Raw genomic sequence first — 57,671 nt, 5'->3', positions numbered from 1 at the left:
GCCGAGGGTAACGGCGAATGGGTGGTGACAATCCGTTGCGGCACCGTGCAACGGCAAACCGTGCGACTGTTCGCAGGCGCCGGCATCGTTGAAGCCTCGGAACCCGAATCCGAGTGGGCCGAGGTGCAGACCAAGCTCAAGACCATGCTGAACGCCTGCGGTCTTTCTGCCTAATTTTCCCAGGGACACACCATGACAATCGAATTTGAACGCTGGCCCGAAGATCTGGCGCGCCGATACCGCGACCGCGGCTACTGGATCGACAGACCGCTCAGCGACATCCTCACCCAGCAGGTGGAACTTCGGCCGGACGCGACCGCGCTGATCTGCGGCGACCGCCGCTTCACCTATGCCGATCTCGACCGGCAATCTTCCAATCTTGCCGGGCATCTGGCTGCCGCCGGGATCGGCAGGGGCGACACGGCACTGGTGCAATTACCAAATATCGCGGAGTTCTATCTCGTCTTTTTCGCTCTGATGAAAATCGGCGCTGCACCCGTCAATGCGCTTTTCAGCCATCGCCGGCTGGAAATGACCTCCTATGCGGAACAGATTGCGCCAAAGCTGGTGATCGGCTCGCGTTCGCACGAGCTTTTTGCCAATGACACGTTTCTGGAGGCGCTGAAGCTTACCTCTCCGCAGCTTGCCGTGACGCTGCTGCTTGGTGAGACGGAACCGCAGCGCAGCCTCGAACAATGGCTCTCATTACCCGCCGAAAATGCGCCGCATTACGGCCCTTCGGCAGCTGATGAGGTAGCGTTGTTCCAGCTTTCCGGCGGCAGCACCGGAACACCGAAACTGATCCCCCGCACGCATAACGACTATGACTACAGCGCCCGGGCCAGTGCGGAAATCTGCGAGCTGACGCCGCAGACCCGTTTCCTCTGCGCCATTCCGGTGGCGCATAATTACCCCATGAGTTCGCCGGGTGCGCTTGGCGTGTTCCACGCTGGCGGCACCGTGGTAATGGCGGCCAATCCCGAGCCGCTTGCCTGCTTCGACCTCATCGAAAAACATGGCATCGACATTGTGCCTCTGGTGCCGCCGGCCGTGGCGCTGTGGTTACAGGTGGCGCCCGCCCATCGCGAACGGCTGAAATCCCTCAAGCTGCTGCAGGTCGGCGGCGCAAGCTTCGCTGAAGCTTTAGCCCGTCAGGTGCCGCATGTGCTGGGTTGCGCCCTCCAGCAGGTCTTCGGCATGGCGGAAGGTCTGGTGAACTATACCCGCGCCGGTGATCCCGACCATATTGTCTTCACCACGCAAGGGCGGCCGATCAGCCCGGATGACGAGATCCGCATCGTTGACGAGGACGGCAACGACGTTCCAGAAGGCGAAGCCGGCATGCTGGCGACGCGCGGCCCCTATACGTTTCGCGGATATTACCGCGCCGCCGAGCACAGCGCCCGCGTCTTCGACAACCAGGGTTTTTATTATTCCGGCGATGTCGTTCAGCGCACGCCCGAAGGTTACCTGCGGGTGGTTGGCCGGGTGAAGGACCAGATCAATCGCGGCGGCGAGAAGGTCGCATCGGAAGAGGTGGAAAACCTGATCCTGCAGCATCCGGATGTGACGCATGCCGCACTGGTCGCGATGCAGGACGAACTCCTCGGCGAAAAAAGCTGCGTCTTCGTCGTTTCCCGCAATCCCGCTCTCAAGGCACCGGCCATCCGCCAGCATCTCTCTGGTCTGGGTGTTGCGGATTACAAGCTGCCGGACCGGGTGCGTTTCATCGACACCATGCCGCTTACTGCCGTCGGCAAGATCGACAAGAAACGTCTACGCGACATGCTCGCAGCGCCCATCCCGGCGTAACGGAGCGTGCACGCCCCAACCATTTGAAAATTGCGTGTCGCCCATGCCGATGCGCCAAACCATCGAGGTCAATATGACGATCCCCACCATTTCCGATTATCCGATGCCGGTCGCAGCGAGCTTTCCAGCCAACAAGGCCAAATGGCAGCCGGACGCCAAGCGCGCCGTGCTGCTCATCCACGACATGCAGCGTTATTTCCTGCGGTTCTACGAGGCCGACGGCAGGTTGATGACAACCCTCATCGACAATCTTGCAAAGGTAAAGGCATGGGCGGTTCAGAACGGCGTGCCGGTCATCTACACCGCCCAGCCGCACGACCAGCCTGCCGCCGACCGCGCGCTTCTGAACGACATGTGGGGACCGGGCCTGACCGTGGTCGACCCGGAGTTGCAGAAGGTCGTGGACAAGCTTGCGCCGACGCCCGACGATGTGGTGCTGACCAAATGGCGCTACAGCGCCTTCCAGCGTTCAGACCTTGCCGAGCGCATGAAGGGGTGGGGCCGCGACCAGATCATCATCGGCGGCGTCTACGCCCATATCGGCTGCATGATGACGGCTGTTGAAGCCTTCATGAAGGATATTCAGCCCTTCATGCTGGGTGATGCCGTCGCCGATTTTTCCGAAGCCGAACACCGCATGGCGCTGCAATATGTGGCAACACGCTGCGGCGTGGTGATCGACACTGAAAGCCTTGCCGGCGCGGGAGAGACCACCGATATCAGCGAATGGCTGAAGGCCCGCGTCCTGCAAATGGTGGAGGACGAGAGCGACATCGACCCGGATGAGAACCTGATCTTCTATGGGCTGGATTCGCTGCAGGTGATGAAGCTTGCCGGCGAACTGAAGGAACGCGGCGTCATCGTGGGCTTCGAAGAGCTTGCCCGCGTACCGACGCTTTCTGCCTGGTGGGCGCTGATCGAAGAAAAGCGGCTCGCGGCCTGAGCGGACGGACAAGATGATGCAGAACAGATTTAACGGGCGGCGCGTGCTGGTGACGGGTGCCGCGCAGGGCATCGGCCGCCGCATCGCCGAGCGTTTCACCGAGGAAGGGGCCGAGGTCATCGGCCTTGACCTCATTGCCGATGCAACCGATGCAACCTTCCGCCAGATCACGCTCGACATCACGGACGCGGCGGCAGTGGAGGCGGCGAGCAAGGCGATCGAGAAGGAATGGGGCGGGCTGGACATTCTCGTCAACGCCGCCGGCATCCTCCGGCTCGGCGACAGCGAAAGCCTGACGCCGCAGGATTGGAACGCCTGCATGGATGTCAATGCTGCGGGGCCGTTCTACCTGCTGCGGCAATGGAGCGGCGTCTTCAAGCGGCAGCGGCGCGGGGCAATCGTCAACATCGCCTCCAACGCCGCCGTTGTGCCGCGCATCGGCATGCTCGCCTATTGTGCTTCCAAGGCCGCACTCGTCAGCCTCAGCCATTGTGCAGCACTTGAACTCGCGCCCTATGGCGTGCGCTGCAATGTGGTGTCACCCGGCTCCACCGATACGCCGATGCTGGCCGGCATGCTGAACGATCCCAGCGGCAAACAGCGACTGGTCGCCGGTCTTCCCGAGCAGTTCAAGCTCGGCATTCCGCTGGGCAAGATCGCGCGGCCGGACGACATCGCCGACACGGTGCTGTTCCTTGCCTCCGATCAGGCAGGCCATGTGACGATGCAGCAGATCGTGGTCGATGGCGGCGCCACGCTCGCCGCCTGAGCATCGGTCCGCGTGATGAGGATGACAGATATGGCCAACGCGCCGGCGTTTCACGGCGAAGCTGTTTCCGGCGATCCACCCCAGGCCATCTGGCCTTGGCCGGACGACAGATGCGATTGTCATTGCGTCACCCTTCATTACAGCGCCGAAGAAGGGCGCGGCGGCAAGGTCCCTCCCTTGCCGCCGCAGCTTTTGCGCGCTGCGCCCAGACGCAAGGCGGAATTTATAGCCGGGCGCAGATGTGCTGCCGAAGCCATACGCCGTCTGACCGGCCGCGCCGCCTTTCCCGGCATGGGAGAGGATCGCGCCCCTATCTGGCCCGAAGGCGTGGTCGGCGCGATTTCCCACAGCCACGAGCGGGCAATTGCGCTTGCCGGCTCTTCCGAGCGGTTCTGCGGCATTGGCATCGATATCGAAAGGCTTCTGAGCGAGGAGGAAGCTTGCGATATTGCCCCGCAGGTACTGACCGCAAACGAACGCCTCAGTCTTGGAAACGACATCGATCCCTTCATGACCGGGCTGATCTTTTCGGCCAAGGAAAGCCTGTTCAAAGCGCTTTATCCGACCGTCAGACGTTTGTTCTTTTTAGAGGCGGCGGAGTTATCCGGCTATGAAGAGTGCGGTTCAGCATCCCTTCGGCTGACGACCGACATCAGCGGCGAGTGGCGCAAGGGAACGGACATTGCTTTCCACTTCTGCCGCTTCGAAGGCTTTTTGCTCACCCGTATCCTTCTCCCGCATTAAGGGAAAAATACAGAATCCTTTTCTGTGAAGATCATATTTAAAGTCGTTGTTCCCGTCATTTGTGTGAAACACTGAAACGGTACGCACCGTGTTGGAATGATTCCAAACATGCAACGGTGGAGACACGATATGACCGACATCGATACGAGCAAGCTTTCCTGGGATGCGTGGGACGAGCTGCAAAACCCGCCGCCGGCCGAAACCGATTTCGACCGCGTGGTCGAGACCGCGATTTCCCGCCGCGGCTTTCTCGGTGGCGTGCTTGCCTTCGGTTCGGCCGCAGCAGCCATGGGCACGCTCGGCAACCTGATGACCAGCACCTCGGCGGAAGCGCAGGAAGCGGCAGCCGGCCGTTTCCCCTTCAAGCCGGTGGCTGCCGCGACCGACCACACCATTCACGTGCCGGAAGGCTACAGCTGGAAGCCAGTCGCCAAGTGGGGCCAGCCGCTGTTCTCCAACGTGCCCGACCTCGACCCTACCAAGGGTGTCAGCGTTGAAAACTCCGACAAGGTCTTCGGCGAAAATACTGACGGCATGGAACTGTTCATGGTTGGCAATCACCAGCTGATCGCCGTCAACCATGAATATGTAAACCCCGAAACCAACCTGCCGCATGCCGAAAAGGGCAACCCGAAAACGGCCGACGACGTCAAGATCCTGCAGAACATGCAGGGCGTCACCGTCATGGAAGTTGCGGAAGGCACCGGAGGCTGGGAAATCGTTCTCGACAGCCCGTTCAACCGCCGTATTCACCACAACACCCCGATGAAGCTTTCCGGCCCGGCCGCAGGCTCGGACCTCGTCAAGACCGCCGCAGATCCGAAGGGTGTCGACTGTCTGGGGACCTTCAACAATTGCGGCGCCGGCCGCACGCCCTGGGGCACCTACCTCACCTGCGAGGAAAACTTCAACGGCTATTTCGGTACCACTGATGCCGCCTTCAAGCTGCCGGATGACTACAAGCGCTACGGCATCGTCGCCGAGACCCGTTACGCCTATGAGAAGTTCGATGCGCGTTTCGATGTCGCCAAGAACCCCAACGAGCCGCGCCGCGCCGGTTACGTGGTCGAGATCGATCCTTCGGACGCCTCCTCCACCCCGATCAAGCGCACCGCCCTCGGCCGCATCAAGCACGAAAACGCCGCCGTGGTGATTGCCCGTGACGGCCGCGTGGTGGTTTACATGGGCGATGACGAGCGTGGCGAATTCCTCTACAAATTCGTCTCCAAGGGCATTTACGTGCCCGGTGGCGACACCTCGAAACTGCTAGACGAAGGCACGCTCTACGTCGCCAGGTTCTCGGACGACGGCGCTGGTGAATGGTTGGCTCTCACGCCTGAGACGACAGGCATGAAGATCGATGAAATCTGCGTCTTCACCCGTCAGGCCGCTTCCAAAGTGGGCGCGACAACGATGGACCGCCCGGAATGGGTCGCCATCAACCCGGTCGCCATCGAAGCCTATTGCGCCCTTACCAACAACAGCCGTCGCGGCGAAATGAAAGACGGCAAGTTGCGCGCCAATGCTGGCGGCGACGCCATGGCGATCAATGCTGCCAACCCGCGCGAAAAGAACGAATACGGCCAGATCGTGCGCTGGTACCCGGAAAACGACGATCACGCGGACGGCAGATTCAAGTGGGACCTGTTCTGCATGGCCGGCAACCCCACCGTTCACAAGGATGCCTATGCAGGCTCTTCGAACATCAACGAAGGCAACATGTTCAACTCGCCCGATGGCATGATGTTCGATTCGACCGGTCTTCTCTGGATCCAGACCGACGGAGAGGACAGCAACGAGGGCAACTTCGCCGGCCAGGGCAATAACCAGATGCTGGCAGGCGATCCGGCCACCGGCCGTATCGAACGTTTCCTGACCGCGCCGAAGGGTTCTGAAGTTACCGGCCAGACATGGTCCGGCGACAAGCGTACCCACTTCGTCGGCATCCAGCACCCCGACGCCCCCTTCCCGGATGGCGAAGGCAAGCTGCCGCGCTCCACCGTTATCGCCATCAAGCGTGACGACAACGCGCAGATCGGCTGACGCTTTGGCTTAGGCGGAACCGGGTCTCGGCATAGCGGAGATCCGGTTCCTGTCACCCGTGACCAAGGGTCGATGCGGCCTGACTGAATTTTCACTCGCCAGTGGACAAGAGAGGCATTACCGCTTCAAATCTCCCCACACGATACCAGTCAGGAGAATGACCATGGAAATATTGCGCGCGGGAACACGGGCCTCAACCAAAGGCCCCGAGGCATGGTTTACCGGCACGGTCCGTATCGATCCTCTGTTCAACCCGTTCGATGCAGAGCGGGTTCAGGGCGCTCAGGTCACCTTCGAACCAGGCGCGCGAACCGCATGGCACACGCACCCGCTCGGACAGACCCTGATCGTGGTTTCAGGGTTTGGAAGGGTGCAGCGCGAGGGTGGCCCCGTGGAAGAAATCCGCCCCGGCGATACCGTGTGGTTCGCACCGGGCGAAAGGCACTGGCACGGGGCGGCACCCGATGTCGCCATGACGCATATCGCGCTTCAGGAAGTGAAAGACGGCAAGGTCGTGGACTGGATGGAGCACGTCACGGACGATCAGTATGGTGGCTGAAGTGGCCTGGCCGAAATGGCGCTCGTCCTGCCTGCCGGACGATCTCCAGCGTTAAGCAACATCCGGAAGAGCCGAAATATTTCGGGGGCGCGATTTTAACTTTGACTCGTATGCGCATTGGGTGAACCTTCATCGCGTCGCGGGAACATGGTGGAGAATCGTGATCTTAACCGGTGGAATTGTCCTTGCCCTTATCACCGCCAATGCGGTTGCAATTCCATGCCCATGACACTCAACCGGCGCGATGTGGTGGCGGGGTTGTCGATTGCCGGCCTGATGTTACCGGAAGCGATCGCCTATTCGGGGATTGCCGGCGTTCCAGCCCAGCACGCCATCCTTGCCGCCATCATGGGCTGCATCGTCTATGCCATTTTTGGCCAGAGCCGTTTTGCGGTCGTCTCGCCCACATCCTCCTCCGCCGCAATCCTGGCGGCAATGCTTGCGACGCTCTCGGTCACACCAGCGCAAAAGATGCTGCTTGTTGCCATTACGGTCGCTCTGGTGGGCCTGCTGTTTCTGCTTGCGGCTGCCACGCGGCTCGGCGCCCTGTCGAGTGTCATCTCGCGCCCCGTGCTGCGCGGTTTTGCCTTCGGCCTCGCCATTCTGATCACCATAAAGCAATTGCCGAGCCTCTTCGGGATAAAGGCGCAGTCGGGCGAGCCGCTTTCCATTCTCTTGCAAATCCTCTCCCGCCCGCAGGACTGGAGCCTTGAAAGCATCGCCGTCGGCGTTGCGGCACTCGCCGTGCTGCTTCTCCTGCGCAGGCGCCCCGCCATTCCCGGCAGCCTCGTCGTCATCGTGGCAGGCATTGCCATCTCGATCCTGCTCAACCTTCAAAGTCGGGGCGTCGCCGTCGTCGGCCAGATCGATCTTGCCGGCATATGGGCCGGCCCGTTTTCGGTGTCGCTCGACGATGTCGCGCATGTTGCCCGCTTCGCGCCGCCACTCGTCCTCATCCTCTTTGCGGAATCATGGGGCACCATCCGAAGCTTTTCGCTTCGCCATGGCGAGATTGTCGATTCCAATCGCGAACTCAGAGCATTCGGGCTTGCCAATATCGCCAGCGCCACCTTGCAGGGTATGCCGGTTGGTGCGGGTTTTTCCGCAGGCGCAGCAAGCGAGGCGGTTGGGCCGCAAAGCCGGCTTGCCTCTGCCATCGCCGCAATCGGCCTTGCGGTCTTCAGCCTGCTCGCCGCCAGCTGGTTCGCTTTCATCCCGGAAGCAGTCCTTGCCGCCGTGATCGCCGTGGCGCTGCTGCATGCGCTCGACCCCGCGCCGATCATCCGTTTATGGCGGCTCGGCAACGACGCCTATCTGGCACTTGCCGCCGCAGCCGGCGTACTTGCCTTCGGTGTGCTGAACGGCATGCTTGTCGCCGTCGCCCTTTCCTTCGCCGTCTTCGTTCGCCGGCTTTCCCTACCGCATGTCATGCATCTTGGCCGGCTGGGCGATAGCCACGACTTTGTCGACATGGAACGCCACCCGGATGCGAAGGATGTGTCAGGCATGATTATTCTCCGGCCCGCACAGCCGCTTTTCTTCGGCAATGCGGAACCGATCCTTGCCGCCGTTACCAAATACATCGTTGCGCGGCCGGAACTGCACATCGCGATTGTCAGCCTTGAGGAAACATTCGAACTGGATTCCACCGCGCTTGATGCGTTGCTGGAGTTCGATGCAGCGATGCAGCGCAGCAGCATCGTGGTCTATTATGCGCGCATGCACGACCATGTGAAGGATCTGCTGCTTGTCGGCGGCGGATCCGACATGGTGGCACGCAGCAATTTCAGTGTCGATGATGCCGTGACGGCGGCCATGCATCGGGAGGACAGCCGTGCCACACAATCTTGAACCGCATCTGACCCCGGTTGAAATCACCTCACTCAAACCAACGCAGATGACAGTCGGTCTGCGCGAGGTGGAGGACAAGCGGCGGCAATGGGCCGCCATCCGTGAGGAAAAGGGAGCCGACTTCCTCGGACACCATATGGTACCCGTCGTCCTTGGTCACAAACAACGTCTTTATCTGGTGGACCACCACCACCTCGCTTTAGCCTTGCATGAGGAAGGCGTGAAACATGTACTGACCAGTATCGTTGCCGATCTTTCCCATCTCGACCGGCAGGAATTCTGGTCGGTGATGGACCATCGCAACTTCGTCTATCCTTTCGACGTGGATGGCGTGCGCCATCCCATCGAAAACCTTCCCAAACGGATCGTCGATCTCAAGGACGATCCCTTCCGCGCGCTGGCCGGCGCGGTTCGCGACGCTGGCGGTTTTGCCAAAATAGACGCTCCCTTCAGTGAATTCCTCTGGGCGGATTTCCTGCGCCGCCGGGTGGGTGGCAAGAAGCTGCGACATTCCTTCGAGGACGCGGTTGAGGAAGCGATGCAACTGGCACGATCGCGCGATGCGCGGCATCTGCCTGGATGGTGTGGAGCTGACCGATGACCACCCTTCCCTCCCTTTTCCGAGTGATGGCGGCTGCCATCGCAGTTTTCGTACTGGGCGCGGCGAGCCTAGCTGCGCAGGAACTGCCGCCGCCAGCGAGACCGGCCCCTACGGAACAGACGACAGAGCAGAAAGTCGACCAGTTGATACAGCTTCTGGGACAGGACGATGTTCGTGCCCTTCTCACACAGAAGCTTGCGGCGGCCGGCACAGAGCAGCCGCCAGAACTGACGCCGCAGAGCCAGTTGAGCGATCTCGACCAATGGGCAAGCAAGCGGCGCGAACACCTAGGCCGCCTCGCAAGGGACCTGCCCGGCATGTCCACGCAGATCATCGCGGCGCTGGGAAGGCTTTGCGACGAGATCAGAAACTACGGCGCAGCCGTCTTTTTGCTGCACGTATCCATCCTGTTCGGTGCGGGCCTTGCCGGCGGCATTGCCACGAACCGGATCATAGCGATGCAGGCCTCCCGCAGGAACGGCGCGAATATCGGCAAGGAGGCCTCGTCTGTCGTATCGCGGAGGCTTTTGCCCGTCTTCGGCTACGGCATTGCTGCCACCGCCATGTTCCTTGCCATCCAGTGGTCACCTTTGCTGAGCGCCGTTCTGCTGCCCTGGCTTGCAACCAGCATCGTGTTGCCGCTGCTTTTTGCCTTCACGGGCCTGCTGCGGCGGGTCGTTGGCCGCGAGGCCAATGCCCGGCGCGATTTCTGGATCGTCCGCTGGACATGGCTCCTGACCCTTGCCGGCGTCTTCTGGGCATTGCTCAGGACGCTCGAGAATCTCGATGTCCCGCGTGACACGCTTGGGCTTCTGTCCTCCGCCATGGTCGGCCTGCTGTTCCTGCTCGCATGCATCTGGATCTGGCGTCGTCCGGTCGGCGATCCCGGCTCGGAGCGGGCTAGGTCAATCGATGTCGCGCTGATCTTCGGCCTCATCATCCTCTTCGGGTTGCGGCTCGCCGGCGCCGGGGTCCTGTTCTGGATCGGGCTTTATGCGCTGGTTCTGCCCGGCCTTGCCTCGACGCTTGGCATCGCGGCGCGAAAGCTGGCAACCGACATCGGCACCTATGGGGAAAGCGATCTTCGCCCGGTACTGGTCGAGCGAGGCGTGCGGCTTGCAATCGTCGGGACTGCCATCCTGTGGCTGATCTTCCTCGTGCGCGCGCATCCGAATGCCCTGCCCGATGGCGCATTGCTGACGTCGATCGTCGTCGGCGTCCTGCACGGGGCGCTGATCCTGCTTCTTGCCGATCTCGTCTGGATCGCGATCAAGTCGATGATCGCACGGCGGCTGGAGTTGAGTACACCCGCCGGCAACCCGATGAGCGGCCAACCGGGTGTGGGCCAGCCGCAAGATGACCGGCTTTTGACCATTCTGCCGATCCTTCGCAACATGCTCGGCATCATCATCGCCGCGGTTGCGGTTATGACGGCGCTTTCGGAACTCGGCGTCAATATCGGGCCGCTGCTGGCGAGCGCCGGCATCTTCGGCATCGCCATCGGTTTCGGTTCGCAGACGCTGGTCAAGGACATCATCAGCGGCGTGTTCTACATGATCGACGACGCCTTCCGCGTCGGCGAATACATCCAGAGCGGTTCCTACCGCGGCACGGTTGAATCCTTCAGCATCCGCTCTGTCAAACTGCGGCACCATCGCGGCCCGATTTTCACCGTGCCGTTCGGATCGCTCGGCGCCGTCGAAAATATGAGCCGCGACTGGTCGATCGACAAATTCCTCGTCACGGTCGCCTTCGATACTGACATTGCCAAGGTCCGGGCCATTACCAAGGAGATCGGCAAGGCGCTGAAGGAAGACCCGGAATTCGGACCGTTCCTGATCGAAACCGTCAAGCTAAAGGGCGTCGAGCAATTCGGCGAATATGGCATGACGCTTGGTTTCGGCATGATGCTGCGCGCCGGCGGGCAATCCTCCATGGTGCGCCGCAAGACCTATTCGATGCTGAAGGATGCCTTTGCGCAAAACGACATCCAGTTCGCCAGCATGGCGGGCGCCTATCCCGCATCTACACGAAGCGCGCGGCCACAGGAGCCCGAAGCAAGCGACGGGACGGGGCCGGTGGAAGAATAGGCCTCCGGCAACCGCGCCCCAACCTTAGCCCATTCGTTCGGACATATATTCGCCCGGCGAAGCGGGAAACACCACGGTCTTATTGCCGTTGAGGAAGACACGGTGATGGATATGGGCATGAATGGCGCGTGCCAGAACCTGGCTTTCCACGTCCCTCCCGAGGCTCACATAATCCATGCCGCTCTGGGCATGGGTGACGCGGATCGTGTCCTGTTCGATGATCGGGCCTTCATCGAGATCAGCGGTGACGTAATGGGCCGTCGCGCCGATCAGTCGCACGCCGCGCTCATAGGCCTGCTTGTAAGGGTTTGCGCCCTTGAAGGAAGGCAGGAAGGAGTGGTGGATGTTGATGATGCGGCCAGACATTTCCTGGCACAGCCGTTCCGACAGAACCTGCATGTAGCGCGCCAGCACGACGAGTTCGGCGCCTGCATCGCGCACCACCTGCAGTATGGCCGCCTCGGCTTCCGGTTTCGTCTCCGGCGTGACGCGAATGTGATGAAAGGGAATATTCTCGTTCACCACCTGCTTCTGGTATTCGAGGTGATTGGAGATGACAGCGACAATCTCCACAGGCAATGCACCAATGTGGGAACGATAGAGCAGATCGTTCAGGCAATGGCCGAAGCGTGAAACCATGATCACGACTTTCGTTTTCCGGGAGAGATCATGGATATCGTATTCCATGTCGAAATCGGCGGCGACGGAAGCGAACCCTGCGACGAGAGCAGCGGGTTCCATCCCTTCCTCCGAAACGAAGCTCAGCCGCATGAAAAAGCGGCCCGTTTCCAGGTCGGTGAATTGCGAACTGTCGTTAATGTTGCAGCCGGACCGCGCGAGATATCCGGACACGGCGGCAACGATGCCGCTGCGTGCCGGGCACGAGACTTTCATGACATAGCTGGTCAAATCCTGCTCCCCTTGATGGATCAGCGATCGGGCACATTGGCGGTGATGCCGCCCTGCCCGATCATGGCTAACGAGACCGATAATAGTGTGTTACGCGCCGTAGATCGGGAAGTCCTCACACAGCGCTGCAACCTCGGCCCGCACGTTCGCCTCAATCTCAGCATTGCCTTCGGCACTGACAGCCAGCGCGTCGATGACGCGCAGGATCAGCACGCCGATCCGCTCAAATTCGGCCACGCCGAAACCGCGCGTGGTGCCGGCCGAACTGCCGAGCCGGATGCCCGAGGTGACGAAGGGCTTTTCCGGGTCGTTGGGAATGGAGTTCTTGTTGCAGGTGAGGCCTGCCCGCTCAAGAGCGATTTCGGCAACCTTGCCGGTAACGCCCTTTGGACGCAGATCGACCAGAACCATGTGGCTGTCGGTTCCACCAGACACGATCCCCAGACCGCCATCCGTCAGCACTCGCGCCAGAGCCTGAGCATTGGCTATGACCTGACCGGCGTAGTCGGCAAAGTCCGGCCGCAGCGCCTCGCCGAAGGCAACGGCCTTGGCAGCGATGACATGCATCAGCGGGCCGCCCTGATTGCCGGGGAAGACGGCCGAATTCAGCTTCTTTGCCAGATCGGCATCGTTGGTCAGAATCACGCCGCCGCGAGGGCCGCGCAGGGTCTTGTGGGTGGTGGAGGTGACGACATGGGCGTGCGGCACCGGGTTTGGATATTTGCCGCCGGCGATCAGGCCGGCATAATGGGCCATGTCGACCATCAGCCATGCGCCAACCTCGTCGGCGATCTTGCGGAAGCCTTCGAAATCGATCTGGCGCGGATAGGCCGAGGCGCCTGCGACGATCAGCTTCGGCCTGGTTTCCAGCGCCTTTGCCCGAACCTTTTCCATATCGATCAGATGCGTCTCTGCATCCACCTCATAGGAGACGACATCGAACCACTTGCCCGACATGGTGACCGGCGAACCGTGGGTCAGGTGGCCGCCATGGGCCAGCGAAAGCCCCATGATCCGGTCGCCCGGCTGAAGAAGTGCCAGAAACACCGCCTGATTGGCCTGCGCGCCGGAATGCGGCTGAACGTTCGCGAACTCCGCGCCGAAAAGTTGCTTCAGCCGGTCGATGGCGACCTGCTCGACCTTGTCGACGAATTCGCAGCCGCCATAATAGCGTTTGCCGGGATAACCTTCGGCATATTTGTTGGTCAGCACCGAGCCTTGCGCCGCCAGAACGTCGGCGGACACGATATTCTCCGAAGCGATCAGTTCAATCTGGGTTTTCTGGCGATCGAGTTCCTCGGCGATGGCGTCAGCGATCACCGTATCCGAAACGGCATTATGGGACAGACGGTTGAGCATTGTTTCCTCCTCAAGGATCAGGCGATTTCGGCGGCAAGTTCCTTGCAGCCGGTTTCAAGCAAATGGCCGAGATGCGGCGCGAAACTGTTCCAGATATCCATACGGAAACCATCCGGCGCATCGCGCCACAGCACCACGGTCACGCCATCGAAAATCGTTCTGCGGGCCTCGCCAACCGGAATGGTGTCGATGTCGCGGGCGCAGCCGAGTGTCAAAAGCTCGGCGGCGAGCGGCCCCTTGATCGCGAGCGTCACTTCCCTTCCGGAAATATCGACGAGACTATGCGGATGGCCGGCATAAATGCCTGCGCAGGCCGCAATCACCCCGTCGACCGCGCCAACGGGAGCAAGGATCGTCCATTCGTCGGGGCCAAGGCGCACGGCCTCGATTTCGCCTGCAGCAGTGCGAGCGCCGATCCGGTCGGGCAAGGTCAGGCCAAGGGCTCTATTGAGCGGTACCAGATCGCCGCGCGCACGCAGCGACAGCCGCCCTTGCGCGGCCAATATGCTGACCCGGACTGCTTTGCTCTCGGCCAGCGTGCCGGGAACGGGGGAGGAAACGCGCATGTTCATTGTCATCTCCGGGTCAGATCTTCAGGCGGGTGTTTTCGGGATCGACAAAGACCATCCCGGTGATTTTTGCGGCAATCGTGCGTTCGGGCATCGGAATATAGACGGTCTCTCCCATCCGCTCATGGCCGCCCTCGACCAGCGCCAGCGCAATCGGCTGGCCAACCGCATCCGAATGATAGGATGAGGTGACATGACCGACCATTTTCATCGGGATAGGCTGCTTCGGATCGAAGACAATCTGCGCGCCCTCTTCCAGCTTCGAGCGGTCTTCGGTCAGAAGACCGACGAGGTGACGACGGCCCTTGGCGACGAGATCGGGGCGCGCGAGGCCACGCTTGCCGACGAAATCCGGTTTGGTCTTGCCCACGGCCCAGCCCATCGCGGCATCATAGGGCGTGACCGTGCCGTCGGTATCCTGGCCGACGATGATGTACCCCTTTTCGGCACGCAGCACATGCATGGTTTCCGTGCCATAGGCGGTGATGCCGTATTGCTGGCCGGCCTCCCACAGGATTTCCCAGAGTTTGCGGCCAAGCGGCGCGGGCACGTTGACTTCGAAGCCGATCTCGCCGGTGAACGAAACCCGGAACAGCCGCGCCGGCATGCCGGCCACCGTGCATTCCGCGCAGGACATATGCGGGAAAGCCTCTTCCGTCAGCTCGACGCCCTCGACCAGCGGAGCGAGCAGCTTTGCCGCATTCGGGCCGTTCAGCGCAATGGTAGACCATTGCTCGGTGGTGGAAGTCAGCCAGACGTTGAGATCCGGCCATTCGGTCTGGAGGTAATCCTCCATCATGTTCATCACCCTTGCCGCACCGCCGGTGGTGGTGGTGACGTGGAAGCGATCCTCGGTCATGCGGCCGATGACGCCGTCGTCGCGAATGAAGCCGTCATCACCCAGAAGCAGGCCGTAACGGCAGCGGCCCGGCGCGAGCTTCGACCACGGGTTGGTGTACATGCGGTTCATGAACTCGACCGCATCCGGCCCGACGACCTCGATCTTGCCGAGCGTCGAGGCGTCGAACATGCCGAGGCTTTGCCGCACCGCCCGGCATTCGCGGCCGACCGCCGCATCCATGTCTTCACCTGGTTTGGGGAAGTACCAGGCGCGCCGCCATTGGCCGACCGGTTCGTAAACCGCGCCATTTCCCTCAGCCCAGCTGTCGATCTGCGTCTTGCGCGTCACCTCGAAATGCTGGCCGCGATGATAACTGGCGAAAGCGCCGAAGGTCGTCGGCGTATAGGGTGGGCGGAAGGTCGTCAGGCCTACTTCCGGCTGGCGTTTGCCGAGCGCTTCTGCCGCGATGTTGAGGCCGTTGATATTGGACATCTTGCCCTGATCGGTCGCCATGCCGTTGGTGGTGTAGCGCTTGACGTGCTCGATGGAGCGCATGCCTTCGCGCACGGCCAGCCGCAGATCCTTGGCGGTCACGTCGTTCTGGTAATCGACGAAGGCCTTGGCCTTGCCGGCATCGCGATCGCTCGGCAATTCCGTCAGCGATACGCCGCTGCCGGTGCGGTCGTGCTCCACCGCATAGTCGCGGGTATCGCCCGTCTTGCCCAGGGCTGCAGCGATCTTCCGGCCCTGCTCGGCGCCATCCTTCAGCACCGCTTCAATGCCCCAAAGCCCGCGCCCGGCGCCGGCAATTGCACAATCCTCATTGGTCGTGGCCGGCAGGAAGGTGGTCCGCTGGTCGTCCCAGGCAATCTTGCCCTGCGTATGGGAAAACAGATGCAGCGACGGCGTCCAGCCGCCAGACATCAGCAACGCATCACAGGCAATTTCCTGCCCCGCGCCGACCGTGGAGCCATTCACCGGATTGACGCGGACTGATTTCACACGCAACCGGCCCGAAGTCGCCGTCACGGTATGCGACAGCCGCACCGGAATGCCGAGCGCGCGCGCCTCGTTCACCAGTTCCTCGCGCACCTTCGCACGGGTATCGACGATGGCCTGCACCCGCGCGCCTGCGCCATGAAGATCGAAGGCGGCATACCAGGCGCTGTCATGGCTCGTCACCACCACCGGCCTGTTGCCGACCTTGACGCCATAGCGGTTCAAATAGGTCTGGGCGGAGCCCGCAAGCATCACGCCCGGCCGATCATTGCCATGGAAGACCAGCGGTTTCTCGAGAGCCCCCTGCGCCAGCACCACATGGCGCGCCCGCACCCGCCACAGGCGTTCACGCGGCATGTCCTTGGTCACGGTTTCGAGATGGTCGGTCAGCTTTTCGCAAAGGCCGATCATGTTCTGGTGGTAGTAGGCAATCGCCGTCGTGCGGGTCATGACCCTGACGCCGCGCTCCTTCAGCGCCTTCAACTCGTCCGCCAACCAGTTCCATGCTGGCTGGCCGTCGATCTGCGCCTGCGGCTCGGACAGCAGCGTCCCGCCGGCTTCGGCATTTTCGTCCACCAGCACGACCTTAAGACCATCGACCGCCGCTGCGCGCGCCGCAGCCAGACCCGCAGGACCGGCGCCGACGATCAGCACGTCGCAATGCAGGTTGCGCGAGGCATAGGTATCGGGGTCTTCTTCCGTGGGCGAGACGCCGAGACCGGCCGCCGCGCGGATGAAGGGCTCATAGACCTTGTTCCAGAAGCTCTTCGGCCACATGAAGGTCTTGTAGTAAAAGCCCGCCGAAAACAGCATATAGGCCATGTCGTTGACTGCACCGATATCGAATTTCAGGCTGGGATATTTGTTCTGAGACGTGGTTTCCAGTCCGCTCCAGATTTCCTGCACCGTGGCGCGGGTATTTGGCTCGAACCGGCCGGAGCCGCGGCGGGTGCCGATCAGCGCATTCGGCTCCTCGGAACCCGCCGCTACAGGGCCGCGCGGGCGGTGGTATTTGAACGAGCGGCCCATGAGATGTACGCCATTGGCGAGAAGCGCGGAGGCGACCGTATCCCCCTTTACGCCGCGATAGGTCTTCCCATCGAAGGTGAAGCTTACCGAGCGGGCGGCATCCACCCGGCCACGGCCGGGAACGCGATAGGAACTCATTTCGACACCTCGGAGCTGGCTGGTGCGCTGGATAGGGAGGAGAGATCAGGACGCGGCTCGCCTGCGCGATAGGTCGTCAGGAAACGGTCGCTCACCGTGTCGCGCACCGCATTGAAGAAGCGACCGCAGCCATGCAGGTGCCGCCAGCGCTCGAAATGCGGACCCCTGGCGTTTTCGCGGATGAACAGGAATTCTTCCCACTGTTCATCACTCTGAGATGAGGGGTCGGCCGCGCGCACGACATGGGCCTGCCCGGCATAGGTGAATTCGGCTTCGGGCAGCGTTTCATGGCAATAGGGGCAACGGATCAGCAGCATGGGTTAACTCCTCAGTGCGCCACGGCAGCGGCGGCGGCCTCGTCGATCAGGCGGCCGGAGCGGAAACGCTCCAGCGTGAAAGGCGCGTTGATCAGGTGCGGTTCGTTTTTCGCGATGGTCCAGGCGAAGGTGTGGGCAGCGCCCGGCGTGGCCTTGAAACCACCCGTGCCCCAGCCGCAATTGACATAAAGCCCGTCGACCGGCGTCTTGCCGAGAATGGCCGAGCGATCCGGCGTGACATCAACAATGCCGCCCCATTTGCGCAGCATCCGCATGCGGTTGAAGATCGGGAAGATTTCGACGATGGCGGCGATCGTATGTTCGATCAGCGGCAGGCCGCCGCGCTGCGAATAAGAGGTATATTGATCCGTACCCGAACCGATCACCAGCTCACCCTTGTCGGACTGGCTGATATAAGCGTGAACCGCATTCGACATGACCACGCAGGGGAAGATCGGCTTGATCGGCTCGGATACCAGAGCCTGCAGCGGATAGCTTTCGAGCGGCAGGCGCACGCCTGCGGTATCCATGACCACCGAAGTGTGGCCGGCAGCGGAAACCGCAACTTTTTTCGCCTTGATGAAACCTCGCGCCGTCTCGACACCCGCGACGGACCCGTCGGCATTGCGGCGAATGGCGGTGACCGGGCAATTCTGGATGATATCGACGCCACGGGCGGCAGCACCGCGCGCATAACCCCAGGCAACTGCATCGTGGCGCGCCGTGCCGGCACGTTCCTGAAGCGCACCGCCCATCACCGGGTAGCGGGCGTTTGGCGATATGCTCAGCGGCGGACAATATTCCTTGCATTCTTCCGGGGTAAGCCAGCGATTGTCGACACCGTTCAGACGGTTGGAATGGATGTGGCGCTTGAAGCTCTGCACGTCGTGGACATTATGGGCGAGCATCAGAACGCCGCGCCGCGAATACATGACGTTGTAGTTCAGTTCCTGGCTCAAGTTCTCCCACAGATCGACGGCGTGATCGTAAAGACGCGCGCTTTCGTCGTAGAGATAGTTGGAGCGGATGATGGTCGTGTTGCGGCCGGTATTGCCGCCGCCGAGCCAGCCCTTGTCGATGACAGCGACATTGGTGATACCGTGCTGGCTGGCCAGATAATAGGCCGCACCCAGACCATGGCCGCCGGCGCCGACGATGACCACGTCATATTCGGCTTTTGGCTGGCTGTCAGGCCATTGCTCGTCCCAGTTCTTGTGGCCGGTCAGGGCATTCCGCAGGAGATTGAAGGCATTAAAACGCGTCATGAGCGGGCCTGCTGGTTGGAACTCTCGGTATTCAAAAGCCTACGGAGATTTACAGCGGCCGGGCTGGACAATCGCGTCTGATTGCGTGAATATTTGCGCCATGAGCTCTCATCGCGCCAAGAAACGCCTCAGCGTCGCCTTCCTGCTCGCCGACCGGTTCACGCTGTCGGCCTTCGCCAATTTCGTCGATGTGCTGCGTCTTGCTGCCGATGAGGCTGACCGTTCCCGGCCGATCCTGTGCGAATGGTCCGTGCTGTCGGCGACCCTCGGCAATGTGCAATCGAGCTGTGGTGTGAAGGTGCAACCGGATACGCGGCTCATCGACGCCGTGCATTACGACTATATCGTTGTTGTCGGCGGATTGATCAGCGACCACAGCGCCCTGCCGCCGGAGGCATTGCGGTTCCTGAAAGACCGTGCGGCAGCGGGCACTCCCCTTATCGGGCTCTGCACCGGCGTTTTCATTCTACATGAAGCCGGCCTGCTGGATGGTTATCGCTGCTGCGTCAGCTGGTTCCACCATCAGGATTTTCTCGACCGTTTCGACGCCGAGCAGATGGTTTCCGACCAGCTCTTCGTCATAGATCGCAACCGCCTGACCTGTTCGGGCGGCCATGGTGCTGCGCATCTGGCGGCGTTCCTTGTGGAGCGCCATGTCGGCCAGTCGGCCGCCATCAAAAGCCTCAATATCATGATGATCGACAGTGCGCTCAGCGGCGAAAAACCCCAGCCCGGCCAGCAGAGCACCAGAACGGCAACCGATCCCCTGGTCAGAAAGGCGATCCTGCGCATGCAGCAGAACATCGAGGTTCCGAGAACCGTGCTGGAACTCGCGCGCGATCTCGGCCTTGGCCGACGCAGCCTCGAACGGCGTTTCCTTGGAGACCTGAAAGCAACGCCCTCCAAGGTCTATCTTGAGCTGCGGCTCGACCGCGCCCTTTCCCTCCTGCGCACCACGCGTGACCCGATCACCCAGATTGCGCTCGCCACCGGGTTTTGCGATGCCCCACACCTTTCCCGTACACTTCGTGCCGAGCGCGGCTTCAGCCCCAGCGAATATCGCAAAACGCAGATTGGCCACACGACAACGGACGAAGAATTCGCCGTCGGCGTGTTGTTGCCGCAACCTTGAGGCTTTGCTGTTCACCTGCCAAAAGTCGGGCCCTGCAAAAAATAGATCAACGTAATTGATATGGTCAGACTTGCCCGTACCGGTATAAAAGTCCCCGATCCTGTTTAGGGGAGCCGTGGGGGGTATGGGATGAATTCAGAGCGTCGTGGCGTTCTCGCGCTTTTAGGCGGCCTTGTGCTGGGAAGACCGTCTGTCGGCAAGGCCGCGAGCAACGTTCCGGCAGTTGCCCAATCCCGCTCCGAATACAAACCCCGCCATGTCCTTTGTTTTCTCGGCCCGGAAAATGGTCTGGCAGCGCTGCAGCAGAGCGCTCGCGCCGCTATCGATAAATTTGCCGGCGATTTCAGTCTCGATGAGGATTATTCGCAGGATGAACCGGACGACAGGATGGAACGCTCCTTCAATGTCTGCTGGGATCGTGTCGAGCCGGACGCCTATCAGGAGAGTGACGAGGAGGCAGTCGCAGGCCACGGCTCGGTTCTTTATGTGCTTGGCCCGTCAATGGCCGCGGAAACAGCCGTGGCGACCTGCGGTAAAGCCCTGATGTTCGTGCACTACATGCTCGATAGTGGCGCAGTTGCCGTAAAGGGTGAAAGCGCCGGCGTTGCCCATGGCGTGCAGCGGTGGAAGGAACTCTTTGAACAGTCGCGCCGTAACGCGGCCGCAAACGACGCCCTGGCATTCGCCAGAACCTGCCGTCTAGCCTTCGCGCGCCGGCCCATCGGCGGCGATGCCGACGGAATGGGGAGCGTCGGCTTTCATCTGGTCGGATTGCCTGACGTGGAGATACACTTCACCCGAAAAGACCAGCAGCAGCCCTCAACCAATAGCGAGCAACTGAAGATCGCCGCGCTGATTGACGATATTGCCGATCAAATGACCCGCGACGGCGTTGAAGCGGCCGTGAAGGAACGTCGTGCCGACCTGTCCGATGACACGCGGTATGAGGAGGACGAATATAAATTCAATCCGTTCGGCGTTGCGACCATTCGAGACCACAAGTTTTGACGCCACGCCTATAATGATGGGGGGCCTGGGTCGCTCTCTCCGGCGACAAGCTGCATCGGCCAGACGCAGTAACGCGCCTGATTTGGGTAAAACGGCGCATAGGCCGGCATGGTAGACAGAAGCGTCTGCGCGACCATTACGCCGAGATCGTGCAGGGACATGCGGAAACTGGTCAATCGCGGTTCGAGAAACTGGCCGCGTGGACCATCACGAAAACCGATGACCGCAAGATCCCGTCCCGGTTTCAGACCCACTTCCGCCAGACGGCGATAAAGGCCAAGGGCCATCAACTCATAGATCAGCACAAGCGCGGTTGGCCGCGGCCGCATCTGTAGCCACTCGCTGGCGGCGTGATATCCGCCCTGCTCGCTCGATTTCGCCCGGATGACCAGAGAGGGATCGTAAGCAATGCCGTTCTCCTCCAGTCCGCGCCGGTACCCGTCCATGAAAACGTAACCGAGATTGACGTCGCTATCGGGTGCGGCAACCGCAATGGTGCGATGACCGGCAGCGGCGAGCCGGTTGACGGCACTGCGCGCAACCTCCTCGAAATCGAGATCGATCCACGCATGATCGGCGCTGGAAGAGGTGCGGCCGAGCGTTACGAAAGGCAAGCGGGTCTGCTTTAAAAAATCGACACGCTTATCGACACGGCGGGTCGAGGAAATGATCATCGCATCCACCATGCGGCGCGCCACCATGCGCTTGAGATATTCGTCCGGGTCTTCCTCACCGGGACACGGCAGAACGATAAGATCGAGATTGTGAGCGGAAAACACGCTTTGCAAACCATCCGTCACTCCCATGAAGAAGTTGTCGGAGTTCTCCACCGTCTGCGCGTCGCTGCCGGTCATCAGGCCGATGACGTTAGTCGTCCCCTGCCTGAGGCTGCGGCCTGACTGGTTTGCGACATAGCCAAGTTTTTCCGCCGCCTCCAGAACACGCCGCCGCGTCTCCTCGTTAACGTCGGGCTTGCCGTTCAAGGCACGGGAAACGGTGCCTATCGATATCTCCAGATAATCGGCAAGCTGACGAATTCCTTTCATGCACTCCCCCTCCTGAGCCGGGTACGAAATATGCGTCCCCAATAACGGTATTGACATATCTAACATGATCATCCTAGTGTCGTAAACGTTTACGACGCTCTGCGCAAAGAGGAGTTTGCCCAGAGACCGGGGAGAGAAGATGACATATAATGCCGTTTTATGCGGGTGCGGAGCTATGGCCAAAGGCTGGCTGCGCGCCATTCAATCGACGCCGGACATTCTCGGCGCGATCAAGATAGTCGGGTTCGTCGATCTGAACGAAGACACGGCACGCGCGCTTGCCGAAGAATTCTCCCTCACCGACGTCATCATCGGCGTCGATCTCCGCGATGTTCTCGCACGGACCAAAGCCGACATCCTGTTCGATGTCGTCATCCCGCAGGCACGGTATGCCGTGGTTGCAACCGGTCTTGCAGCCGGGTGTCATGTGCTCAGCGAAAAGCCGCTTGCGGCCTCGATGGAAGAAGCCGAAAAGCTGGTGGAACTGGCGGAAAAGGCCGGAAAAATTCATGCTGTGGTGCAAAACCGGCGCTTTATCTCCGGCATCCGGCGGCTGCGCCGGGCCGTGGAAGACGGCATTATCGGTGATTTGACGGCCATTCACTGCGACTTTTTCCTCGGACCCCATTTCGGCGGTTTCCGCGAGGAGATGAAGAACGTTCTTCTTCTCGACATGGCGATCCACACTTTCGATGCGGCGCGTTTCGTCGCCGATGAAAAGCCGCTCTCCGTGTTTTGCGTGGAGAAAAATCCGGCAGGCTCCTGGTACGCCCACGGGGCAAGCGCCAATGCCATATTCGAATTCTCCAACGATGTGGTCTTTACCTATCGCGGCTCCTGGTGCGCGGAAGGCGAAAGAACCAGCTGGGAAGCCCGCTGGCGGCTGATTGGCTCCAAGGGCATGATCCTCTGGGATGGCGAAGACAATTTCTCCGCATCCGTCGCCGGCGAAGAGCCGGGTCTTCTACGCGGATTCAAGACCGTAAACGTTTCCGACAGTATTTCCGAGAAGGATACGCACGGCCACGCCAGCGTCATACTCTCGTTTCTTCAATCCATCCATACCGGCCAGATGCCGGAAACGGCCTCCTTCGACAACATCAACAGCCTGGCAATGGTGATCGGCGCGATTGAAAGCGCCCGCATCGGCCAGCGCGTTTCCATCGCAGCATAAGGACCGACAGACGTGAGCAATCCGGCAAAATCCATCCGCATCGGCACCATGGTCAGCGCCACCAAGGGACAGGCAGCTGAACGCATCGGGCAGATAGCCGATCTTGGTTTCGAAAGCTTCGAACCGTTCTTCTGGCAGACGACCAACGGCCAGGACCTTGCCGAGCTTGGCAAACGTTCACTTGACGCGATCGGTGACCGCGACATCACCATCGGCACGCTCGGCATGTTCGGCAATCCGCTGGAGGAAACGGAAATCGACCTTCAGACCTTGCAGGGCTGGAAAGACTGCATCGACAATGCTCATCACTTCGGTGCCACCTGCGTTGCCGGTTTCACCGGCCGCCTGCGCGGAAAGCCGCTGCCCGAGAGCCTGCCCCGTTACAAGGAAATCTGGAGCGAGCTTGCCAAACGCGCAGCGGACAAGGGCGTGAAAATCGCCTTTGAAAATTGCGCCATGGACGGCAACTGGCAAACCGGCGACTGGAACATCGCCCATAATCCGGATGCGTGGGAACTCATGTTCAACGAAACGCCGGACGAGAATATCGGCATCGAATGGGAACCCTGCCACCAGATGGTTTATCTCATCGATCCGCTGCCGCAGATCCGCAAATGGGCGGACAAGATTTTCCACGTGCACGGCAAGGATGCGACCATTCGTTGGGATGTCATTCGTGAGCATGGGATTTTCGGCAAGGAAAAATTCGTCTTCATGCGCACGCCGGGCTTCGGCGACAGCAACTGGACGGACATTATTTCGGAACTGCGCCTGGCCGGCTGGTCCGGCTCGATCGACATCGAAGGCTGGCATGACCCCGTCTATCGCGACGCGCTGGAAATGACGGGACAGGTACACGGCCTGAACTATCTGAAACATTGCCGGGGCGGCGATTTTGTCGTCGATCCCACCTGAGGAATGGAAGCCTTTGGGAGAAGGCTTCCAGTAATTGCAGAGACGATAACCAAGAGGAGGAGATTATTATGGGTATCGCGAAATGCATGATCGCCGGTGCGCTTGTTCTGGCAGGCGTATCCGCCGGTGCGATGGTGGCGCATGCGGAAGATGTCACCTTGACCCTGTGGTCGCTGGACAGGGACATCCAGCCGGCACCCAACCTGGTAAACGAGTTCAACAAGCTCAATAACGGCATCAAGATCGAATACCGGCAATTGCAGTTCGATGATGTGGTGAGCGAATCCATGCGCGCCTACTCGACCGGCAACGCGCCCGATATCATCGCCATCGACAACCCAAACCACGCCATGTTCGCCGCACGTGGCGCGTTTCTTGACGTGACGGATATGATTGCGAAGTCGGACGTCATCAAGACGGCAAACTATTTTCCGGGCCCGCTGAAATCCGTAACCTGGGACGGCAAATATTTCGGCGTCCCGAAGGCGACGAATACGATCGCACTCTATTACAACAAGGACCTGTTCAAGGCAGCCGGTCTCGATGCGGCAAAACCGCCGCAGACCTGGGACGAGCTTGTGGAAGCTGCCCGCAAGCTGACCAACCCCGCCAAGAATGTTTACGGCATCAGCTTCAGCGCCAAGGCCAACGAGGAAGGCACCTTCCAGTTTCTGCCATGGGCGCAGATGGCCGGTGCCACCTACAAAAACATCAATACCGATGGCGCGGTGAAGGCGCTTGAAACATGGAAGACCCTTCTCAATGAAAAGCTGGCCTCGCCGGATACGCTGACGCGCAGCCAGTGGGATTCCACCGCCACCTTCAACGCCGGCAACGCGGCCATGGCGATCTCCGGTCCTTGGGAAATCGACCGCATGCTCAAGGACGCCAAGTTCGACTGGGGCGTGACGCTACTGCCGGTTCCGACGCCGGACGCGCCGCGGTCTTCGGCCATGGGCGACTATAACTGGGCGATCTTCTCCAAGAGCAAACATCCCGCCGAAGCCTTCAAGGCCATCGAATTTTTCGCCTCGCAGGACAAGGACATGTTCAAGAACTTCGGGCAATTGCCGGCGCGTTCCGATATTCCCGTTCCGCCCACCGGCAACGCGCTGAAGGACGAAGCGCTCAAGACCTTTATCGAGCAACTCAAATATGCGCAGCCGCGTGGTCCCTCGCCTGAATGGCCGAAGATTTCCAAGGCGATCCAGGACGCTATCCAGGGCGCCCTGTCGGGTCAGATGACGCCGAAGGCCGCGCTCGATCAGGCCGCTGAAAAGATAAAGCTGATCGAAGGCTGATCTGTCTGGGCGGGCGGCCGGGTTCACCCGGCCCCATCCAAGGGGTTCCTCCCGGTGGGGCTGCCTGCTGCTTGATGCAGCGGCGGCCCCGATCGGAGCTTGTGAGGATGTTTCATGAAAAAACTGTTTTCCAGCGTCAGCGACGGTCGTGGTTTCGACCTCATCCTTGTCGCTTTTCCTTTGGGCTTCCTGTTCGTCATGGCGGGGCTGCCGCTCATCTACAACATCGTCATGAGCGTTCAGGAAGTCGACATGTTCAGCCTGGGCACCTTCGTGCGCCCCTTCGTCGGCTTCAAGAATTATATCGACCTGTTCCGGCAACCGGAAACATTGCCGATCCTTTTCAACACCGTCACCTTTGTCGTCACCTCGATTGCCGGGCAATTTGCCATCGGCTTCGGTCTGGCGCTGTTCTTCTGGGTGAACTTTCCCGGCGCCACCTGGCTGCGCGGGCTGTTCCTCGTTTCCTGGGTCATGCCCGGCCTCGTCGTCGGCGCGATCTGGAACTGGATATTGTCAGGCGATTTCGGCGTGCTGAATTTCTTCCTGCGGGAAAGCGGCATGATCTCAGGCAATATCTTCTGGCGATCGGACGCGAATTTTTCGCTCTGGGCCGTGGTCATCGCCAATATCTGGCTCGGCACCTCGTTCAACATGATCCTTCTTTCTGTCGGCCTCGCCTCCATCCCCGGCGATCTCTACGAAGCGGCGGAGCTGGATGGCGCGAACGCCTGGCAGCGTTTTTACACCATCACCCTGCCGATGATGCGTTCCACCATCGGCGCGATCATCTCGCTCGGCCTGATCTTCACGCTTCAGCAGTTCGATCTTTTCGCCGCCATCACCGATGGTGGGCCCAACAACAGTTCCAACGTGGCGCAATATTGGGCCTGGGATCTTTCGTTCCGGCAATATGATTTCGGCAAGGGCGCGACGATCTCCGTCATCATGATCGTTTTCGTCATGCTGGCTTCCGTCGTTTATGTGCGCTCGACACGGCATGAGGTGCGCGGATGAGTATCACGACCCGCAACCGGTTGATGCTGGCAATCGCCATCGTGCTTGCCGTCATCTATCTCTTTCCGCTCTACTGGATGTATCTGACCTCGCTGAAAAGCGGCTCGGAGATGTTTGCGAACCCGCCGGGCTTCTGGCCGGCCGATCCGCAATGGCAGACCTATGCCTATGTCTGGGAAAGCCGCAATATGGGCCGTTATCTGTGGAATTCGGTGCTCATCGCTTCAAGTGCCGTGGCGCTCATCACCGTGCTTGGCGTTGGCTGCGCCTATGTGCTGGCGCGCTATCGCAACGTCTGGGTTGATATCGGCCTCTTCCTCATCCTCATGCTGCAGGTTCTGCCGGCGTCCCTTATGATTACGCCGATCTTCGTCGGCTTCTCGCAAGTGGGCCTGCTGGATTATCCCCGCCTGTCGGTCATTCTCGCCATTGCGGCGAAAAGTATGCCCTTCTTCGTGGTGCTGGTGCGCGCAACCTTCATGGCGGTGCCGCAGGAGCTGGAAGAGGCAGCGCTTGTGGACGGCAATTCCCGCGTCGGCGCCTTCTTCAACATCGTGCTGCCGCTTGCCAGAAACGGCATTCTCGTCAGCGCCATTCTCATTTTCATGCAGGCATTCGGGGAATTCGTCTATTCGAAATCGATGATCCAGGCGGCTGAATTGCAGCCTGCCAGTGTCGGCCTCAATTCCTTCATGGGCCCCAACACCAGCGAATGGAACAACATCATGGCCTATGCGACCATGTATGTGACGCCCATTCTTGCCCTGTTCATTCTCTTGCAGCGCCGCATCGTTTCCGGCCTGACATCGGGAGCGTTAAAATGACCCTTCAGATCGAACTTTCCGGCGTAAACAAATATTACGGTGCCTTTCACGCGCTGAAGAACATCCATCTTTCCATCAAGAAGGGCACCTTCGTCGCCCTCGTCGGCCCGTCCGGTTGCGGAAAGTCCACCTTGCTGCGTTCTCTGGCGGGGCTGGAAACCATATCGAGTGGCGACATGCGCATTGCGGGCACTTTGATGAACGGCGTGCCGCCGCGCAAACGCGATGTGGCGATGGTGTTCCAGTCCTATGCGCTCTACCCGCACATGACGGTGGAGGAGAACCTGACCTACTCGCTGCGCATGCGCGGCGTGGCAAAATCGGAGGCCCGCAAGGCGGCAGAGGAGGTTGCAGCCACCACAGGCCTGTCAAAGCTGATGAAGCGCTATCCGCGCGAACTTTCCGGCGGGCAGCGCCAGCGTGTGGCGATGAGCCGCGCGATCATCCGCAACCCGCAGGCATTCCTGTTCGACGAACCGCTCTCCAATCTAGACGCGGCCCTGCGTGTGCACATGCGCAAGGAAATCCGCGCGTTGCACGACCGCCTGCACGCCACCTCGGTCTATGTCACCCATGACCAGATAGAGGCTATGACGATGGCGGATCACGTCGTCGTCATGCGCGACGGCGTGATCGAACAGCAGGGCACGCCACTGGAATTATACGACCGCCCGGTCAATCGTTTTGTTGCTGGCTTCATCGGTTCACCGGCAATGAATTTCATTCCGGCAACGGTCAGCCCGGACGGCGCGACGCTTCAGCTGCGTTTCAGTGAAGGCGAGCCGCAGCAGTCCATCAAAAACCCGCCTCCCTTATCGCCCGGCAAGCGTGTCATCGTTGGTATCAGGCCGGAACACATCCGGCCGCGAACCGCAACCGGCGCGGCGCTGACGTTACCTGTTTCGGCCGTGGAAACCACAGGTTCGGCCACCTTCCTCACCCTTGGCACATCGACCGAAGTGGTCATCGCTATACAGGGACGCAGTGAGGTCAGGAGCGGCGAAGTCGTCGGCCTCGACATCAACCCGACCGACCTGCATTTGTTTGATGAAGAAACCGGAGCCGGCCTTGGAGGCCGGTGAAACGAACCATGGGGCATATCCGGACCGGACGGCCCTTCGGGGGCTTTCTGATCCGCAACGAGGCGAAAGCTTCAGCGCCCCATGATGATGTCGAGGATGTTGCGGCGCGTGGTTGCGGAGGTGGCGGTGGCCCGGCCAACCTCGCGGGCGGCGACGGCGGGCGAACCGGAACCTTCAATATCCACCCACCGACCGGCATGCTCCGTGGATTGACGCTTGAGATAGGTATAGGGCGTTTCGTCCCAGCGAAAGATCTTCGATTTCATATTGTCGAGAATGAAATCTCCGCGGTCCGTTCTCAGCGTCAGGATGGCATGGCCATCGCCTTTTTCGTCGCGGACGACGGTGATCAGCAGATCGGAAACCGGGAAACCGGCATCCATAAGCCGTTTCCGTTTCTCCAGCGTGAGGTCCTCGCAATCTCCCGCGCCGTTATAGGGATACTCCCAATAGTCCTCGTAACCCCACACTTCCATGTCGGAACGCTGGTCGATTTCGATATTGACTGCGCTGTTGATCGAAACAAGGGTAGCCCAGACATCAGGGGTAAGACTGAGCGGCGGCATTTCCTTGACCGGCTGACATTCATCCGTATGCCGCTTGCAGAAATCGTAATGCCCGATGGGCTGCGACGTGAACTTGCCAGTCTGCATCGAAGGAGACGCCTGCACCGGCGCAGCGAAACCCGCGACGGCCAGAATGAAACATGCTTGCAGCAATTTGATGAGATGGGTCATGTTCGTCTCCTGACGACATGACCTACCGGTGGCGATTTGAGTTCACATGAAACAAAATGCTCGACTTTTAACGAACCCGATAATTCCGCTCCCGATGGTCCCGACAAGGAGCGGCGTTGACTGGGATAACGCCGGGGTAGCCACGGCATCTGAACGGTCAGCAACGGTAAAGTGAGCAGCGGGAACTTGCCACGCCGGGGCAGCCTGCCTATGAAGAGGCCGTCACGCAATAGTAATCCACATATTAGAGAACGCTGCATGAGCCTGTTTGCGAAGACCACCCGCGCGGCCGCTGTCATTCTGGCACTGGCCTGCCTGCCCTCAAATGCCGCAGCGCAGCAGATGGTCGTCGTACCTCCCGGAAACCGCTCCGCCCAACAGCCGGAAATACCTCAGGCCTCGGCGATCAGGACCAGGGCGTTTTCCACGACCTATGAGGAAAAATTCCGCAAGACGGTCGATCTTCTAAACAGTGAACCCGGTCTACTTGGCAAGATCAGGAAGGCGGGAGCGGCCTATGGCATCGATCCTATCCATATCGTCGGCGCTATCGTTGGCGAACACACTTTCAACGTCACCGCCGTGGACCGCCTGCAGACATATTACGTCAAGGCCATTTCCTATGCGGAACTCGATATAAAATTCAGCTATCAGGGCGTTGCCCTGAAGACGTTTCTCGAGCGTCCGGAATTCCGCTCCTGCGCGACGCTTGCCACGACATCCGAGCAATGGAGCTGCCGCGATATCGTTTGGGATGCAAATTTCCGCGGCAAGGTCGTCGATAGCGTGAGCTATGAAGCGATTTCGTTCCAGCGGGCCTTCTTCCAGCCCTTCTATGCCGGACAGACCTTTGGTCTTGGCCAGATCAGCCCGTTGACGGCGCTGCAGGTTACCGATCTCGTAAACAGAACCAGTGGTCTGCCAAAACTCTCCGCCGACAGGCCGAAAGATATTTACCGCGACGTCATGGATCCTGACCGGAGCATCATCTACATCGCCGCTATCCTTCGAGATTCCATCGACGCCTACAGGGAAAAAGGCTTCGACATTTCCGGCAATCCCGGCATCACCGACACTCTCTACAATGTCGGCCAGCCCCGGCGTCGCGCCGAACGCCTGCGGACGGCCGTGGATGCAGGCGCAAAGAACCTGCTGCCGGTTGAAAACTACTATGGATGGCTTATCAACGAGCGCCTCGACGTTCTGAGAGGCATCCTCGATGGCAAGGCCATCGACAAGCGAACCACCTCGGATATCGGTGAAAAAACGCGATAATGCCCTTGCAGGGAGGATTGCAAATCTGCCTCGCAAAGGATGATGCACGCAAAACGCTTCCCCGACCGCCCGGAATCTGCTACTGCCACGTGCACATGAATTGACTGATAGTGGGATAATTCCGCGATATGCCTGACGAAGGCGACAGTACCGACGATAGTCGACACCGAACGAGGCTGGCTTGCGTAAAGCGAAGCCAGCCTCGTCCTTTCTTGTTTTCTTCAACGAAACGGGTTTCAACCTCGGATGTTCAGTCCGGGGCTTTTTGCGTTCGCGCCCGTTCCCATAAAGGCCCCTGACCATGGAATTCCTCGCAGATCCAAATATCTGGATCGGCCTCGTTACCCTTATCGTCCTCGAAGTCGTCCTCGGTATCGACAACCTCGTTTTCATCGCGATCCTCGCCGACAAGCTGCCGCCGCATCAACGCCACAAGGCGCGGATCGTCGGTCTGTCGCTGGCGCTTGTCATGCGCATTCTGCTGCTGTTTTCGATTTCATGGATCGTGACGTTGACGCGGCCGCTATTTCAGGTCGCGGACTTCTCCTTCTCCGGGCGCGACCTCATCCTCATTCTCGGTGGTGCGTTCCTGCTCGCCAAGGGAACGATGGAACTGCACGAACGGCTGGAGGGCGCGCATAAGCCAAAACAGGGCAAGGTCGTCCATGCCGTCTTCTGGCAGGTGATCGTGCAGATCGTCGTGCTTGATGCCGTGTTCTCGCTCGACAGCGTCATCACCGCCGTCGGCATGGTCAACAATCTCTGGGTGATGATTACCGCCGTCTGCGTGGCCATGGCCGTGATGATGGCAGCATCGAAGCCGCTGATGAGCTTCGTGTCGAAACACCCCACCGTGGTCATTCTCTGCCTCGGCTTCTTGTTGATGATCGGCTTCAGCCTGATCGTCGAAGGCTTCGGCTTCCACCTTCCCAAGGGTTACCTCTATGCCGCAATCGGCTTTTCCGTGCTCATCGAGGCGGCAAACCAGATTGGCAGGCGCAATCGCGAAAGACGTATCACCGCCGGTGATATGCGTGAGCGGACGTCCGACGCCATTCTGCGGCTTCTGGGCGGCCGTGTCGGCGAAGAACAGTCCCTTGGCGAGACAGCCGACGTCATCGCGGCACAGGCGGCACGAAGCGACCTGTTCAAATCCGAGGAAAAGGACATGATCCGCGGTGTCCTTACGCTTGCCGAGCGCCCGGTAGTATCAATCATGACGCCACGGACGGAAATCGACTGGCTCGATGTCGACGCCGACCACGATACGCTAAGGAACCGCCTGCTGGAACTCGACCATTCCCGCCTGATGCTCGCGCAGGGCAAGCTGGATTCGTTCCTCGGTGTCGCCGCAACAAGGGACTTGCTGCGCGATCTTCTGCATGACGGCAAATTGAACCTAGAGCGCTCGCTGCGCCAACCCCTCGTCGTGCATGAAAGCGCCACCGCGTTGCAGGTCATGGAGCAGCTGCGCAAATCCCCGCTCCAGATGGCCGTCATCGTCGACGAATACGGCACGCTTCAGGGAATAACGACGCCTACCGACATTCTCGAGGCTATCGCCGGCGAATTTCCGGATGAGGGCGAGGAATCGCAGATTTCGGAACGGGCAGAGGACGGTTCCTGGCTGCTGGACGGCGCTGTCGACGTGAGACGGGTATCCTATCTGCTGGATATCGATCTGGTGGACGAGGACGATCGTTACTCCACCGTCGCCGGCTACATCCTCTGGCGCCTCAATCGCCTTCCCGAGATCGGCGAACGTGTTTCCGGCGACGGGTTCGAGTTCGAGATCGTTTCCTGCTCGGACAGAAACATTGAAAAGGTCCGGGTCTGGAACACCACGCTTCCCGAGGCGTGAGCTGGAAAAATCCCGAACCCGTTTCGAAATGGCGACGTGACGTGCAAGCCACGGCCCGTCTCCACATTTGCGTCACCAAGCAAGCGGCCGACCGGTGAAAACCGTCCTCCGCTCTAGTGGGCGGCATCGATCGTGGTAATCCAGCCGGCGGCGCGGCGGGCTGCTTCCGCAAGCACCGGTTTCGGCGCCTTGTACCATTCGTTTTCAGGCAGCTCACGCTTCACGCGTACGAAGCTGATGGCATCGTCGAGCGTCGGGAATTCCACCGGCAACGTCATATGCAGAAAGAGCGCAACAACGGCGACGGAACGCGAGCGGCCGCCGCGGCAATTGATCAACACGCTGCCGCGCTCGCGCCGGGGATAGGACGGCTTGTCGGGCAGTATCTGTTCGAGCGCCGCCCGCAGGATGTAATGGGCCGCAACCATCTGGGTATCGGGATTTCCATCGCCGTCGATCAGGCCGATCTTGTAATAACGTATTTCGCCGGGTCCATAGACGCTGCCTTCATGATCGGAAACGATCTGCGGCTGCTCCACGAAGTTGAAGTCGAGATTGACGGCGCAATTGACGACGGTGGTGATGCCGTTTTCACGCAGAAGCTTCAGATCGCTGGCCCCTTCCTTACCTGAAATGAAGAGATCGACGCCATAAAGCGGATGCCGTTCATAGATGCGGCTGAGCTTCGGCAATTCGCCGGTTTCCTGTTCGCGGGATAGGGTCTTTTCCGGTTGCGGCATGTCTTGTCTCCATCGGCGCCGATGTGGCGGCCGTCATGTCCTTGCTTGTTCAGGCGTTTGCAGCCGTCTGGCTTGGCGGGATCGCTGCCCTGGCTATGCGGCTTGCGGATATGGATCGCGCCACCCGCTGCAATGTCTGGTAATTCGCCCCCTCGCCCGTGGCGATATAGCCGGGGCAGAGAAAATCGGCCGACCCCTCCGCCACCTTCCCCAAGGTCAGCGGCTCGTATGTTCCCCCGGCATTCTTGAGAATGAGGATGGCTGCTGCCACATCCCAGGCGTTGACGCCGAAGCCCGCAGCAGCATCTGTCCAGCCTGCCGCCACATGCGCGATGCTGAGGGCAGCGCTGCCGGGCCGGCGCAGCGTCGAGAAGGTCTCGACAAGCGCACCGAAATTGGAAAGCGCCGCATCCCGCCCATCCAGCCGGAAATCGCGCGAGACCGGATAGCCCGTGATAAGCGTCGCCCGGGTTTCATCTGCGACGCTGCGGGAGCGCAGCCTGTCGCCGTTGAGATAAGAAGCCTCGAGGTCGGCGGAAAACATCTGGTCAGTCACGGGGTCGTACACCACGCCGGCAACGGCTTTCCCACCGATGACGGCGGCAATCGATACGCACCAGAAGGCAAGGCCACGGGCAAAATTCGCCGTGCCGTCAATCGGATCGACATACCATTGCACCTCGCCGTTGCCGATCTGGCCACCCTCTTCGCCCATGATCGCCGAATTCGGCTCCCGTTCGAGAATGACGGCGCGGATCGCGGCTTCGGCGCGTTTGTCGTGAATGGTGACGATGTCGTGGAGATCGACCTTGTAATCCACCGCCATATCAGAGCGGAATGCCACCAGCAGCGGATCGCGCACGGCACGCGCCGCCGCTTCGGCGATTTTCATCAGCCGCACCGAGCGGGAAAGCGCCTCCTCATTTCCAGATTTGTTTTCAGTCGAAGAAGGGCTTTGCATCGGCATATCCAGTCTATTTTTTTCGCAAAGGAGGGACCGGCGCGGCAGGACCGCGCCAGCCTGGATTATTTCCTGTAGTTGACGCGCCAGACATCCTGCCATTCCTCGCGACGATCGAAATCGTTGAGGCCGGTGGCGGACTCGTAACCCATCAGCCTGTCGGCAACCTTCATCAGCCCCGACGGCTCGTCAGCCGGCATCTTGATGTCGATATTGGTCGGCAGCTTGCCGTCCTTCATCTGCGGTGCGATGCCCTCTTCCGTCAGTATGTAGTGGACGAAGAGTTTCGCCATGTTCGGACTTTTGGTCTTGGAGGCGATGAGCCCAAGCTTGATGTAGGTCCAGCCGACCCAGGGATCGAGACCAGTGCAGAGGCCGAGCTTGTAGCCCTTGTCGGCATTGTCGCGGAACTTGGCAGAGCTGAGCAGGCCGAAGAAGGGCTGCTTCTGGCGGGGTGCGCCGACGGCCTCTGCCACAGGGTCATCGCCATCGGTGGCAAGCGGGCCGTTCTGCGCCAGCGCCTTGATCCAGGCTGCGGCCGCATCCTTTTCGATATCCCTGCCAAAATGGGCCTTGTAGGCGGCCGCCACCTTCTCGTTGCCGTGGGCTTCGAGCTGGTTGAACCAGTCCGTATAGGTGCTCTTGCTCAAAGGATCGACCATGGCGACCTTGCCTTTCCATTTCGGCTCGGTCAGTTCCCAGATGTTGGTCACCGGGCATTTATCATAGGCTTCCGTATTGTAAGCCCAGACATTGGCGTTGGTGGAGATTGCCAGCGGGTTCTGGAACTGGGCCGGGATTTTCGCAACCATGTCGCCCGGCAGGTAATTCTCGACAAAACCCGCTGGCAGAAGCTGCGCGAGCGCCGATGGCGCATCGGTGATCAGCACCACGTCGCCCTGCACATTGCCGGACTGGCTTTCGCGGATGATCATTTCCAGCTGGCTGTTGGCGGAAACCTTCACGCCTGTCGCCTTTAACCCGTATTTGGCGCTGAACTTGTCGGCCATCTCCACGATCTTGCCGGTGCTGTCGTAGATATTGATCGGCTTTTCCTGCTTCGCCGCCGCCAAGATCGCATCGAGATCGAAGGTTTCTTCGGCTGCAGCCCCCATTGCGGATAAGCCTGCAACGGCGATGGCTATCGCCGTCATCGGTAAAAATCTGCTTCTTCTCATCGTTCCCCTCCCAAGGAAAAGGCAAGGCAGGCTCGCGCCTGCCCTGCCGTTATTTTTTGTAGTTCACACGCCAGAAATCCTGCCAGCCTTCGCGCTTGTCGAGGTCGTCGGCCGCCGTTGCGGCATCAAAGGCCATCAACTCGTCGAGATGATCGGCTACCCGCGATGGTTCGTCCGCCGGCAGACCGATTTTCGTGTTGCCGGAGATTTTGCCATCGACCGTCTGCGGCGAGATGCCCTCTTCCGTCATCAGATAGTGAAGGAAGAGCTTTGCAGCATTCGGGCTTTTGGTCTGCCCGGCAATCAGGCCGAAGCCGGGATAGAGGAACCCGGAAAACGGTTTGACGCCACTGCAAAGACCGAGCTTCAGCCCCTTGGCCTCATTATCGCGGTATTTCGCCGCCGAGGTGATGACGAAAAAGGGATCGGTCTGTCCCGGAGCGCCCGCCGCATCGGCAACCGTGCTCGAGTCCGTCAGCAGGGGAGCGTTCTCGGCAAAGGCCTTCACCCAGGCAGCCGTCGCGCTTTTTTCGCCCGTTTCCAGCTTCTTGCCGTAGAGCTCCTCATAGGCCTTGGCGACATCGGCATCATGATGGGTTTCGATCTGGTTGAACCAGTCGGCATAAAGCGGCTTGTCGAAGAGATCGAGCATGGCAAGCTTGCCCTTCCAACGCGGCTCCGTCAGCTGCCAGATGTTGGTGACCGGGCATTTGTCGTATTTCTCGGTATTGTAGGTCCACACATGCGGATCCGAAACGACCACGAGCGGATCGCGCAGCTTTTGCGGAATATCGCTCTCCATATCCGGTGGCGACCAGCTGGTGGCAATGCCTTCCGGCAGAAGTTCCCCCATGGCGGAGGCGACATCCGTTGCGACGCTGACATCGCCGACGACATTGCTGGCGCGGTGTTCGCGGATCATCAACTCGACCTGAGTTGCCTCGTTCACTTTCTTGCCGCTTGCCTGCACGCCATATTTGGCGGTGAAGGCCTGTGCGGTGTCGACGATCTTGCCGGTCACCGCATAAACGGTGATCGGTTTTTCCTTCTTCGCGGCGTCGATGAGCGCATCGAGATTAAAGGCGTCCTGCGCGTGGGCAGCACCGCCAAGCACCAGCGAGAAGATGAGGGAAAGGGCTGAAGCCGCCATCCGCCGCCGCTCGCCACCATATCGGTTCTTGGTCATGATATTCACTGTGTCGGTCCCCCCGTTATTTCTTGTAATTCACGCGCCAGAAGTCCTGCCAGGTTTCGCGCGCATCCCAGTCTTCCAGGCTGGTGGCCATGCTGTAGGGCAGAACGCGGTCGAGCACGGCGCCGATACCCGAAGGTTCGTCGGCGGGCAGTTTCACGTCTTTGTTGGTGGACATCTTCCCGTCGATCGCCTGCGGCGCGATGCCCTCAGCGGTCATGACGTAGTGAATGAAGAGCTTTGCAGCATTGGGGCTATCCGTACCCTTGGTGATCAGGCCGACACCTGGATAAAGCCAGCCGATCCACGGCTTCAGCTCCTTGCAGAGGCCGAGTTTCATGCCCTTGTCGGCATTATCGCGAAACTTCGCCGAGCTGATGAGGCCCATGAAGGGCTGCTTCTGGCCAGGCGTGCCAACGGCTTCCGCCGCCGCTGCATCGGCATCGGTCAGCAGCGGCGCGTTGGCGGCAAGTGCCTTGACCCAGGCCGCTGTCGCGCTTGACTCTGCGGTCTCGAGGTCCTTGCCGTAAAGCGCCTTATAGGCCGCCTTCACCTCCCCATCGCCATGCTTAGCCATCTGGTTGAACCAGTCGACATAGGATGCCTTGCCGAGCGGATCCTGCATCGCCACCTTGCCCTTCCACTTCGGGTCGGTCAGTTCCCAGATATTGGAAACGGGGCATTTGTCGAAAAGCTCGGTATTGTAGGCCCAGACATTGGCGCTGGTGACGACGGTCAGCGGATCCTGATATTCTGGCGGAATATTGCCAGCGAGATCCGGCGGCAACCAGCTTTCGACAAAGCCCATTGGAATAAGCTGTGCCATCGCCGCCGGGGCATCGCTGATGATCGAGACGTCACCCTGAATATTGTTGGCCCGCGCCTCGCGGATGACCATCTCCAGCTGCGCTGTTGCCTTTACCTTCGCACCCTCCGCGCCCACGCCATACTTCTTGGCGAAATTCTTCGCCATTTCCACGATCTTGCCGGTGCTGTCATAGACGGTGATCGGCTTTTCCTTTTTGGCAGCCTCGATCAGGGCGTTGAGGTCGAAAGGCTCCCCCGCCTTCGCCACGCCGCCAAACGTTGCCAGAATTGCCGTTGCACACAGGAGACGGCTAAGGCCGCCCGTCATTTTCCGCTTCATACTGCTCCTCCTTCAGCAAGCGATTGTCAGTCTTTTCGTCGTTGTCAGTTGTAGCTACTGCTCCTCAGCACGGCGTCCGCTTCGGTAATCCGTTGCCCTTTTGCGTCGAACACATGCAGGGCGTCGGGAGGCACGTGGAAAAACACACGGTCGCCACTATCGACGCGCGGCAGGGCATGGGTGGTCAGGAACAGCGTGTGGTTCTCGCTCCTCAATTCGAGAATCCAGCTGCCGCCCGTCGGAAGCACGCCGGTCACCGTCATTTCACCGAAGAGGCTGCCCTGCGGTACATCGTCAGACCTTGCCGTGTAACCCATCGCCTCTGGCCGCATGCCGACCGAGGCGATGCCGCGCAACTGCGGATAGCGCGTTGCGAAATAAGCCTCCGCATTGTCGGCGATATCAGACACGCCGGGCTGGCCGAAGGTCAGAATATTGATCGGCGGACTGCCGACAAATTCGGCGACGAAGCGGTTGGCCGGACGGTCGTAGATATCGTTCGGCGTACCCATCTGCTGGAGCGTGCCCTCGTTCATGACGGCGATTGTCGTTGCAAGTGTCATTGCCTCCCACTGGTCATGCGTCACGAAGACGATGGTGGTCTTGAACTCCTTGTGCAGCCGCTTCAGCTCGGCGCGCATTTCCAGCCGCAGCCGTGCATCGAGGTTGGACAGCGGCTCATCCAGAAGCAGCACACCGGGATTGACGGCAAGCATGCGGGCCAGCGCCACACGCTGCTGCTGCCCACCGGAAAGCTGTGACGGATAACGGTCGCGGTACTTGGCAATGTCGAGCGCCTGCATGACGCGCTCGACGCGTGCCTCCCGCTCGGCTTTCGGCAGCTTGCGCAGGCGCAGGCCGAAATCGGTGTTGCGCTCGATGGTCAGATGTGGCCAGAGCGCGTAGCTCTGGAAGACGAGCCCCATTTCGCGCTTTTCCGGCGGCACGAATATGCCGTCATTGACGGAATCTATTACCCTGTCGCCGACACGGATTTCACCGCCGGAGAGGTTTTCAAGACCCGCGATCATGCGCAGCGTCGTGGTCTTGCCGCAGCCGGAAGGGCCAAGCAGGCACATGAATTCGCCGTCGCGGATTTCGAGATCGAGATCGGAAACCGCATTTGCGGAATTCACGCCGTAGTTCTTCTGCGCCCCGCGCAGGTTGATGGTAGGCATCAGCTTCCAAGTCCTTCTGCAAGATTTGTGCGGGTCAGCTTCTGGGCCAACAGGGTACCGAAATAGGCAATGCCAGCGATGATCAGCACCACGGCGTTTGCGGCCTGCGTATAGTGGTAGTCGACCAGCCGCAGCGAATAGGTGGTCAGAACATCCGTGCTCGGCACCGCGAGGATCACGAACAGGCTCAAGCCCTTGATGCCCGAGATGAAGGGCAGGAGAACCCCCGTCACCAGCGATCCCTTCTGGATGGGGATGACGATCGAGACCATGCGGCGGAACCAACCGGCACCGGCGATCTGTGCTGCCTCTTCCGGGTCCTTTCCAAGCTGTGTCATGGCCGAGATACCGGCGCGCGAGGCATAGGGCATCTGGTCGGCAATCAGTGCGAGGATAAGGATCGTCACCGTGCCGTAGAGCGCCGGCATCGGCCCTCGCGGAACCGCAAACAGCGAGAGATAGGCGGCGGCAAAGGCGATGCCGGGCACAAGATAGGGCAGGAACGTGACTTGACGCAGATAGACCGACAGGGCGCGCACCGGCGTGCGGATGACGACATACCCGACCAGAAGGCCGAGGACGCCAGATGCGAGCGAGGCAAGACCAACGATCATCATCGTGTTCTTCGCGGCTGCCCATAGATCGGGGCTTAAAAGAACGCCGGTCTGCAAGGCCACCGTGTTGAGATTGCTGCCGATCCAGTAATCGAGCGTGAAATTGTCGAACGTGAATTTGGCCGGCATCTTCATGACGGTCGAGAGAGCGAGGGTGAGCAAAGGCAGGCCGACGCTGAGAATGAAGACAGCGGCCGCAAAGCCCGTTGCCGGAAGACGCATTTTGCCGAGGCGGCTTTGCCGGTTCATCGACCCCTTCGAGCCGATCGTCACGAAACGGCGGGCTTCGCGAACCAGGCGGGCATCGATCATCAGCGTGATGATGCCGATGAGCATGATCGAGGCCGCAACGACGCCGGCAACACCGGTCTGGCGCGAGGCGATGCTGCGGAACAGCGATGTCGAGAGGACTTCGAACTTCACGGGAAGCCCGAGAACATAGGGTACGCCGAATTCGCCAAGGCACTTTGCAAAGATCAGCACCATGGAAGAGAGCAGCGCCGGGCGCATCAAGGGCAGGATGACCTGCAAAGCCACCTGATAACGATGAGCGCCGAGAATGCGGGCCGAATCCTCCAGCTGCGAGTCGAAGCGGCGCAGCGCCGAGCCGAACAGCAGGATAACGAAAGGTGTGTAATGCAGGGCAAGGATGATGGTGATCGGGAAGCGCCCATAGGCCACCCAGTCCGGCGGTGTCAGGCCCATCGCCTCGAACCAGCCGGGTTGGCCGCCAACGGTGCGGTTCTTGAACAGCGTCGTCCAGGCGAGAGCGAAGGTCCATGCGGGCAGCATGTAGGGCACGATCAGCGCGGTCGCGAACCAGCGGCGACCGAACATGTCCGTGCGGCTGATAAGCCAGGCAAGCACCGTGCCGATAACAAGCGAAAGCGCAATCGCCCCCAAAGCGACGGTGAGCGTGTTGAAGAGCGGATGCCAGAAAAGATCCGTTGCGACGGGCGAGAAGAACGCCCTGTCGAGATAATAGAGCGTGAGGTCACCGACATCCTTGCCAAGACGCCGTTCGTGGCCGAACTGGACACGGACGGCATCCAGAACGATAGAGATGATCGGAACGACGATCAGATAGGTGAAAAGTAACGCCGTTAGCACGCCGATGAGCGTCGTCGGCTCCCTGAGCGCGACCTTGAGGCGATATCGCCAGGCCTGCCATGCCGAAGGCGCGGTCGCCGGGGGACGCCCCAGTGCCTCCGCCTTCGTTGATTCGCTTAAAAGAGCCATTATTCCTCCCCATATGGCCGCAACATTGCTCCGACACGCCGGCAAGCATCTGCCTGCGCGCAACCTGCGGAACAGGCGGCGCGTGCGTCGAACATGAGCAATGCGTCAATGCTTCAGCAGCGGGCACATCAGGCCCGCGAGCAACGATGATCCAGCTCCTCCCGGAAACATCGCCGGCAAGCAAAACGTGGAATAAATATTCCATATAGCGCTTAACCTTGGAATGCATGATCCATCCTAAACGGCAGTTTGTCAACGAAAAAATGCACACGTGATCATTGATATATGCCATTGTTTTTAAACGGTTTTATTTAACGTGTTTTGCAAATTTTTTTATCGACGCACAAGCAGTCATTTTTTCCCGCAGAATGAAAATGGAAAGGACGATATATTTGCCGGCGAAAGCGAGAACCGCCTTCCATCAGCAAAAGCGCTTCGCACCTGAAATATTTCGATTGGAATAGTCGACCCTTATGGCCTGTGATATCAGACATGAGGTTTTGCAACGGGGAAGTTGAATGGCGAGAGGGTTCGTGACGGCCGAAGAGGTGGCGAAAAAGGCTGGTGTCTCGCGCTCCGCCGTCTCGCGCACATTCACCCCCGGCGGCAGCGTATCGAAGGCCGTCCGGCGCAAGGTGCTGAAAGCCGCGCATGAGCTTGGCTACCGCGTCAACCGTCTGGCCCAGGGCCTCAATAATGACCGATCCAATCTCATCGGGGTGGTCGGTGCCAATCTCAGCTCGCCGTTTATTTCAAAACAGCTCGACCTCCTTAGCATCGGCCTTCTGCGTCGCGGCTTGCAATGCCTGCTGCTGAATGCGGCCGATGCACGCAAGGATATCGCGCCGCTGATCGAACTGCTTTTCGAGTTTCGCGCCCAGGCCATCGTCGTACTCTCCGGCGAGCCGCCAGCATCTATCGTCGACGAATGCATTGCCAATGGCGTGCGCCTCATCCTCATCAACCAGCGCCTCGACCGGACCGATACGAACATGGTGCTGAGCGACGATTCCCACGGCGCCGATCTCGCCGCCATGCGGCTTGTGGCGGCAAAATGCCGGAAGGTCGCGGTCGTTTCCAGCGGCAGCCAGACACCGGCACAGCTGCGCCGCGCCGGCGCTTTCACCCAGCGCATGAGCATCGAGGGTATCGAGGTCGTTCCATGGTCGGGCGGTCCGACGAGTTATGACAGCGGCTATCAGGCAGGCTGCGAGTTGCTGACGGACAAGACAATAGACGGCGCCTTCTGCGTGACTGATCTGCTGGCACTTGGCTTCATGGATGCAGCAAGGCTAGAGATGGGCCGCCGAATTCCTGAAGACCTGTCGATTGTCGGTTTCGACGATATTCCGCAGGCGGGCTGGAAAAGCTATCAGCTGACGACCGTTGCCCAATCCTTTGACGCGCTGACCGAGAAGGTCCTGACCGCCCTCGACAGCGACGAGCCCGAGACCCGGCTTCAGGTCGTGCCCGTTGAGATGGTCGAAAGGATCACCGCGCGCTAGAAGAGCACTCCTGGGCAAAAACCACAGCGCCGTTTTACTGGCATGGCTTCAACCCGCCTGCTTGATCCGGCTTTCGATCAGGAGACCGCTTTCATCGAGGATCGGATGTGCGACGGCGGCGATATGGGCGTTGATGCGCTTCAGATCGCGCAGCATGTCGAGATGCACTGAGCTTGTCTGGATGCTGTCGGTCAGGCCGTCGCGCAGGCGCTGGAGATGTCGCTCCGATGACTGTTTTTCCAGCCGGCGCACGTCTTCCTTCACCTCCACCAGCCGACGGGCAAGGTCGGCATTGCGGGTGGCGAAAACGGATTGCGCCATGCGGATATTGTCGAGCGTGATGGAGAATAGACGTTCCAGCTCGCTTTTGCCATCATCGGAAAACCTGAGACCAAGATTGATCTTCTTGGCGATTTCCGGGCGGATGCCCTTCTCGATGATATCGCCGATATGTTCGAGATTGATGGCATATTCAACGATATCCATCGCACGTCGCTGATCCTTCTGGCACAAACCGTCCTGGCCCACCTTCGAGACATAGACCTTGATGGCATGCTGGATACTATCGACCCGGCCTTCCAGCATACTGATATCATTGAGTTTGGAAAGATCGCTGTCGCGCATGGCGTCATTCGCCTGACGCAGCATGCGCTCGATCAGGTCACCAACCAGCATGACTTCGCGGCTTGCGCCGGCAAGCGCCGCAACCGGTTGACCCAGATCATGACTGTCGAGATAGCTGCGGCGGCTTTCGGTTCCCTCTTTTTCCGGCAGCAGCGCGGTCGTCATCCGCAGCAACAACGGCGATAGCGGCCATGCGATCGCGGCAACAGCAAGATTGAAAAGGAGATGCGCATCGACCGCTAGATTGGCGTGCGAGAAAGGCGACATGTCGAGCAGTGCCGCGCCGTACCCGGCAAGAGGCAGGGCTGCGACACAGCCGGTGGTCCGGACGATGAGGTTGCCAAGCGCCACCCGGCGCGCCGCGACAGGTGCCTTCAACGTCGCCAGCACCGGCGGAACCGCGCCGCCGAGATTGGCGCCGAGTACCAGCACGATAACGAGGCTTGTTTCAATGCCGCCGCTTGCCGCAAGTGACAGGATGAGGACGACGATGGCAAGGCTCGATGATGCCAGCACGGCCAGCACCGCGGAAAAGATCAACGCGACCGGCCAGGCATTGCCGAGCATGGAAATGAAGAGGTTAAGCGCCGGCGACTGCCGGATCGGATCCGTCGCCGCAGAAAGAAGATGCAGGGAAAGCAGCATCAGGCCGACACCGGCAAGGGCAGCACCCGCACCCTGCCGCTGCACCGACTTTCCACGCAACAGGATGACACCGGCAAGGATCAGCATCGGCGACAGCCAGCCCAGACCGAGTGCGACAATCCACGCGGTCGTCGCAGTACCCACATTCGCGCCGAGCAGCACGATTTGCGCCATCGCCGGTGCGATCAAGTCTTTTTCAACGAAGGAGGCAACCATCAGCGCCGTGGCTGTCGAACTCTGCAGGGCGATCGTCGCCACGAGACCGGCGATGAAGGAGCGAAACCCACCCCGTGTACCGGCGGCAAGCCCGATGCGAAGCTTGGCACCGAAGGCACGCGACATTCCGTCCTTGATCTGCCCAAGGCCGAAAAGCAGCAGCGCCACCGCGCCGAACAGATTGATGCTGACAACGACCGATTCCAATAGATCACCTCGCCTGTCCTGCTTGCCGCCACTCTTTCCCGAGGGGGCGTTGATCTACCCCGTTCACATCGCGGATTGCGTCGAAAAAACCTACGGATCACACCGCAACGGATTGGAGTTGCGGTGTGAGACGGAGCTCCAGATTCCGCAAACCGCCTTCGGCACGGTCGAGAAACAGCCCAAGGGCACCGAAGAAGATTTCGATAAAACTCTTAACCGAACCGTCGTGGTGATCGGGCTCACGGCCGAACCGCTCCGCCAGCATCCGGTAAAGGGAAAGCCGTTGAGGCGCGATATGGACAAGCGCCAGACCCGCGCCCTGACGCAGGCAATACCAGTCAGCAATAAGCTCGAACATCGGCAGATCGGAGGAAAGCCCGACATCATGCAAGGCAAGGCTTTTTTCACCAAGCAGGCCGATAACCTCGGATGTGGTTTTATCCGCAATCGCCGACACGATCCCGGCTGGCCACTCCTTGGTGAAATAACGATGCCTGATAAGCGCGCGTTTGTGGCCAAGCAGGAAATCACCATAATTGCCGGCCGCAAATGCGCGGTCCTCATCCTCGCCCGAAAGTGCCATTTCCTGCGCATACCCCCGGCAAATGCGGCGGTTTATCGGCAGCGCGGCCATTTCCACCGTCTCGACGGAAATCTCGTGCTGCTGGGGATGAACGACCTTGAAGGCGGGTGGAAAGGCAACCAGAGACGGCACAGCGATATTGGTGAGCGAGGTTTCCCCTTCCCCACGCCGGGTTACGCCTTCCACATGCAGATGTCCGCTGAAATGGACTTGGAGCCCCGCCTCAACCAGCGCATCCTCAACCGCCTTGCGCGGCGTGCGACGCACCACGTTGGTTTCGCCGAACAGCGCACTTTCGGCACCGCTTGCGCCATCGAAGGGATCGAGCGCCGGATAGTGCGAAAAGCCGAGCAAAGTCTTGCCGAGCGCCTGCGCTCTTTCGCGCACATCGGCAATCCAGTCGATGATGAAGGGCTTGCAGCGCAAAAGCGCATTCCAGCCGCCAGAGGTACTGTCGGTGAAAGCCGCTTCCTCACCCGTCTCGTAAGTGCCGTCAAGCGGTTCGAAAATATTGGCGTCGATCATGAGCAGCCAGAGGCCCGGCTCCGGCTCAATCAGATAAGATGCGTCCATCAGCCGGTAGATATTGGTGCCATCGGGGGAAAGCACCTCGTAGAGACGATCTTCCGTCGCATCGGAAAGCCCGAACGGTGTTTCCCAATGCAGATAGTTCGGCTGGCGGAAATATCCGAAAGCCGCCATCGGGCCAAGGCCAACGGGGTAGCCTTCGCAATACATCCGGTCGCTGATCACCACCCGATCACCGGCCCGCCGCGCATCGCTTGAAACGGAAAGGCATTTGCCGTTCTCCGTCAGAAACTCCTTGGTATGATGTCGGCCACGCGGACCGAAAATATCGTGGTTGCCGGGCAGCGCATAAAAGGCAGTGCCATGGGTATCACGATGACGCTCCAGAATACCCTTCAGCGTTTCGGATGTCGCGCGCTGGCCGTCGTCGGTATAGTCGCCAAGCAGCACCACATGGCGAATGCCCCGCTGCCGCACTTCTTCGAGTGCAGCATGCAGCGCATCGGCGCTTTCGTTGAAAACACGGGTGGATTCGCGTGTATCCGACCAGCTACGCATGGTGATGCGTTCTCCATCGACCTCTATGCCGGGAAAACCGAAATCGGCCGCCGTGTCATGGAAATGGGCGTCGGCAATGACGGCGACGGAAGGAAGCGTGCGTTTCAGCATGGTTGGACAGTCTTTCTGCCTTCGACCATATCGATCCAGTCGGAAGCGCGGCGGGCAGCAGCATAAAGCATCGGTTTCGGTGTCTCGAACCATTCGTCCGGCCGCAATTCCCGCTTCGTGCGGATCACAGCCAGTGCATCGTCGAGGTTAGGGTAAAGATGCGGCTGCTGCTTGTGCAGGAAAAGCGCGACCAGCGATACCGAGCGGCTGCGGCCGCTGCGGCAATTGACGAGCACATTGCCGCCATCGGGGAACGGATAGGTTTCGCGCTTCGGCATGGTCTGCCGCAATGCGCCGTCGAGAATATAATAGGCTCCCAGCATCATCGTGTCCGGACTGCCTTCGCCGTCGATAAGACCGAGCTTATAATAACGGATATCGCCATACCCCACCGCGCACCTGTCGCCATCTTCCGCCGACGCCTGCACGAGATTGATATCCAGATTGACGGCGCAATTGACGACGGTGGTAATGCCGTGCCGGTGAAGGAGCCCAAGGTCGCTCGCACCATCGCTGCCGCCGATATAGAGCGCAACGTTACGCGGGCCGAGCCCTTCCGCAATCAGGCTGATCGCAGGCCGGGCATAAACGGGTCCATCCATCTCATTCCTCCACATGCACCAAGCACCCTTCACGGACGGGCGCTCGTCTAAACTCAGGCCGATACGGCCCGCTGCCGATCCGAAGGCTGCCGCTCTGCCAAAGGTATCTTCGATGCCCGGCTGACGCCGCTTGCAACACCGCTGGCTGCGGCCAGCACCGGCCCGCCATCTTCAAGACTACCGATCTCCAGGAAAGGGCAGACGTCGCCGCCAGCTTCGCTGACGAGTAGCAGTCCCGCAAGACAATCCCATGAATTCATGTGCAATTCGAGATAGGCATCGGAGCGGCCATCGGCCACATAGGCAAGCGCCAGCGCACCGGAACCGGCGCGGCGCACATTGGTGCCCATATCGAGCAGGTTCTTGACGACATCAAGATAGGTGGCATTCGCGATACGGGTCGACCAGCCCATTTCGATTGAGGCCGCATCGAAACGTTCCGTCTGCGCAACCTGGATCGGCTGCCCGTTACGCGTCGCCCCCTCACCACGTCGGGCGAAATAAAGTTCATTCAGAGCCGGATTATAGATAGCGCCGATTTCGGTTTGCCCGTTTTCGACATAGGCGATGGAGATGCAGAAGTGCGGAATGCCGCGGGCGAAATTTGCGGTGCCGTCCACGGGATCAACGACCCAGACGCGATCACCGATCACACCGCCGCCCTCCTCGCCGAAAAAACTGTCCTTAGGAAAGCAGGCCGAGATCGCGCCGCGAATATGCGCTTCGGAGGCTGCATCCGTCACCGTCAGAAAGTCCTGGGGGCCCTTCATCGAGAAGCTGCGTGTCGCCTCGCCCTGAAAGCCTTTCAGCACCAGTTCCCCGGCGGAAAGAATAACGCTACGGCACAGTTCGGCACGGGCTGCCAACGTATCCGGATAAGGCATCAGGTCCATGCGAAATAACCATCTCTCAAAAGATTGAACACGCGTTCATATTGCACACGTGTTCAATCTTTTCAAGCGTGATTTTGCGGCTGGCGGTCCGCTGGAGTTCATACCAGTCCCCTAGGCGTTCAGACAACCGGTTTAGCCCAAAATCCCCCAGACGCGATGGAACGGTTTTGCACTGCGGGAGTTTCCATATCGCAACCCAAGCAGGAGGAAGAAAAATGGATCACGCCAATCACGTACGCCTCGTTGAAACCGAACTGACCCCGTCGGTTCTGGAAGGTGCAACAGTTTATGGCGCAGATGACCACAAGGTCGGCAAGGTCGATCACGTCCATGGCGTCGGCGCGGCAAGCACCGCGATCATCGACGTCGGCGGCTTTCTCGGCATCGGCGCAAAGCCCGTCGCAGTACCGCTCAGCGATCTCGATTTCATGCGCGATGAAGACGGCGATGTCCACGCGATTACTTCGTGGACCAAGGATCAGCTCAAGGAAATGCCTGAGCATCACCACTAATCTTTAAAAAACGCCCGGCTACCAGCCGGGCGTTCTTTTTTCTCCTGTCGGGCGACCCCGCCCATACTCCCCATAAGATGAGCTAAGGCCCGATTGTTCTGCCAAGCGATGGAACGCTTAAGCGTATCGAGCATTTTCATGGCGCTCAAAAAATTCGGGCGCAATGCAGTTCAGGGGGACAGTGATTGAACAACCAGATACAGGCCACTCCGCTGAGCATCGACGACGTCACCGTCATCGATGACGAGAAGGTCAAAAAAGCAGTTACGGCAGCCGCTCTCGGTAACGCGATGGAGTGGTTCGACTTCGGGGTATACGGCTTCGTCGCCTATGCCGTCGGCAAGGTCTTCTTCCCTGACGCGTCACCCGCCGTTCAAACGGTGGCGGCGCTCGCAACCTTCTCCGTCCCCTTCCTCATTCGCCCATTGGGGGGCGTATTTTTTGGCGCCATGGGCGACAAATTCGGGCGTCAAAAAGTCCTCTCCCTGACAATCATCATCATGGCCGCGAGCACCTTCTGTATCGGCCTCATCCCCGGTTATGCCACCATCGGCATATGGGCACCCATTCTGTTGCTGTTATGCAAGCTTGCCCAGGGGTTTTCCGTTGGCGGCGAATATACCGGCGCGGCCATTTTCGTGGCGGAATACGCGCCTGACCGGAAGCGCGGTTACCTTGGAAGCTGGCTCGACTTCGGCTCCATCGCCGGCTTTGTGCTTGGCGCGGGGCTCGTCGTGCTGCTCAGCACCGCGATGGGTGAAGCCAAGTTCCTCGACTGGGGCTGGCGCATTCCGTTCTTTCTGGCGGCACCCCTCGGGCTGATCGGGCTTTATCTGCGCCACGCGGCAGAAGAAACACCAGCCTTCACCGAACGCCTGCAGCGCTCCGAAGAAGAAGACCGGCAGTCGCTGAAAGAGCGCCCCATGGTTCCCATCGCCGAGATCGTGAGCCAACATTCCCGCTCGCTGGCAATATGCATAGGCATGGTCCTCGTGACCAACGTCACCTATTACATGCTGCTCACCTACATGCCGACATATCTGTCGAAGACGCTGAATTACAGCGAGGACCATGGCGTCCTCATCATCATCGCGGTTATGGTTGGCATGCTGTTCGTCCAGCCCGCTATCGGGCTTTTGAGCGACCGGATCGGACGCAGGCCGTTTCTGGCGGTTGGCAGCACGGCGATCCTGTTTCTTTCACTGCCGGCATTTCATCTCATCGCCAGCGGACAGGTTGTTCAGATTTTCTTCGGCCTGCTCATCCTGGCGGTCGCACTTAACTGCCTGATCGGGATCATGGCATCCACCCTCCCGGCCCTTTTCCCGGCCCGCATCCGCTACAGCGCGCTGGCTATCGCGTTTAATATCTCGATCATCGTTGCCGGGCTCACGCCGACACTCACCGCATGGTTGGTGGAGGTAACGGAAAATATCTATATGCCGGCTTACTATCTCATGGTCGCGGCCATCTTTGGCATTGTGACGACATTTTTCCTCAAGGAAACCGCCAACCGGCCGCTTTATGGCGACACGCCGAATGCGTCTAGCCGAAAGGAAGCGAAGTCGCTTCTTGCAGAGCAATATCTGCACATCGAGAAAAGCGTCGAGGAGATAGACGACGAATTGCTCAAACTTGAAGAACAGAAGGAAATTCTTCAGGCAAAACGCAACCAGCTGGTTGGCAGACATCCGGATCTGAACTGAGCGGGATATCCAGTCCTGGAAGAGGATGCGCGGCGATGCATTTGCACCCCGCGCATCCCTTGAACGTCAGACTGCGAGGAACCCGCCATCGATGGGCAACACCGCGCCGGAAATCATGCTGCTATCATCTGACAGAAGCAGTGCGATGCTCTGTGCCACGTCTTCGGCCTCGGCAAAGCGCTGCAGCGGATGGCGAACCATCATTGGTGCGCTCTTGGCCGGATCGTTCCATGCTTCGGCAGCCAGTTCAGTCAGCGTGATGGTCGGCGCCACGGCGTTGACACGGATGCCGTGCGGCCCGAGTTCCTTGGCAAGAACGCGGGTTGCGCCTTCAAGCCCCGCTTTCGAGGCCGCGTAGCAGAGATGATCCTGAAAACCGCGATGACCGGCAATTGACGTGATGTTGACGATTGCGCCGCCGCCACCCTTTGCGACACGGGCACGGGCGAATTCCTGGCAGGTGACGAGCGCGGCACGCAGATTGATGCCCAGCACGGCCTCATAACCTTCGTCGCTCATATCAAGCACGCTTTCGAGCACGTTGATGCCGGCGCTGTTGATGAGAAAATCGCATGGACCCGCCTCGACCATCGCGGCCCGCGTCGACGCCACATCTGCGAGATCGACACGGATCGAGCGTCCGCCGATTTCGCTTTTCAGGCTGTCGAGATCGGACTGGGTCCGGCTGATTGCCACGACCTCAGCACCGCGCGCGGCCATCAGGATAGCGCAGGCACGGCCGATGCCCTTGCCTGCGCCGGTGATGATGACGGATTTTCCGGAAAACTGCATGGAGTCCTCTTTACTTTGCGGCCAAGACGGCCGGACGATGGAAGCGCGTGGCGCTTCAGGAATGGTTTGCGGAACGAATGGCGCGCGCCGCATTCTGCAGTGCCAGAAACGCGTCGTAGCGTGACTGGTGCACTTGGCTGAATGCAGCGTCCGGTGCCGAATATTTGGCAATACGCGACATGGCGGGCATTGCGGAAATCAGGTCGGGATAGGCCTTGGCAGCAACCGCACCGAGCATCGCCGATCCAAGAAGCACCGGCTCCTCGCATTCAGTGAGTTCAACCGGGAGCCCCGTCGCATCCGCCAGCAATTGTCTGGCAAGCGGATGAGCGCCCGCGCCGCCGCTGACACTGATCGTTTCCACGGGAGCGCCATGACGCGCCTGCGTCTCGATGATCTGGCGAAGCCCGTAACCGAGGCCGAGAAGCCCCGCCACGTAAAGCGCGACAAGCGAATCCACCCCCGTCTCGGTGCCATAACCGGCAATGACGGCACGGGCATGAGGATCGGCGAAGGGCGCGCGGTTGCCGAGGAACTCCGGCACCACGTGAAAATTCTCGGCAATCTTCACGGCAGCGGAAGCAGACGTGGCCAAAGCCAATGCACGGTCGGCAAGCCATGCAGGTAATGACTTGCCTTCTTCTTCGGAAAGCGCCTTTGCCTCTGAAAATGCCGGGTGCAATTGCACCAGATAATCAATGGCCGCACCGGCGGCGGATTGGCCGCCTTCATTGAGCCAAGCGCCGGGAACCATGGCGGAATAATAGGGACCCCAAACACCCGGCACGAAAGCCGGCTCCGAGGTGGTTGTCATGGTACAGGAAGAGGTACCAAAGACGTAACCGAGGCACCGCGAAGCGTCGCCGCCCGCAGCCACCGTGCCGACACCCCCGGCATGCGCATCGATCAGACCGGCGGCAACGGCGGTTCCAGCAACCAGCCCCATGGCTGTTGCGGCCTCATCGGTCAAACCATTACCCAGCGCCGTGCCTGGATGAACGACGCTTTCACCGATACGGCGGAATCCCTGCTCCGCCAGATCGCCAAGCCTGATGCGGGTGAAATATTCCGCATCCCAACGTTCCTCATGGGCGAGATAAGTCCACTTGCAGGTAACCGTGCAGGCGGAACGATCGAGCGCTCCTGAGGCTTTCCAGGTCAGGAAGTCCGTCAGGTCGAAGAAGTGCTCGGCGCGCGCATAGATATCCGGCTTGTTTTCGCGAAGCCAGAGCAGTTTGGGCGTCTGCATTTCCGGGGAAATCCGACCGCCGACATATTTCAGAACGGCATGTTCGCCCGCATTGATCCGCTCCGCCTGTTCGACGGCGCGGTGATCCATCCAGACGATGATATCGCGCTCTGGATGATCCGGCGCGCCGACCGGAAGGGTCTCATCCTCAGGCCCGCGCACCACGAGCGAGCAGGTGGCATCGAAACCGATGCCAACCACGGCTGCGGGATCTATGCCGGCGCGCGAGACACTTTCCCGCACGCTGTCGCAAACGGCTTTCCAAACCTCACCACTCGATTGTTCGGCTATGCCGCCGTCTTCACGATGCATCGTGATCGGGCGCTTGGCGGTGGCCAGAAGCCTGCCCGCCACATCAAAGACACCGGCACGGGCAGAGCCGGTACCGACATCGACGCCAATCAGGTAGGAAGCCATTTGCGATACTCCTTGGGAGTGTAGTTTAAACGCGGTCGAAGTTGGTGGGCAGCACCAGCATGTCGCGGATGGTGACGGTACGCTTGCGGGTCAGCATGTAAACAACCGCATCGGCCACTTCACTCGCGTCGATGAGGCTACCCGATTCCTTGGCCTTGCGAAGATTTTCTTCCGGCCAGTCTGCCAGAAGGGCCGAGACGACCGGGCCGGGAGAGACCTGCGCGACGCGCACACCATGCGGGATCATCTGGCGACGCATGCCCTGCACGAAGCTGGTGATCGCCCATTTCGAACCCGAATAGACCGGCTCCCAATAGGTCGGGAAATGTCCGGCGATCGAGCAGGTGACGATGATGTCGCCGGTCTTGCGCTCCGACATGTGCGGCACGACAGCCTGTACATTCTTCATCACGGCATTGACGTTGAGGTTCAACATCTTGTCGATGGCTTCCGGCGTGGTTTCGGTGAGATCGCCACCGATATAAGAGCCAGCGTTGCAGTAGAGAATGTCGATGTGATCGACCTTCTTGAGGATCTCAGGGATCATGGCATTGCAGCTGTCTGCATCCAGAAGGTTCGTGACCTGCGCGATGGCGCGCTTGCCGAGTTTACCGACAAGTTCAGTCAGGGCTTTCTCGTTCCAGTCGACCATGACGACCGTTGCACCGTTTTCCAGTAGCGCCTCGGTGGTGGCGAGGCCAATACCGGACGCGGCGCCGGTGATGACCGCGATCTTGCCTTGCAGCAATTCAGACATTTAATTCTCCTGCTTCTTTGAAGATATGACGTGTGGGCTCAACGCCAGTCGCGCCCGATATAGATGGCGAGCAGAATGATCGCGCCCTTGATGACATCCTGCAGATAAGGGTTGATACCCATGAGATTGAGACCGTTATTCAGGATGCCGAGCAGCACCGCGCCGATAAGGGTACCAAGAATGAGCCCGCGTCCGCCGGCAATCGCCGTGCCGCCGAGAACCACGGCCGCAATGGCATCCAGCTCGAAACCGACACCCGCATTGGGCTGTCCGCTCATAAGCCGGCCGGTCAGAATGAGAGCTGCAAGCGCTGCCGTCACGCCTGAGATACCATAGACGGCAAGCTTGACGCGCCGGGTCTTGACGCCGGAGAGGCGCGCGGCCAACTCGTTTCCGCCGAGTGCATAGACGTGACGACCGAAAGCCGTACGCTGCAAAAGCACCCAGGCCACGGCGTAGATCACCACCATGATGATAACAGGCACCGGCACGACGCCAACGCGACCGACGCCAAACCAGGAAATCCAGCTCGGAATGCCGCTGACGGGATAACCGCCGGAATAGATGAGGCCGAGACCGCGCGCCATTCCCATCGTCGCAAGCGTGACGATGATAGCCGGCATCTTGCCCCAGGCGACAAGTGCTCCGTTGAAGATACCGATGCCAAGTCCGATGAACAGCCCGGCCGGCAAGGCGAGCGACGCAGGCAGGCCGGTATTCACCATCAGGCCGGCAGACAACGTGCCTACAAGCGCCATGACCGCGCCGACCGACAGGTCGATGCCGCCTGTGAGGATGACGAATGTCATGCCCACGGCCAGAATGCCGACGACTGAAACCTGTCGCAGCACGTTCATGATGTTGTTCACGCTGAAGAAATTGTCGCTCGCAAGACCCATCAGGATCGATACGACAATCAGGCCCGCCAGAGGCAGGGCGAGTGGCGAGCGCAGCATGCTGCCAAGGCCGAAACCGCTCGTCTTTTCGGCAATGCCGGTATTTGCATCAAGCGACATGTTCAACCCTCCCGGTGGTGGCGTTTGTCATTATTGTTTCTGAATTGATGTCTGCGCCCTCGACGGTGGCGACGATGCCCCCGGAGCGGAACACGCAGACGCGGTCCGACATGCCGATCACTTCCGGCAGCTCCGAAGAGATCATGATGATCGAATAGCCCTTGGCTGCGAATTCGCGCATCAGCGCATAGATTTCCGCCTTCGCGCCGACATCGATGCCGCGCGTCGGTTCGTCGAAGATCAGGACGCGCATGTCATGGTTCAGCCAGCGGGCGATAACGATCTTCTGCTGGTTTCCACCGGACAGCGTGTCCACGCGGGCATAGGGTCCCTGTGCCTTGACCTGAACCTGCGCCATCGCCTTTTTCGTGTGCTCAAGCTCTTTTTTCAGGTCGATAAACCAGTGAGCCTTCTGGTACTTGCGATAGTTGTTGAGGGAGATGTTCTGCAGGATGGAGAAACTGGTGATCAGACCCTCTTCCTTGCGGCTTTCCGGCAGCAGGCCAATGCCGCGCATCAGCGCCTCATCCGGGCCGGAAAAGCGGGTCTCGACGCCATCGACCTTGATCTTGCGGCGCGAAGCGGAATGCGCGCCAAGCATGGCCAGCACCGTTTCCGTGCGCCCGGAACCGACAAGCCCGGCAAAACCGAGTATCTCACCCTGCCGCAGGGTAAAGCGCGAGACCGGCCCGCCTTTTTTCAGTTGAAGCTCTTCGACCTCGATCACGTTGCGCGCAGCTGTATCGATCTTCGGTTTGGGCGGAAAATTGGCCTCGATGCGCCGGCCGACCATCATCTCCACCAGACGGTCATTATCGACGTCAGTGGTGAGGCAGGAGCCGATGAGTTCGCCATCACGCAGGACGGTGATGCGGTCGCAGATCTCGAATATTTCCTCGAGATGATGGGAAATGAAGATGATAGCGACACCCTGACGCCGCAGCTCGCGCATGACCTTGAAGAGATGCTCGGTCTCGGACGGGGTAAGCGTCGCAGTCGGCTCATCGAGAACGAGAATACGGGCATCGAGTGAAAGCGCCTTGGCAATTTCCACGAATTGCTGCTGGGCAACGGAAAGGCGGTGCACCGGCACATCGAGCGGAACGTCCACGGCCAGACGGCTCATGATTTCGGCGGCACGTTTACGCATCGCGCGCTTGTTCAGCAGGCGCAGCGGTCCGCGGATTTCGCGTGCCAGAAACATGTTTTCAACCGCATCGAGATAGGGGATCAGGCTGAATTCCTGAAACACGATGCCGATACCGGCGGCAATCGCCTCGTCGTAATTGGCGAAGCGGCGGTCCTTTCCGTCAATGCGGATCGTGCCCTCCGAGGGCTGCAAAATGCCGCACAGGATTTTCATCAATGTCGACTTGCCAGCGCCGTTCTCTCCCAGAAGCGCATGCACCTCGCCGGCGCGCGCCTGCAGGTCAACGCCGCGCAGGACCTCGATCTTGCCGAAGCTTTTTCTTATTCCATTCAGTTCCAGCATTTTACCCTCCTCGATGGTCGGGACATGTCCCGCCCCCACACGAGGCGGAGACGGGACCTGGGGAGGAATTCTTACCAGCTGAAGTCGCCGGCGTTCTTGCTGTCAACGACCATGACGTCGATCGGTACTTCCTTCGGAACGACGCGGGCGCCCCACTTCTGGGCAAGCGCCATGGCAAGGCCAACGCGCACCTGGTCACGCGGGAACTGCGCGGTCGTTTCGATGAAAGGACCGCCGTCGGCAATTGCCTTCACAGCTTCGGGAGCACCATCAACCGAGGTCAGCTTGATGTCCTTGCCGGAGCCCTGGATCGCAGCGAGTGCACCCATTGCGCCGCCATCATTCACCGAGAAGATACCGGCGAGGTTCGGACGGGACTGGATCATGTTTTCAACGACGCCGAGCGCAACGGAGCGGTCCTGACGACCATTCTGCGTGTCGACAAGCTTGATGTCGGCAAATTCGGCAAGCGCCGCCTTGCAGCCTTCGACGCGCTGCAGGATCGGCACGACCGGGATACCGTCGAGGATTGCGACTTCACCCTTGCCGCCGAGCGCATCACCGAGATGCTTGCAAGACTTGTAGCCTGCGTCACGGTTCTTCGAGCCGACGAAGGTGTCGACCGGGCCGTTTGCGTTGGCGTCGACAGCAACGACAATCACGCCGGCAGCTTTGGCAGCGTGCACGGCGGCTTCGATGCCGGCGCTGTCGGTCGGGTTCAGAAGCAGGATGTCGATCTTCTGCTGCAGCATGTCTTCCACGTCGGAAATCTGCTTTGCCACATCGTGGCCGGCGTCGGTGACGACAACATCAGCGCCGATGCTTGCCGCGGCTTCCTTCAGCGCTTCCTGCATGGACACGAAATAGGGGTTGTTCAGTTCCTGGAACGTCATGCCGATTTTCAGCTTGTCCTGTGCCAATGCCGGAGCGGCCATCATTGCAAGTGCGGCCGATGCCATCAGGAACTTGGATTTCATTCTCATAGTAACTTCCTCCCGTTTGGAAAATCTGGGCAATAAGAGCCCGTTTCCGGACAGTCCTCTGCCCGAATTGGTGAAAAATCCGCGATGTATCTTGGTTTAATCCGCCATGACCGCTGCCTTCTGGGCCGCGAATACCGTACGAAACCTCGATGGCGACATTCCCTTCAGCTTCAAGAAATGCCTGTTGAAATTCGAAAGGTTTGAAAAGCCCACGTCGTAGCAGACTTCCGCCACCTTCACGTCCTGATCCACCAGAAGCATCTGGCAGGCCAGATCGATACGCAGCTGATTGCGATAGCGCACCAAAGTCGTTCCCGTATGTCGCTTGAAGGCACGGGAAAAGGCACTCTGGCTCTGGCCAACCATGTCGGCCAGATCGATTTCCTCGACCTGTTCGGTCAGATGCTGGCGCAGATGCGACAAGGCGCGGTTGATGCCGCTATCGCCGATGCCCGTCAGGTCCAGCTCGTAGCTCAGGCTCGCCAGCACCTCGGGCGCCGGCGCATTGACCAGCAGATCGAGAATTTCCCAAAAAATCGCAAGACGCTTCAACCCCTGCGCCTCGATCAAACGCAGTATCAGCGGGCGAACGCGATCGCTGGTCTCATCGTCGAACAGAATGCCGCGGCGGCTGCGGTCCAGAAGGGCGCGAACTACCTCCATCTCGGACATGGAAGCGCAGGCATCCTCGATAAAAGCTTCCGGAAACTGGATGACGAGAGAGCGCGTGGGAACGATCTCGTCCGGCTCGATCTCGCTGATCCAGTTTTGAGGGAGATTTGGGCCAGTCATGATTAGCTGGCCCGGGCCGAAGCGACCGACGAAATCGCCGATGTAGAACGTGCCTGACGTCGCCACGACCAGATGAATTTCATATTCGGGATGGTAATGCCAGCGCACGGTGCGGAACGGATAGCCATGCCGCCAGGCGGCGAAGGATTCGCCCTTGCGGATATGTACCAGTTCCAGATCGGGCTGCATCGATGTTTCCTCCCATCGGTCACGTCCGCCGTATTCGCGGAGCAAAGCCATTCCTCTTTATGGCTCGTCCCAGGCGTTGATGGGGAGCATATGGCCTGCGGCACATTTACTTCCACATCATACCGGGGAAATTACCGATACTTTTTTGACTGTTTTTTGTCAGAAATTGAAGAGTGCCGTGCATCCGCCGACAACTAAGCCAGCGGTTGCGCCCATTTTTTCGCGCAGTTGCACGCCATACGCCCAGAAAATGCGCATCTTAAAGATCGATGTGATGATTTTTTAAAGCTCGACCCGCCGATCACCGGCAGGTCGAGCTTATACTTTTCCGAAGGGTTTTTGACGCCCCTGCATCGGCAGGCGGCTTGCCGGAAGCGATTATTGCGGCATCAGAATTTGCAGCTTCACGTCCGTTTCCCTTGCCTCCACCGCACGATCAAAACCGGCAATGCTGTCTTCGAAGGGAATGGTCGCGGAGATCAGCGGCTTCAGATCGACCTTGCCGGACGCGATGAGAGCGACCGCACGGTCATACACATTGGCGTAGCGGAAAACCGTCTCCACCCGCAGCTCTTTTGCCTGCAAGCCGACGATATCAACCGGCACCGGATCGACCGGCATACCGACGAGGACGATGGCGCCGCCGGGACGTGCGAGTTTCGCCATACCGAGCACGGCGGGTGCAGCGCCAGAGCATTCGAAAACGACATCGCAACCCCAGCCATCCGTCGCATCAGCCACGGCCTGCGACAGGTCACGTTCGCGGATGTTGACGGTCTCGATGCCGTCATAGGCTGCGATGATATCCAGCTTCGGCTGGGCAAGATCGGCAACG

The 57,671-nt window shown here is 59.9% G+C and carries 50 protein-coding genes (2 of these 50 running past the window's edge); 23 read left to right on the top strand and 27 right to left on the bottom strand.

Going from position 1 to position 57,671, the window contains the following annotated elements; all coding sequences use genetic code 11:
• The 10 genes from F617_RS0123205 to F617_RS0123160 all read left to right on the top strand — a co-directional run.
• Positions 1-174, top strand: the 3' portion of a protein-coding gene (locus F617_RS0123205; RefSeq protein ID WP_019566920.1) for an isochorismate synthase MenF. It extends 1,002 nt beyond the left edge of the window; the window shows 174 of its 1,176 coding nt (coding positions 1,003-1,176); its start codon lies beyond the left edge, outside the window; the stop codon is at positions 172-174.
• A gap of 18 nt (positions 175-192) precedes the next feature.
• A complete protein-coding gene (locus F617_RS0123200; RefSeq protein ID WP_019566919.1) occupies positions 193-1,812 on the top strand; it encodes a (2,3-dihydroxybenzoyl)adenylate synthase in 1,620 nt (539 codons plus the stop codon).
• Between the two features lie 73 nt (positions 1,813-1,885).
• A complete protein-coding gene (locus F617_RS0123195) occupies positions 1,886-2,755 on the top strand; it encodes an isochorismatase (protein ID WP_026331035.1) in 870 nt (289 codons plus the stop codon).
• A 13-nt stretch (positions 2,756-2,768) separates the two neighbouring features.
• Positions 2,769-3,524 (top strand): 2,3-dihydro-2,3-dihydroxybenzoate dehydrogenase, encoded by a 756-nt coding sequence (gene dhbA, locus F617_RS0123190; RefSeq protein ID WP_013762274.1) that lies wholly within the window; start codon positions 2,769-2,771, stop codon positions 3,522-3,524.
• Between the two features lie 30 nt (positions 3,525-3,554).
• The gene (locus F617_RS0123185; protein WP_019566917.1) at positions 3,555-4,268 is read left to right on the top strand and encodes a 4'-phosphopantetheinyl transferase; all 714 of its coding nucleotides are present in this window, start codon (positions 3,555-3,557) and stop codon (positions 4,266-4,268) included.
• Between the two features lie 129 nt (positions 4,269-4,397).
• Complete coding sequence (locus F617_RS0123180; protein WP_019566916.1) at positions 4,398-6,311, top strand: PhoX family phosphatase; 1,914 nt, start codon at positions 4,398-4,400, stop codon at positions 6,309-6,311.
• A gap of 163 nt (positions 6,312-6,474) precedes the next feature.
• Entirely contained in the window at positions 6,475-6,870 is a 396-nt protein-coding gene (locus F617_RS0123175) for a cupin domain-containing protein (RefSeq protein ID WP_003518141.1), read from the top strand.
• Between the two features lie 219 nt (positions 6,871-7,089).
• Positions 7,090-8,721 (top strand): SulP family inorganic anion transporter, encoded by a 1,632-nt coding sequence (locus F617_RS0123170; RefSeq protein ID WP_019566915.1) that lies wholly within the window; start codon positions 7,090-7,092, stop codon positions 8,719-8,721.
• Positions 8,705-9,322 (top strand): ParB-like protein, encoded by a 618-nt coding sequence (locus F617_RS0123165; RefSeq protein ID WP_019566914.1) that lies wholly within the window; start codon positions 8,705-8,707, stop codon positions 9,320-9,322. The genes F617_RS0123170 and F617_RS0123165 overlap by 17 nt, the downstream gene beginning before the upstream one ends.
• Positions 9,319-11,412: a mechanosensitive ion channel domain-containing protein gene (locus tag F617_RS0123160; protein WP_019566913.1), complete on the top strand. Its 2,094-nt coding sequence runs from the start codon at positions 9,319-9,321 to the stop codon at positions 11,410-11,412. Before F617_RS0123165 ends, F617_RS0123160 begins: the two co-directional genes overlap by 4 nt.
• Before the next feature lie 24 nt (positions 11,413-11,436).
• On the opposite strand, the gene purU is transcribed toward F617_RS0123160, so the two are convergent.
• The 6 genes from purU to F617_RS0123130 all read right to left on the bottom strand — a co-directional run bounded on the left by purU (position 11,437) and on the right by F617_RS0123130 (position 18,838).
• Positions 11,437-12,321, bottom strand: a complete 885-nt coding sequence (gene purU / locus F617_RS0123155) for a formyltetrahydrofolate deformylase (RefSeq protein WP_019566912.1) — start codon at positions 12,319-12,321, stop codon at positions 11,437-11,439.
• A gap of 90 nt (positions 12,322-12,411) precedes the next feature.
• Positions 12,412-13,680, bottom strand: a complete 1,269-nt coding sequence (gene glyA, locus F617_RS0123150; RefSeq protein WP_019566911.1) for a serine hydroxymethyltransferase — start codon at positions 13,678-13,680, stop codon at positions 12,412-12,414.
• A 17-nt stretch (positions 13,681-13,697) separates the two neighbouring features.
• Entirely contained in the window at positions 13,698-14,252 is a 555-nt protein-coding gene (gene soxG / locus F617_RS0123145; RefSeq protein ID WP_019566910.1) for a sarcosine oxidase subunit gamma family protein, read from the bottom strand.
• Positions 14,253-14,265: 13 nt separating this feature from the next.
• Positions 14,266-17,256 (bottom strand): sarcosine oxidase subunit alpha, encoded by a 2,991-nt coding sequence (locus tag F617_RS0123140; RefSeq protein WP_019566909.1) that lies wholly within the window; start codon positions 17,254-17,256, stop codon positions 14,266-14,268.
• Positions 17,253-17,573, bottom strand: a complete 321-nt coding sequence (locus F617_RS0123135; RefSeq protein WP_019566908.1) for a sarcosine oxidase subunit delta — start codon at positions 17,571-17,573, stop codon at positions 17,253-17,255. Before F617_RS0123135 ends, F617_RS0123140 begins: the two co-directional genes overlap by 4 nt.
• Before the next feature lie 11 nt (positions 17,574-17,584).
• Complete coding sequence (locus tag F617_RS0123130) at positions 17,585-18,838, bottom strand: sarcosine oxidase subunit beta family protein (protein ID WP_019566907.1); 1,254 nt, start codon at positions 18,836-18,838, stop codon at positions 17,585-17,587.
• A gap of 100 nt (positions 18,839-18,938) precedes the next feature.
• On the opposite strand from F617_RS0123130, the gene F617_RS0123125 reads away from it, so the two are divergent.
• Both F617_RS0123125 and F617_RS0123120 read left to right on the top strand, forming a co-directional pair.
• Positions 18,939-19,970, top strand: a complete 1,032-nt coding sequence (locus F617_RS0123125) for a GlxA family transcriptional regulator (protein ID WP_019566906.1) — start codon at positions 18,939-18,941, stop codon at positions 19,968-19,970.
• Between the two features lie 129 nt (positions 19,971-20,099).
• Positions 20,100-20,978 (top strand): hypothetical protein, encoded by an 879-nt coding sequence (locus tag F617_RS0123120; RefSeq protein ID WP_019566905.1) that lies wholly within the window; start codon positions 20,100-20,102, stop codon positions 20,976-20,978.
• A gap of 8 nt (positions 20,979-20,986) precedes the next feature.
• Here the strand turns inward: F617_RS0123120 and F617_RS0123115 are convergent, their stop codons facing one another.
• Positions 20,987-22,024, bottom strand: a complete 1,038-nt coding sequence (locus tag F617_RS0123115; RefSeq protein ID WP_019566904.1) for a LacI family DNA-binding transcriptional regulator — start codon at positions 22,022-22,024, stop codon at positions 20,987-20,989.
• A 139-nt stretch (positions 22,025-22,163) separates the two neighbouring features.
• On the opposite strand from F617_RS0123115, the gene F617_RS0123110 reads away from it, so the two are divergent.
• The 6 genes from F617_RS0123110 to F617_RS0123085 all read left to right on the top strand — a co-directional run bounded on the left by F617_RS0123110 (position 22,164) and on the right by F617_RS0123085 (position 28,337).
• A complete protein-coding gene (locus F617_RS0123110; protein ID WP_026331033.1) occupies positions 22,164-23,198 on the top strand; it encodes a Gfo/Idh/MocA family protein in 1,035 nt (344 codons plus the stop codon).
• Positions 23,199-23,210: 12 nt separating this feature from the next.
• On the top strand, positions 23,211-24,113 hold the full coding sequence (locus tag F617_RS0123105) for a sugar phosphate isomerase/epimerase (RefSeq protein ID WP_013762259.1): 903 nt from the start codon (positions 23,211-23,213) through the stop codon (positions 24,111-24,113).
• A gap of 68 nt (positions 24,114-24,181) precedes the next feature.
• Positions 24,182-25,414 carry a sugar ABC transporter substrate-binding protein gene (locus F617_RS0123100; RefSeq protein ID WP_019566902.1) on the top strand — a complete coding sequence of 411 codons (1,233 nt, stop codon included), beginning with the start codon at positions 24,182-24,184 and terminating at the stop codon, positions 25,412-25,414.
• A gap of 114 nt (positions 25,415-25,528) precedes the next feature.
• On the top strand, positions 25,529-26,431 hold the full coding sequence (locus tag F617_RS0123095; protein WP_019566901.1) for a carbohydrate ABC transporter permease: 903 nt from the start codon (positions 25,529-25,531) through the stop codon (positions 26,429-26,431).
• Entirely contained in the window at positions 26,428-27,255 is an 828-nt protein-coding gene (locus F617_RS0123090; RefSeq protein WP_003518166.1) for a carbohydrate ABC transporter permease, read from the top strand. Before F617_RS0123095 ends, F617_RS0123090 begins: the two co-directional genes overlap by 4 nt.
• Complete coding sequence (locus tag F617_RS0123085; RefSeq protein ID WP_019566900.1) at positions 27,252-28,337, top strand: ABC transporter ATP-binding protein; 1,086 nt, start codon at positions 27,252-27,254, stop codon at positions 28,335-28,337. The genes F617_RS0123090 and F617_RS0123085 overlap by 4 nt, the downstream gene beginning before the upstream one ends.
• 71 nt (positions 28,338-28,408) lie before the next feature.
• On the opposite strand, the gene F617_RS0123080 is transcribed toward F617_RS0123085, so the two are convergent.
• Positions 28,409-29,074, bottom strand: coding sequence for a transglutaminase-like cysteine peptidase (locus F617_RS0123080; RefSeq protein ID WP_019566899.1), 666 nt, complete (start codon positions 29,072-29,074; stop codon positions 28,409-28,411).
• A gap of 258 nt (positions 29,075-29,332) precedes the next feature.
• Between F617_RS0123080 and F617_RS0123075 the strand changes: the two genes are divergently transcribed.
• Entirely contained in the window at positions 29,333-30,349 is a 1,017-nt protein-coding gene (locus tag F617_RS0123075; RefSeq protein WP_019566898.1) for a DUF1402 family protein, read from the top strand.
• Positions 30,350-30,650: 301 nt separating this feature from the next.
• Positions 30,651-32,210, top strand: a complete 1,560-nt coding sequence (locus F617_RS0123070) for a TerC family protein (protein ID WP_019566897.1) — start codon at positions 30,651-30,653, stop codon at positions 32,208-32,210.
• Positions 32,211-32,323: 113 nt separating this feature from the next.
• Here the strand turns inward: F617_RS0123070 and F617_RS0123065 are convergent, their stop codons facing one another.
• The 7 genes from F617_RS0123065 to F617_RS0123035 form a co-directional block, all read right to left on the bottom strand.
• Positions 32,324-32,950 carry a dual specificity protein phosphatase gene (locus F617_RS0123065; protein WP_013762253.1) on the bottom strand — a complete coding sequence of 209 codons (627 nt, stop codon included), beginning with the start codon at positions 32,948-32,950 and terminating at the stop codon, positions 32,324-32,326.
• 49 nt (positions 32,951-32,999) lie between these two features.
• Positions 33,000-33,917: an inositol monophosphatase gene (locus F617_RS0123060; protein ID WP_019566896.1), complete on the bottom strand. Its 918-nt coding sequence runs from the start codon at positions 33,915-33,917 to the stop codon at positions 33,000-33,002.
• 59 nt (positions 33,918-33,976) lie between these two features.
• On the bottom strand, positions 33,977-35,065 hold the full coding sequence (locus F617_RS0123055) for an ABC transporter substrate-binding protein (RefSeq protein ID WP_019566895.1): 1,089 nt from the start codon (positions 35,063-35,065) through the stop codon (positions 33,977-33,979).
• Positions 35,066-35,138: 73 nt separating this feature from the next.
• Entirely contained in the window at positions 35,139-36,239 is a 1,101-nt protein-coding gene (locus F617_RS0123050) for an ABC transporter substrate-binding protein (protein WP_019566894.1), read from the bottom strand.
• 61 nt (positions 36,240-36,300) lie between these two features.
• The gene (locus F617_RS0123045) at positions 36,301-37,428 is read right to left on the bottom strand and encodes an ABC transporter substrate-binding protein (protein ID WP_019566893.1); all 1,128 of its coding nucleotides are present in this window, start codon (positions 37,426-37,428) and stop codon (positions 36,301-36,303) included.
• A 44-nt stretch (positions 37,429-37,472) separates the two neighbouring features.
• Positions 37,473-38,606 (bottom strand): ABC transporter ATP-binding protein, encoded by a 1,134-nt coding sequence (locus tag F617_RS0123040; RefSeq protein ID WP_019566892.1) that lies wholly within the window; start codon positions 38,604-38,606, stop codon positions 37,473-37,475.
• Positions 38,606-40,459, bottom strand: coding sequence for an iron ABC transporter permease (locus tag F617_RS0123035; protein WP_019566891.1), 1,854 nt, complete (start codon positions 40,457-40,459; stop codon positions 38,606-38,608). Before F617_RS0123035 ends, F617_RS0123040 begins: the two co-directional genes overlap by 1 nt.
• Positions 40,460-40,977: 518 nt before the next feature.
• Here F617_RS0123035 and F617_RS0123030 point away from each other — a divergent pair.
• Entirely contained in the window at positions 40,978-41,964 is a 987-nt protein-coding gene (locus tag F617_RS0123030) for a LacI family DNA-binding transcriptional regulator (protein ID WP_003518188.1), read from the top strand.
• A 48-nt stretch (positions 41,965-42,012) separates the two neighbouring features.
• Here the strand turns inward: F617_RS0123030 and F617_RS0123025 are convergent, their stop codons facing one another.
• From F617_RS0123025 to F617_RS0123010, 4 genes are all read right to left on the bottom strand, one after another.
• A complete protein-coding gene (locus tag F617_RS0123025) occupies positions 42,013-43,656 on the bottom strand; it encodes a Na/Pi cotransporter family protein (protein WP_019566890.1) in 1,644 nt (547 codons plus the stop codon).
• A gap of 97 nt (positions 43,657-43,753) precedes the next feature.
• The gene (locus F617_RS0123020; protein ID WP_019566889.1) at positions 43,754-45,436 is read right to left on the bottom strand and encodes a metallophosphoesterase; all 1,683 of its coding nucleotides are present in this window, start codon (positions 45,434-45,436) and stop codon (positions 43,754-43,756) included.
• A complete protein-coding gene (locus F617_RS0123015) occupies positions 45,430-46,038 on the bottom strand; it encodes a dual specificity protein phosphatase (protein ID WP_019566888.1) in 609 nt (202 codons plus the stop codon). Before F617_RS0123015 ends, F617_RS0123020 begins: the two co-directional genes overlap by 7 nt.
• Positions 46,039-46,091: 53 nt before the next feature.
• Entirely contained in the window at positions 46,092-46,931 is an 840-nt protein-coding gene (locus tag F617_RS0123010) for an inositol monophosphatase family protein (RefSeq protein WP_019566887.1), read from the bottom strand.
• A gap of 215 nt (positions 46,932-47,146) precedes the next feature.
• On the opposite strand from F617_RS0123010, the gene F617_RS0123005 reads away from it, so the two are divergent.
• A complete protein-coding gene (locus F617_RS0123005) occupies positions 47,147-47,443 on the top strand; it encodes a PRC-barrel domain-containing protein (protein WP_003518197.1) in 297 nt (98 codons plus the stop codon).
• A gap of 185 nt (positions 47,444-47,628) precedes the next feature.
• Positions 47,629-49,149 carry a glycine betaine/L-proline transporter ProP gene (gene proP, locus F617_RS0122995; RefSeq protein WP_019566885.1) on the top strand — a complete coding sequence of 507 codons (1,521 nt, stop codon included), beginning with the start codon at positions 47,629-47,631 and terminating at the stop codon, positions 49,147-49,149.
• 66 nt (positions 49,150-49,215) lie between these two features.
• On the opposite strand, the gene F617_RS0122990 is transcribed toward proP, so the two are convergent.
• From F617_RS0122990 to F617_RS0122955, 8 genes are all read right to left on the bottom strand, one after another.
• Positions 49,216-49,941 (bottom strand): SDR family oxidoreductase, encoded by a 726-nt coding sequence (locus tag F617_RS0122990; RefSeq protein ID WP_019566884.1) that lies wholly within the window; start codon positions 49,939-49,941, stop codon positions 49,216-49,218.
• 55 nt (positions 49,942-49,996) lie between these two features.
• Entirely contained in the window at positions 49,997-51,607 is a 1,611-nt protein-coding gene (locus tag F617_RS0122985) for an FGGY-family carbohydrate kinase (RefSeq protein ID WP_019566883.1), read from the bottom strand.
• Positions 51,608-51,632: 25 nt separating this feature from the next.
• Positions 51,633-52,364 carry an SDR family oxidoreductase gene (locus F617_RS0122980; RefSeq protein ID WP_019566882.1) on the bottom strand — a complete coding sequence of 244 codons (732 nt, stop codon included), beginning with the start codon at positions 52,362-52,364 and terminating at the stop codon, positions 51,633-51,635.
• Between the two features lie 38 nt (positions 52,365-52,402).
• Positions 52,403-53,380, bottom strand: a complete 978-nt coding sequence (locus tag F617_RS0122975) for an ABC transporter permease (RefSeq protein WP_019566881.1) — start codon at positions 53,378-53,380, stop codon at positions 52,403-52,405.
• On the bottom strand, positions 53,370-54,872 hold the full coding sequence (locus tag F617_RS0122970; RefSeq protein ID WP_019566880.1) for a sugar ABC transporter ATP-binding protein: 1,503 nt from the start codon (positions 54,870-54,872) through the stop codon (positions 53,370-53,372). Before F617_RS0122970 ends, F617_RS0122975 begins: the two co-directional genes overlap by 11 nt.
• Before the next feature lie 71 nt (positions 54,873-54,943).
• Complete coding sequence (locus F617_RS0122965; protein WP_013762239.1) at positions 54,944-55,855, bottom strand: ABC transporter substrate-binding protein; 912 nt, start codon at positions 55,853-55,855, stop codon at positions 54,944-54,946.
• A gap of 96 nt (positions 55,856-55,951) precedes the next feature.
• The gene (locus F617_RS0122960) at positions 55,952-56,836 is read right to left on the bottom strand and encodes an AraC family transcriptional regulator (RefSeq protein WP_003518205.1); all 885 of its coding nucleotides are present in this window, start codon (positions 56,834-56,836) and stop codon (positions 55,952-55,954) included.
• Positions 56,837-57,214: 378 nt separating this feature from the next.
• A protein-coding gene (locus F617_RS0122955; RefSeq protein WP_019566879.1) for an NAD(P)-dependent alcohol dehydrogenase crosses the window boundary here: on the bottom strand, positions 57,215-57,671 show its end. The gene runs 581 nt beyond the window's last position; the window shows 457 of its 1,038 coding nt (coding positions 582-1,038); its start codon lies off the right edge, out of view; its stop codon occupies positions 57,215-57,217.

It is taken from the genome of Agrobacterium sp. 10MFCol1.1, assembly GCF_000381165.1.
GTDB lineage: Bacteria > Pseudomonadota > Alphaproteobacteria > Rhizobiales > Rhizobiaceae > Agrobacterium > Agrobacterium tumefaciens.
This window is presented reverse-complemented; position numbering and strand designations above follow the sequence as displayed.

What these genes read in the sequence shown, in the direction of transcription:
- F617_RS0123100 (WP_019566902.1), top strand. Translation starts at nt 24,182, where the DNA reads ATGGGTATCGCGAAATGCATGATCGCCGGTGCGCTTGTTCTGGCAGGC.
- F617_RS0122960 (WP_003518205.1), bottom strand. Translation starts at nt 56,836, where the DNA reads ATGCAGCCCGATCTGGAACTGGTACATATCCGCAAGGGCGAATCCTTC.
- F617_RS0123050 (WP_019566894.1), bottom strand. Translation starts at nt 36,239, where the DNA reads ATGGCGGCTTCAGCCCTTTCCCTCATCTTCTCGCTGGTGCTTGGCGGT.
- F617_RS0123015 (WP_019566888.1), bottom strand. Translation starts at nt 46,038, where the DNA reads ATGGATGGACCCGTTTATGCCCGGCCTGCGATCAGCCTGATTGCGGAA.
- F617_RS0123160 (WP_019566913.1), top strand. Translation starts at nt 9,319, where the DNA reads ATGACCACCCTTCCCTCCCTTTTCCGAGTGATGGCGGCTGCCATCGCA.
- F617_RS0122985 (WP_019566883.1), bottom strand. Translation starts at nt 51,607, where the DNA reads ATGGCTTCCTACCTGATTGGCGTCGATGTCGGTACCGGCTCTGCCCGT.
- soxG (WP_019566910.1), bottom strand. Translation starts at nt 14,252, where the DNA reads ATGAACATGCGCGTTTCCTCCCCCGTTCCCGGCACGCTGGCCGAGAGC.
- F617_RS0123075 (WP_019566898.1), top strand. Translation starts at nt 29,333, where the DNA reads ATGAGCCTGTTTGCGAAGACCACCCGCGCGGCCGCTGTCATTCTGGCA.
- F617_RS0123055 (WP_019566895.1), bottom strand. Translation starts at nt 35,065, where the DNA reads ATGACGGCGATAGCCATCGCCGTTGCAGGCTTATCCGCAATGGGGGCT.
- F617_RS0123185 (WP_019566917.1), top strand. Translation starts at nt 3,555, where the DNA reads ATGGCCAACGCGCCGGCGTTTCACGGCGAAGCTGTTTCCGGCGATCCA.
- F617_RS0123065 (WP_013762253.1), bottom strand. Translation starts at nt 32,950, where the DNA reads ATGCCGCAACCGGAAAAGACCCTATCCCGCGAACAGGAAACCGGCGAA.
- F617_RS0123095 (WP_019566901.1), top strand. Translation starts at nt 25,529, where the DNA reads ATGAAAAAACTGTTTTCCAGCGTCAGCGACGGTCGTGGTTTCGACCTC.
- F617_RS0123170 (WP_019566915.1), top strand. Translation starts at nt 7,090, where the DNA reads ATGCCCATGACACTCAACCGGCGCGATGTGGTGGCGGGGTTGTCGATT.
- dhbA (WP_013762274.1), top strand. Translation starts at nt 2,769, where the DNA reads ATGATGCAGAACAGATTTAACGGGCGGCGCGTGCTGGTGACGGGTGCC.
- F617_RS0123125 (WP_019566906.1), top strand. Translation starts at nt 18,939, where the DNA reads ATGAGCTCTCATCGCGCCAAGAAACGCCTCAGCGTCGCCTTCCTGCTC.
- F617_RS0123140 (WP_019566909.1), bottom strand. Translation starts at nt 17,256, where the DNA reads ATGAGTTCCTATCGCGTTCCCGGCCGTGGCCGGGTGGATGCCGCCCGC.
- F617_RS0123130 (WP_019566907.1), bottom strand. Translation starts at nt 18,838, where the DNA reads ATGACGCGTTTTAATGCCTTCAATCTCCTGCGGAATGCCCTGACCGGC.
- F617_RS0123180 (WP_019566916.1), top strand. Translation starts at nt 4,398, where the DNA reads ATGACCGACATCGATACGAGCAAGCTTTCCTGGGATGCGTGGGACGAG.
- F617_RS0123115 (WP_019566904.1), bottom strand. Translation starts at nt 22,024, where the DNA reads ATGAAAGGAATTCGTCAGCTTGCCGATTATCTGGAGATATCGATAGGC.
- F617_RS0123085 (WP_019566900.1), top strand. Translation starts at nt 27,252, where the DNA reads ATGACCCTTCAGATCGAACTTTCCGGCGTAAACAAATATTACGGTGCC.
- F617_RS0123010 (WP_019566887.1), bottom strand. Translation starts at nt 46,931, where the DNA reads ATGGACCTGATGCCTTATCCGGATACGTTGGCAGCCCGTGCCGAACTG.
- F617_RS0123090 (WP_003518166.1), top strand. Translation starts at nt 26,428, where the DNA reads ATGAGTATCACGACCCGCAACCGGTTGATGCTGGCAATCGCCATCGTG.
- F617_RS0123070 (WP_019566897.1), top strand. Translation starts at nt 30,651, where the DNA reads ATGGAATTCCTCGCAGATCCAAATATCTGGATCGGCCTCGTTACCCTT.
- F617_RS0123135 (WP_019566908.1), bottom strand. Translation starts at nt 17,573, where the DNA reads ATGCTGCTGATCCGTTGCCCCTATTGCCATGAAACGCTGCCCGAAGCC.
- F617_RS0123060 (WP_019566896.1), bottom strand. Translation starts at nt 33,917, where the DNA reads ATGCCGATGCAAAGCCCTTCTTCGACTGAAAACAAATCTGGAAATGAG.
- F617_RS0123195 (WP_026331035.1), top strand. Translation starts at nt 1,886, where the DNA reads ATGACGATCCCCACCATTTCCGATTATCCGATGCCGGTCGCAGCGAGC.
- F617_RS0123005 (WP_003518197.1), top strand. Translation starts at nt 47,147, where the DNA reads ATGGATCACGCCAATCACGTACGCCTCGTTGAAACCGAACTGACCCCG.
- F617_RS0122990 (WP_019566884.1), bottom strand. Translation starts at nt 49,941, where the DNA reads ATGCAGTTTTCCGGAAAATCCGTCATCATCACCGGCGCAGGCAAGGGC.
- F617_RS0123110 (WP_026331033.1), top strand. Translation starts at nt 22,164, where the DNA reads ATGACATATAATGCCGTTTTATGCGGGTGCGGAGCTATGGCCAAAGGC.
- F617_RS0123200 (WP_019566919.1), top strand. Translation starts at nt 193, where the DNA reads ATGACAATCGAATTTGAACGCTGGCCCGAAGATCTGGCGCGCCGATAC.
- F617_RS0122980 (WP_019566882.1), bottom strand. Translation starts at nt 52,364, where the DNA reads ATGTCTGAATTGCTGCAAGGCAAGATCGCGGTCATCACCGGCGCCGCG.
- F617_RS0123035 (WP_019566891.1), bottom strand. Translation starts at nt 40,459, where the DNA reads ATGGCTCTTTTAAGCGAATCAACGAAGGCGGAGGCACTGGGGCGTCCC.
- F617_RS0123040 (WP_019566892.1), bottom strand. Translation starts at nt 38,606, where the DNA reads ATGCCTACCATCAACCTGCGCGGGGCGCAGAAGAACTACGGCGTGAAT.
- F617_RS0122970 (WP_019566880.1), bottom strand. Translation starts at nt 54,872, where the DNA reads ATGCTGGAACTGAATGGAATAAGAAAAAGCTTCGGCAAGATCGAGGTC.
- F617_RS0122965 (WP_013762239.1), bottom strand. Translation starts at nt 55,855, where the DNA reads ATGAGAATGAAATCCAAGTTCCTGATGGCATCGGCCGCACTTGCAATG.
- F617_RS0123030 (WP_003518188.1), top strand. Translation starts at nt 40,978, where the DNA reads ATGGCGAGAGGGTTCGTGACGGCCGAAGAGGTGGCGAAAAAGGCTGGT.
- F617_RS0123120 (WP_019566905.1), top strand. Translation starts at nt 20,100, where the DNA reads ATGAATTCAGAGCGTCGTGGCGTTCTCGCGCTTTTAGGCGGCCTTGTG.
- glyA (WP_019566911.1), bottom strand. Translation starts at nt 13,680, where the DNA reads ATGCTCAACCGTCTGTCCCATAATGCCGTTTCGGATACGGTGATCGCT.
- F617_RS0123080 (WP_019566899.1), bottom strand. Translation starts at nt 29,074, where the DNA reads ATGACCCATCTCATCAAATTGCTGCAAGCATGTTTCATTCTGGCCGTC.
- F617_RS0123045 (WP_019566893.1), bottom strand. Translation starts at nt 37,428, where the DNA reads ATGAAGCGGAAAATGACGGGCGGCCTTAGCCGTCTCCTGTGTGCAACG.
- F617_RS0122975 (WP_019566881.1), bottom strand. Translation starts at nt 53,380, where the DNA reads ATGTCGCTTGATGCAAATACCGGCATTGCCGAAAAGACGAGCGGTTTC.
- F617_RS0123175 (WP_003518141.1), top strand. Translation starts at nt 6,475, where the DNA reads ATGGAAATATTGCGCGCGGGAACACGGGCCTCAACCAAAGGCCCCGAG.
- F617_RS0123020 (WP_019566889.1), bottom strand. Translation starts at nt 45,436, where the DNA reads ATGCTGAAACGCACGCTTCCTTCCGTCGCCGTCATTGCCGACGCCCAT.